This window comes from Jeotgalicoccus halotolerans (assembly GCF_003387165.1).
GTDB lineage: Bacteria > Bacillota > Bacilli > Staphylococcales > Salinicoccaceae > Jeotgalicoccus > Jeotgalicoccus halotolerans.
Genome location: NZ_QUMW01000010.1, coordinates 169,472 through 226,810, shown reverse-complemented (window position 1 = coordinate 226,810; position 57,339 = coordinate 169,472). Strand labels below are relative to the sequence as shown.

61 protein-coding genes, 1 pseudogene and 2 riboswitches (2 of these 64 only partly in view) are annotated in these 57,339 nt (G+C 39.6%); of the genes and pseudogenes, 40 read left to right on the top strand and 22 right to left on the bottom strand.

Features of this window, described 5'->3' with window-relative positions; translation table 11 throughout:
- From DFR63_RS05935 to DFR63_RS05925, 3 genes are all read left to right on the top strand, one after another.
- On the top strand, nt 1-528 hold the 3' portion of the coding sequence (locus DFR63_RS05935; protein ID WP_115885023.1) for an SDR family NAD(P)-dependent oxidoreductase. Its footprint begins 225 nt before the window's first position; only the last 528 of its 753 coding nucleotides appear in the window; its start codon lies beyond the left edge, outside the window; it ends in the stop codon at nt 526-528.
- A 141-nt stretch (nt 529-669) separates the two neighbouring features.
- Complete coding sequence (locus DFR63_RS05930; protein WP_115885022.1) at nt 670-1,365, top strand: AraC family transcriptional regulator; 696 nt, start codon at nt 670-672, stop codon at nt 1,363-1,365.
- A gap of 83 nt (nt 1,366-1,448) precedes the next feature.
- Entirely contained in the window at nt 1,449-2,336 is an 888-nt protein-coding gene (locus tag DFR63_RS05925) for a DMT family transporter (protein WP_115885021.1), read from the top strand.
- Nucleotides 2,337-2,372: 36 nt separating this feature from the next.
- Here the strand turns inward: DFR63_RS05925 and isaB are convergent, their stop codons facing one another.
- Nucleotides 2,373-2,936 (bottom strand): immunodominant staphylococcal antigen IsaB family protein, encoded by a 564-nt coding sequence (isaB, locus tag DFR63_RS05920; RefSeq protein WP_115885020.1) that lies wholly within the window; start codon nt 2,934-2,936, stop codon nt 2,373-2,375.
- A gap of 238 nt (nt 2,937-3,174) precedes the next feature.
- On the opposite strand from isaB, the gene DFR63_RS05915 reads away from it, so the two are divergent.
- Nucleotides 3,175-3,723, top strand: coding sequence for a helix-turn-helix domain-containing protein (locus DFR63_RS05915; RefSeq protein WP_115885019.1), 549 nt, complete (start codon nt 3,175-3,177; stop codon nt 3,721-3,723).
- Between the two features lie 22 nt (nt 3,724-3,745).
- Nucleotides 3,746-4,705 (top strand): site-2 protease family protein, encoded by a 960-nt coding sequence (locus tag DFR63_RS05910; protein ID WP_342767902.1) that lies wholly within the window; start codon nt 3,746-3,748, stop codon nt 4,703-4,705.
- 83 nt (nt 4,706-4,788) lie between these two features.
- On the opposite strand, the gene DFR63_RS05905 is transcribed toward DFR63_RS05910, so the two are convergent.
- Nucleotides 4,789-5,868, bottom strand: coding sequence for an aldo/keto reductase (locus DFR63_RS05905; RefSeq protein ID WP_115885017.1), 1,080 nt, complete (start codon nt 5,866-5,868; stop codon nt 4,789-4,791).
- A 141-nt stretch (nt 5,869-6,009) separates the two neighbouring features.
- On the opposite strand from DFR63_RS05905, the gene DFR63_RS05900 reads away from it, so the two are divergent.
- A complete protein-coding gene (locus DFR63_RS05900) occupies nt 6,010-6,858 on the top strand; it encodes an SDR family oxidoreductase (RefSeq protein ID WP_115885016.1) in 849 nt (282 codons plus the stop codon).
- 48 nt (nt 6,859-6,906) lie between these two features.
- Here the strand turns inward: DFR63_RS05900 and DFR63_RS05895 are convergent, their stop codons facing one another.
- From DFR63_RS05895 to DFR63_RS05880, 4 genes are all read right to left on the bottom strand, one after another.
- Complete coding sequence (locus tag DFR63_RS05895) at nt 6,907-7,698, bottom strand: energy-coupling factor transporter transmembrane component T family protein (protein ID WP_115885015.1); 792 nt, start codon at nt 7,696-7,698, stop codon at nt 6,907-6,909.
- Nucleotides 7,691-9,097, bottom strand: a complete 1,407-nt coding sequence (locus DFR63_RS05890; RefSeq protein ID WP_115885014.1) for an ABC transporter ATP-binding protein — start codon at nt 9,095-9,097, stop codon at nt 7,691-7,693. Before DFR63_RS05890 ends, DFR63_RS05895 begins: the two co-directional genes overlap by 8 nt.
- Nucleotide 9,098: 1 nt before the next feature.
- Complete coding sequence (locus tag DFR63_RS05885; RefSeq protein WP_115885013.1) at nt 9,099-9,680, bottom strand: ECF transporter S component; 582 nt, start codon at nt 9,678-9,680, stop codon at nt 9,099-9,101.
- 62 nt (nt 9,681-9,742) lie between these two features.
- Nucleotides 9,743-9,834: riboswitch (TPP riboswitch) on the bottom strand.
- Between the two features lie 58 nt (nt 9,835-9,892).
- A complete protein-coding gene (locus tag DFR63_RS05880) occupies nt 9,893-10,303 on the bottom strand; it encodes a 6-pyruvoyl trahydropterin synthase family protein (RefSeq protein WP_115885012.1) in 411 nt (136 codons plus the stop codon).
- Nucleotides 10,304-10,499: 196 nt separating this feature from the next.
- Here DFR63_RS05880 and ggt point away from each other — a divergent pair, with 196 nt between their 5' ends.
- A complete protein-coding gene (gene ggt / locus DFR63_RS05875; protein ID WP_115885011.1) occupies nt 10,500-12,260 on the top strand; it encodes a gamma-glutamyltransferase in 1,761 nt (586 codons plus the stop codon).
- A 42-nt stretch (nt 12,261-12,302) separates the two neighbouring features.
- On the opposite strand, the gene gltS is transcribed toward ggt, so the two are convergent.
- Entirely contained in the window at nt 12,303-13,505 is a 1,203-nt protein-coding gene (gene gltS, locus DFR63_RS05870; RefSeq protein ID WP_115885010.1) for a sodium/glutamate symporter, read from the bottom strand.
- A gap of 154 nt (nt 13,506-13,659) precedes the next feature.
- On the opposite strand from gltS, the gene DFR63_RS05865 reads away from it, so the two are divergent.
- A complete protein-coding gene (locus DFR63_RS05865) occupies nt 13,660-13,908 on the top strand; it encodes a hypothetical protein (RefSeq protein ID WP_115885009.1) in 249 nt (82 codons plus the stop codon).
- 70 nt (nt 13,909-13,978) lie between these two features.
- Here DFR63_RS05865 and DFR63_RS05860 read toward each other — a convergent pair whose 3' ends face one another.
- The 4 genes from DFR63_RS05860 to DFR63_RS05845 all read right to left on the bottom strand — a co-directional run bounded on the left by DFR63_RS05860 (nt 13,979) and on the right by DFR63_RS05845 (nt 16,696).
- Complete coding sequence (locus DFR63_RS05860; protein WP_115885008.1) at nt 13,979-14,365, bottom strand: GtrA family protein; 387 nt, start codon at nt 14,363-14,365, stop codon at nt 13,979-13,981.
- A gap of 81 nt (nt 14,366-14,446) precedes the next feature.
- Entirely contained in the window at nt 14,447-15,940 is a 1,494-nt protein-coding gene (locus DFR63_RS05855; protein WP_115885007.1) for a pyruvate kinase, read from the bottom strand.
- Between the two features lie 19 nt (nt 15,941-15,959).
- On the bottom strand, nt 15,960-16,367 hold the full coding sequence (locus DFR63_RS05850) for a hypothetical protein (RefSeq protein WP_115885006.1): 408 nt from the start codon (nt 16,365-16,367) through the stop codon (nt 15,960-15,962).
- A gap of 65 nt (nt 16,368-16,432) precedes the next feature.
- The gene (locus DFR63_RS05845; protein ID WP_245954144.1) at nt 16,433-16,696 is read right to left on the bottom strand and encodes a 4a-hydroxytetrahydrobiopterin dehydratase; all 264 of its coding nucleotides are present in this window, start codon (nt 16,694-16,696) and stop codon (nt 16,433-16,435) included.
- A 131-nt stretch (nt 16,697-16,827) separates the two neighbouring features.
- Between DFR63_RS05845 and DFR63_RS05840 the strand changes: the two genes are divergently transcribed.
- The 3 genes from DFR63_RS05840 to glnA all read left to right on the top strand — a co-directional run bounded on the left by DFR63_RS05840 (nt 16,828) and on the right by glnA (nt 19,446).
- A complete protein-coding gene (locus tag DFR63_RS05840; protein ID WP_115885004.1) occupies nt 16,828-17,244 on the top strand; it encodes a pyridoxamine 5'-phosphate oxidase family protein in 417 nt (138 codons plus the stop codon).
- A 57-nt stretch (nt 17,245-17,301) separates the two neighbouring features.
- Nucleotides 17,302-18,039 (top strand): TspO/MBR family protein, encoded by a 738-nt coding sequence (locus DFR63_RS05835; RefSeq protein ID WP_115885003.1) that lies wholly within the window; start codon nt 17,302-17,304, stop codon nt 18,037-18,039.
- 72 nt (nt 18,040-18,111) lie between these two features.
- A complete protein-coding gene (gene glnA, locus DFR63_RS05830; RefSeq protein WP_115885002.1) occupies nt 18,112-19,446 on the top strand; it encodes a type I glutamate--ammonia ligase in 1,335 nt (444 codons plus the stop codon).
- 37 nt (nt 19,447-19,483) lie between these two features.
- On the opposite strand, the gene DFR63_RS05825 is transcribed toward glnA, so the two are convergent.
- Nucleotides 19,484-20,212, bottom strand: coding sequence for an SDR family NAD(P)-dependent oxidoreductase (locus DFR63_RS05825; protein ID WP_115885001.1), 729 nt, complete (start codon nt 20,210-20,212; stop codon nt 19,484-19,486).
- Nucleotides 20,213-20,251: 39 nt separating this feature from the next.
- Nucleotides 20,252-20,506: pseudogene (locus tag DFR63_RS05820) on the bottom strand (phosphate--AMP phosphotransferase); the annotation flags it as partial.
- 222 nt (nt 20,507-20,728) lie between these two features.
- A riboswitch (FMN riboswitch) is annotated at nt 20,729-20,871 on the top strand.
- Nucleotides 20,872-21,013: 142 nt separating this feature from the next.
- Between DFR63_RS05820 and ribD the strand changes: the two are divergent.
- From ribD to DFR63_RS05795, 5 genes are read left to right on the top strand one after another with little or no spacing between them, the layout of a single operon-like run.
- The gene (ribD, locus tag DFR63_RS05815) at nt 21,014-22,057 is read left to right on the top strand and encodes a bifunctional diaminohydroxyphosphoribosylaminopyrimidine deaminase/5-amino-6-(5-phosphoribosylamino)uracil reductase RibD (protein WP_245954143.1); all 1,044 of its coding nucleotides are present in this window, start codon (nt 21,014-21,016) and stop codon (nt 22,055-22,057) included.
- Nucleotides 22,042-22,656: a riboflavin synthase gene (locus DFR63_RS05810; protein WP_115884999.1), complete on the top strand. Its 615-nt coding sequence runs from the start codon at nt 22,042-22,044 to the stop codon at nt 22,654-22,656. The genes ribD and DFR63_RS05810 overlap by 16 nt, the downstream gene beginning before the upstream one ends.
- A complete protein-coding gene (gene ribB / locus DFR63_RS05805; protein ID WP_115884998.1) occupies nt 22,649-23,818 on the top strand; it encodes a 3,4-dihydroxy-2-butanone-4-phosphate synthase in 1,170 nt (389 codons plus the stop codon). The genes DFR63_RS05810 and ribB overlap by 8 nt, the downstream gene beginning before the upstream one ends.
- Before the next feature lie 12 nt (nt 23,819-23,830).
- On the top strand, nt 23,831-24,298 hold the full coding sequence (ribH, locus tag DFR63_RS05800) for a 6,7-dimethyl-8-ribityllumazine synthase (RefSeq protein WP_115884997.1): 468 nt from the start codon (nt 23,831-23,833) through the stop codon (nt 24,296-24,298).
- A 17-nt stretch (nt 24,299-24,315) separates the two neighbouring features.
- On the top strand, nt 24,316-24,792 hold the full coding sequence (locus DFR63_RS05795; protein WP_115884996.1) for a nucleoside deaminase: 477 nt from the start codon (nt 24,316-24,318) through the stop codon (nt 24,790-24,792).
- Between the two features lie 199 nt (nt 24,793-24,991).
- Here DFR63_RS05795 and DFR63_RS05790 read toward each other — a convergent pair whose 3' ends face one another.
- Both DFR63_RS05790 and DFR63_RS05785 read right to left on the bottom strand, forming a co-directional pair.
- Nucleotides 24,992-28,009: an efflux RND transporter permease subunit gene (locus DFR63_RS05790; RefSeq protein ID WP_115884995.1), complete on the bottom strand. Its 3,018-nt coding sequence runs from the start codon at nt 28,007-28,009 to the stop codon at nt 24,992-24,994.
- Nucleotides 28,010-28,097: 88 nt separating this feature from the next.
- Nucleotides 28,098-28,439, bottom strand: a complete 342-nt coding sequence (locus tag DFR63_RS05785) for a DUF6176 family protein (protein ID WP_115884994.1) — start codon at nt 28,437-28,439, stop codon at nt 28,098-28,100.
- Between the two features lie 159 nt (nt 28,440-28,598).
- Between DFR63_RS05785 and DFR63_RS05780 the strand changes: the two genes are divergently transcribed.
- The 12 genes from DFR63_RS05780 (at nt 28,599) to arsC (ending at nt 39,727) form a co-directional block, all read left to right on the top strand.
- Entirely contained in the window at nt 28,599-30,050 is a 1,452-nt protein-coding gene (locus tag DFR63_RS05780; RefSeq protein WP_115884993.1) for a SulP family inorganic anion transporter, read from the top strand.
- Between the two features lie 16 nt (nt 30,051-30,066).
- Nucleotides 30,067-30,471 carry a universal stress protein gene (locus DFR63_RS05775; protein ID WP_115884992.1) on the top strand — a complete coding sequence of 135 codons (405 nt, stop codon included), beginning with the start codon at nt 30,067-30,069 and terminating at the stop codon, nt 30,469-30,471.
- A gap of 135 nt (nt 30,472-30,606) precedes the next feature.
- Nucleotides 30,607-32,127, top strand: coding sequence for an acetaldehyde dehydrogenase ExaC (gene exaC / locus DFR63_RS05770; RefSeq protein ID WP_115884991.1), 1,521 nt, complete (start codon nt 30,607-30,609; stop codon nt 32,125-32,127).
- Complete coding sequence (locus tag DFR63_RS05765; protein ID WP_115884990.1) at nt 32,128-32,463, top strand: DUF779 domain-containing protein; 336 nt, start codon at nt 32,128-32,130, stop codon at nt 32,461-32,463.
- A gap of 288 nt (nt 32,464-32,751) precedes the next feature.
- Nucleotides 32,752-34,092: an MATE family efflux transporter gene (locus DFR63_RS05760; RefSeq protein ID WP_115884989.1), complete on the top strand. Its 1,341-nt coding sequence runs from the start codon at nt 32,752-32,754 to the stop codon at nt 34,090-34,092.
- Between the two features lie 111 nt (nt 34,093-34,203).
- Nucleotides 34,204-35,040 carry an ATP-binding cassette domain-containing protein gene (locus tag DFR63_RS05755; protein ID WP_115884988.1) on the top strand — a complete coding sequence of 279 codons (837 nt, stop codon included), beginning with the start codon at nt 34,204-34,206 and terminating at the stop codon, nt 35,038-35,040.
- Nucleotides 35,037-35,765: an ABC transporter permease gene (locus DFR63_RS05750; protein WP_115884987.1), complete on the top strand. Its 729-nt coding sequence runs from the start codon at nt 35,037-35,039 to the stop codon at nt 35,763-35,765. Before DFR63_RS05755 ends, DFR63_RS05750 begins: the two co-directional genes overlap by 4 nt.
- Before the next feature lie 224 nt (nt 35,766-35,989).
- Complete coding sequence (locus DFR63_RS05745; protein WP_115884986.1) at nt 35,990-36,655, top strand: response regulator transcription factor; 666 nt, start codon at nt 35,990-35,992, stop codon at nt 36,653-36,655.
- Nucleotides 36,645-37,649, top strand: a complete 1,005-nt coding sequence (locus tag DFR63_RS05740; RefSeq protein WP_115884985.1) for a sensor histidine kinase — start codon at nt 36,645-36,647, stop codon at nt 37,647-37,649. The genes DFR63_RS05745 and DFR63_RS05740 overlap by 11 nt, the downstream gene beginning before the upstream one ends.
- Before the next feature lie 59 nt (nt 37,650-37,708).
- A complete protein-coding gene (locus DFR63_RS05735) occupies nt 37,709-38,023 on the top strand; it encodes an ArsR/SmtB family transcription factor (RefSeq protein WP_115884984.1) in 315 nt (104 codons plus the stop codon).
- Nucleotides 38,023-39,312 (top strand): arsenite efflux transporter membrane subunit ArsB, encoded by a 1,290-nt coding sequence (arsB, locus tag DFR63_RS05730; RefSeq protein WP_245954142.1) that lies wholly within the window; start codon nt 38,023-38,025, stop codon nt 39,310-39,312. Before DFR63_RS05735 ends, arsB begins: the two co-directional genes overlap by 1 nt.
- A gap of 13 nt (nt 39,313-39,325) precedes the next feature.
- Complete coding sequence (arsC, locus tag DFR63_RS05725; protein WP_115884982.1) at nt 39,326-39,727, top strand: arsenate reductase (thioredoxin); 402 nt, start codon at nt 39,326-39,328, stop codon at nt 39,725-39,727.
- Between the two features lie 42 nt (nt 39,728-39,769).
- Here arsC and DFR63_RS05720 read toward each other — a convergent pair whose 3' ends face one another.
- Genes DFR63_RS05720 through DFR63_RS05705 form a run of 4 tightly spaced genes read right to left on the bottom strand, consistent with a single transcriptional unit; the run spans nt 39,770 to nt 44,049 of the window.
- Nucleotides 39,770-41,041 carry a M20 family metallo-hydrolase gene (locus DFR63_RS05720; protein ID WP_115884981.1) on the bottom strand — a complete coding sequence of 424 codons (1,272 nt, stop codon included), beginning with the start codon at nt 41,039-41,041 and terminating at the stop codon, nt 39,770-39,772.
- 24 nt (nt 41,042-41,065) lie between these two features.
- Nucleotides 41,066-42,115 carry a YkvI family membrane protein gene (locus DFR63_RS05715; RefSeq protein ID WP_115884980.1) on the bottom strand — a complete coding sequence of 350 codons (1,050 nt, stop codon included), beginning with the start codon at nt 42,113-42,115 and terminating at the stop codon, nt 41,066-41,068.
- An 18-nt stretch (nt 42,116-42,133) separates the two neighbouring features.
- Nucleotides 42,134-43,240, bottom strand: coding sequence for an o-succinylbenzoate synthase (menC, locus tag DFR63_RS05710; RefSeq protein ID WP_115884979.1), 1,107 nt, complete (start codon nt 43,238-43,240; stop codon nt 42,134-42,136).
- On the bottom strand, nt 43,240-44,049 hold the full coding sequence (locus DFR63_RS05705; RefSeq protein ID WP_115884978.1) for a GNAT family N-acetyltransferase: 810 nt from the start codon (nt 44,047-44,049) through the stop codon (nt 43,240-43,242). Before DFR63_RS05705 ends, menC begins: the two co-directional genes overlap by 1 nt.
- 197 nt (nt 44,050-44,246) lie before the next feature.
- Here DFR63_RS05705 and DFR63_RS05700 point away from each other — a divergent pair, with 197 nt between their 5' ends.
- The 8 genes from DFR63_RS05700 to DFR63_RS05665 all read left to right on the top strand — a co-directional run bounded on the left by DFR63_RS05700 (nt 44,247) and on the right by DFR63_RS05665 (nt 51,247).
- Nucleotides 44,247-44,687, top strand: a complete 441-nt coding sequence (locus DFR63_RS05700) for a MarR family winged helix-turn-helix transcriptional regulator (RefSeq protein WP_115884977.1) — start codon at nt 44,247-44,249, stop codon at nt 44,685-44,687.
- An 18-nt stretch (nt 44,688-44,705) separates the two neighbouring features.
- The gene (locus DFR63_RS05695; RefSeq protein WP_115884976.1) at nt 44,706-45,665 is read left to right on the top strand and encodes a ring-cleaving dioxygenase; all 960 of its coding nucleotides are present in this window, start codon (nt 44,706-44,708) and stop codon (nt 45,663-45,665) included.
- 17 nt (nt 45,666-45,682) lie between these two features.
- Nucleotides 45,683-46,576 carry a VOC family protein gene (locus DFR63_RS05690; RefSeq protein ID WP_115884975.1) on the top strand — a complete coding sequence of 298 codons (894 nt, stop codon included), beginning with the start codon at nt 45,683-45,685 and terminating at the stop codon, nt 46,574-46,576.
- A gap of 13 nt (nt 46,577-46,589) precedes the next feature.
- The gene (locus DFR63_RS05685) at nt 46,590-47,204 is read left to right on the top strand and encodes a flavin reductase family protein (RefSeq protein WP_115884974.1); all 615 of its coding nucleotides are present in this window, start codon (nt 46,590-46,592) and stop codon (nt 47,202-47,204) included.
- Between the two features lie 18 nt (nt 47,205-47,222).
- Nucleotides 47,223-47,816 (top strand): alpha/beta hydrolase, encoded by a 594-nt coding sequence (locus tag DFR63_RS05680; protein ID WP_115884973.1) that lies wholly within the window; start codon nt 47,223-47,225, stop codon nt 47,814-47,816.
- A 166-nt stretch (nt 47,817-47,982) separates the two neighbouring features.
- On the top strand, nt 47,983-48,687 hold the full coding sequence (locus tag DFR63_RS05675; RefSeq protein WP_162842294.1) for a gamma-glutamyl-gamma-aminobutyrate hydrolase family protein: 705 nt from the start codon (nt 47,983-47,985) through the stop codon (nt 48,685-48,687).
- Nucleotides 48,688-48,770: 83 nt separating this feature from the next.
- Nucleotides 48,771-49,478 (top strand): gamma-glutamyl-gamma-aminobutyrate hydrolase family protein, encoded by a 708-nt coding sequence (locus DFR63_RS05670; RefSeq protein ID WP_115884971.1) that lies wholly within the window; start codon nt 48,771-48,773, stop codon nt 49,476-49,478.
- Between the two features lie 98 nt (nt 49,479-49,576).
- On the top strand, nt 49,577-51,247 hold the full coding sequence (locus tag DFR63_RS05665) for an ABC transporter substrate-binding protein (protein WP_115884970.1): 1,671 nt from the start codon (nt 49,577-49,579) through the stop codon (nt 51,245-51,247).
- Between the two features lie 39 nt (nt 51,248-51,286).
- On the opposite strand, the gene DFR63_RS05660 is transcribed toward DFR63_RS05665, so the two are convergent.
- Entirely contained in the window at nt 51,287-51,967 is a 681-nt protein-coding gene (locus DFR63_RS05660) for a phosphatase PAP2 family protein (RefSeq protein ID WP_092595890.1), read from the bottom strand.
- 113 nt (nt 51,968-52,080) lie between these two features.
- On the opposite strand from DFR63_RS05660, the gene DFR63_RS05655 reads away from it, so the two are divergent.
- Nucleotides 52,081-52,713, top strand: a complete 633-nt coding sequence (locus DFR63_RS05655) for a helix-turn-helix domain-containing protein (protein WP_162842293.1) — start codon at nt 52,081-52,083, stop codon at nt 52,711-52,713.
- Nucleotides 52,714-52,731: 18 nt separating this feature from the next.
- Nucleotides 52,732-54,084 (top strand): magnesium transporter, encoded by a 1,353-nt coding sequence (gene mgtE, locus DFR63_RS05650; protein WP_115884968.1) that lies wholly within the window; start codon nt 52,732-52,734, stop codon nt 54,082-54,084.
- A 29-nt stretch (nt 54,085-54,113) separates the two neighbouring features.
- On the opposite strand, the gene DFR63_RS05645 is transcribed toward mgtE, so the two are convergent.
- Nucleotides 54,114-55,145: a S66 family peptidase gene (locus DFR63_RS05645; protein ID WP_115884967.1), complete on the bottom strand. Its 1,032-nt coding sequence runs from the start codon at nt 55,143-55,145 to the stop codon at nt 54,114-54,116.
- A gap of 137 nt (nt 55,146-55,282) precedes the next feature.
- Between DFR63_RS05645 and DFR63_RS05640 the strand changes: the two genes are divergently transcribed.
- The gene (locus DFR63_RS05640; protein ID WP_115884966.1) at nt 55,283-56,065 is read left to right on the top strand and encodes a hypothetical protein; all 783 of its coding nucleotides are present in this window, start codon (nt 55,283-55,285) and stop codon (nt 56,063-56,065) included.
- A gap of 111 nt (nt 56,066-56,176) precedes the next feature.
- On the opposite strand, the gene DFR63_RS05635 is transcribed toward DFR63_RS05640, so the two are convergent.
- Nucleotides 56,177-56,749 carry a thymidine kinase gene (locus DFR63_RS05635; protein WP_092595880.1) on the bottom strand — a complete coding sequence of 191 codons (573 nt, stop codon included), beginning with the start codon at nt 56,747-56,749 and terminating at the stop codon, nt 56,177-56,179.
- 123 nt (nt 56,750-56,872) lie between these two features.
- Here DFR63_RS05635 and DFR63_RS05630 point away from each other — a divergent pair, with 123 nt between their 5' ends.
- Nucleotides 56,873-57,339, top strand: the 5' portion of a protein-coding gene (locus tag DFR63_RS05630) for a Crp/Fnr family transcriptional regulator (protein WP_115884965.1). It continues 178 nt past the right edge of the window; the window shows 467 of its 645 coding nt (coding positions 1-467); the start codon lies at nt 56,873-56,875; the stop codon falls past the right edge of the window.

Genomic DNA, 57,339 nt, shown 5'->3' with positions numbered 1-57,339 from the left:
GTTGTGGAAAAATATGGTAAACTCGATGTGCTTGTAAACAATGCACACACATCAAGACAAGTGAATTTTGAAGACATGACACAGGAAGATATGGACTTTTCATTTAATACTGGATTTTATCCGACCTTCTACCTGATGCAGAGTGCTTTTCCATACCTTAAAGAGTCAAAAGGAAGCGTAATAAACTTTGCTTCAGGTGCAGGACTGGAAGGCCAGAAAACACAAACAGCATATGCTGCTGCAAAAGAAGCTATTCGCGCAATCTCGAAAGTTGCAGCAAACGAATGGGGAGAATATGGTATTAATGTGAATATTATCAGCCCTATCGCAATGACACCAGGCGTTGAGGCGTGGTCGAAAGAACACCCTGAAACATTCGAAGCGATTGTTTCAAAGGTACCGATGAAGAGATGGGGAGACCCCGAAAAAGATATAGGTCCAATCGCTGTATTCCTGGCATCGGAAGATTCTAACTATATGACCGGTCAGACATTAATGGCTGATGGCGGTTCAATACAAATTCGATAATTTAAAGTGAAATTAAGAGATCTTGGAAGCATCTGCTCCAGGATCTTTTAATTTTTTCAAAAAAGTAGAAAAAATAGTATTTTTACTGGATATATGATTTGATGATTGAAAGAATTATATTTTTTGAAGGAGGCTTTAATGATGAGTACTGCTATTGTATGCGAAAAAAGAATCTATAATGAAGTTGTCACATCTCACCATCACACACATGGACAATTTTTGTTCCCGCTGCACGGCTCTATGGATTTAAAAACAGATAATCACAAAATCAAGCTGACTCCGGAGAATTGTTTCTACCTCGCCCCATACACAGATCATGTATTCCATTCAGTTGAACGTAATGAGTTCCTGGTCTTGGATATTCCAGAGCGTATGCTCCCGGAAAAGACTGGTGATATGTATGAAAATATGGATGAAAGCTGGTCTGCTGTTAAGTATCTTCTGATGGAAGAAGTTAAGAATGCCGAGAATCCTGCAGCACTTGGTAATTTAACGAACTATATTGCAAATAAAATTAGAACAGCAACACCTCCTTCAATTGAATATATTAATAAAAATTTTAGACAGCAGCTGAATCTTGAAACACTCGCTCAAATAGAAAACTATCATCCGTCATATTATTCAAAATGGTTTAAAAAGCAAACCGGTAAAAGCGTAAAAGAATATATAAATAAGCTTCGCCGGGAAGAAGCCGAATATATGCTGACGGTGACAGACTGGTCGGTTACAAGAATAGCCGGAGAGATGGATTTTGAGAATATATCTTCATTTACCCGCTGGTTTGTGAAAAATACCGGGGTCACGCCGCATATATTCAGAGAGCTTAAAAAATGGTAAATAACATGTTGCAGGCAGTAAAGTAAAACCTCGTACAATTGTATAAAATATTTGTAACATACTTTATACTGAGGTGATTTTATTTGAAACAGCAAATTGCTCCACTTTTAATTCTTTTAGCTGCAGTGCTTTGGGGAACAACGGGAACAGTCCAGGCACTGGCGCCGGCTTCTGCCCACCCGGTAGCGATTGGTGCTACCAGGCTTTTTATCGGCGGTTTATTTTTACTCATAGTCGTGCTGGCAGCAGGTAAACTAAATTTGAAAAATCTGCCGTTAAAACCAACACTTATCGCATCCGTATGTATTGGTATTTATCAGCCTTTATTCTTTTCTGCGGTAGCCATTACCGGTGTGGCAATCGGCACGGTTGTTGCGATTGGCAGCGCACCGATGCTGGCAGGAATTATAGAAATGCTGTTTCTGAGAAAAAAACCTGCAGCTGTGTGGTGGGTATCGACTGCGCTTTCAATAGCAGGGGTTATTTTGCTGTTTTCAAATCAGGGATCGGTGCAGGCAGACCCGTTTGGAATACTGTTAGCACTTGGAGCGGGACTTTCTTTTGCCTGCTATACAATCGTTAATAAAAGCGTGGTCGAGAAGATGTCGCCCCTGCCATCAGTAGCTGTCGTATTTACTTTGAGCGGACTGCTGCTGTCGCCTTTTCTTTTCGTATTCGATATGTCTTGGATTTTCAGCCGGGAAGGAATCATAGCCGGCCTCCATCTGGGAGTTGTAGCAACCGGCCTTGCCTATTATCTATTTGCGATCGGCTTGTTTAATGTCTCCTCTTCCACAGCTGTAACACTGTCACTCGGAGAACCGCTCACAGCTACTTTACTTGGTGTTTTCTTTCTCGGAGAATATATGAGCAGTACATCATGGTTCGGTCTGATACTCGTCCTGCTTGGAATCGGTGTGCTGATTATGACAGCAAGAAAACCGCGTACTGTGCAAATTGCAGAAAATTAAAAAAGGAAGACAAATAATTTTGTCTTCCTTTTGTCTTTAGTAAGATTTGCTGTAACCAATTGTAACTTGTGTTACATAGCTGTCCTCTACTTTAAATGCTATTATATTTTTATCGGTATTCTTTTTCTGATCGCCGAGTTTAAATACATATGTTTCGAATTTTCCTTTTTTGCTTTCTTCAATTTCGTAATCGTCTCCGTAAGCTTCCGTTACTTCATCAATTGATAGCATTTCTTCTTGAATCGGGAAAACAACTTTAGTTGCTGTTCCGTCATATAAGGTGAATTTCTGATCATGTTCTTTTGTAGTTTCATACTCTGTATCGGCACGCTTTTCATAATCAGCCTCTGAAGCCTCGATAGTATGACCATTGAATGCTAAATCACCATCTTCTTCCAATGTTTTAATAAGAGCATCATTGAGAAGGAAATTTCCATCTCCATATCCTGTATCGCCTTCATATTTATAATTTGAACTTTTAGATTCTGCTGCTTCGACTGTATTCATGCCGTCATTGCTGTCTGCAATCTGTGTGCTTGTAACGACAGTAGCTGCAATTCCCGCTGATGCCAGCACCTTCACTAACTTGTGCATGTTCATTTGGAATCATCTCCTAAAGGTTGTTTGCTAAGTTTCAATTGTTGCATAATTTCTTTTGAACTGCAATTGATGTCCAAAAACTAAGGAGTAACGCATAGCGTTATTTTATAATGCTATGCAGTTCAATGACTTCATCATAGCATGTAAAAGCATTTAGACAGTATAAAATAGGGATGTAAAAGATTATTGGTGTTAATATAAGAGTGAATTAATTACTTTTAATACAGGAGCAGTTCATATGGAGCTTAGCAAACAAATTAAGAAATACAGAAAGCGTGATGGGCACTCGCAAGAACAGCTGGCTGAAAAAATTTTTGTTTCACGTCAAACAATATCTAATTGGGAGAACAACAGAAGTTATCCTGATGTACAAAACTTAATGATGCTCAGTGTGCTGTTTAATGTTTCAATAGATGAATTAATTAAAGGGGACATTAAAAATTTGCGGGAACAAACTCATTATAAAAAATGGAGATTATGGTCTAATATTATGCTGGTTTCAAGCATTATAGCGATCTTCTTGTTTGTACCTGCTATTCTTCAAGATAATAGAACGCTGTTGATTACATCAATTGTGCTTTACTTCACAGCTTTTATAGCGTCTATACCTCTGGAAATTATGAAACATAAGCAAGGGATACATACTTACCGTCAATTAATTGATTTTTACGATGGTAAAAATATCCGTCAGAAAAAATCGCTCAGTGATATTGTAATCACATATCTTCTATTTCCGATACTGTTAATTCTTGTTATGTTTATAAGCTATATCATGTTCTACTCCTAAATTGAAATTAAAGGAATGAATCATGATGCCCTTTTTTAAAAGTAATTTAATAGTACTTGTATTGTTTTATATAGCAGCACCAATTGCTCATATATTTCTGAATTTCAATGGAATCTATCTGATGCTGATAGTAACAGTTTGGATGCTGACCGTCATATTTCATGAATTGGGTCATTGTTTCCTCGCTAAATGCAGAGGTATGAAAATTTCAATTATATCAGGACTTCCTGGAATGTATATGAATGGCAGATGGTATTTAAAAATTCCGATATATTTCAGTTTTGGTGCGATGCTTGCATATAAACCGCTTAAAAACGGCCACATTACGAAAAATGATATTATCTGGTTGAACTTAGGCGGAGCCATATTTAATCTTATAGCAATTACTATACTTCTGCTGATAAAATATATTTTTGACATAGAAGATTCGATATTAAATTTTGCTATATGGATGAATTTAATTATCGGCATAGTTACAGGTCTTAATCCAGTAGCGGCAGATGGCAAAAGCATATGGAATTTAATGAGAGGCAAGACAGATGAGCTAAAATTTTATGATTCCATGAACTATATGTATGATCCTGAAGTGGGCAGTGCGCGAATTTTGAAAGAAATTGATGAAAACCGTGATATTATAGCTAATTATTCTCGTAATTTAGCATGGATTGAAAAAAATATCGAAAAAAATAGTATTTCGAAGATATACGAAAATGAACTTTACGATACAGAAGAATTTAACCAGAAGCTTGCTAGAGCATTTCAAACACTCTATAAAGCGGCAGATGGACATCAAATCACAGAGAAAGAAGCAGAGATATTTCATGAAGTAAATATGAGTGTTTATTTTGTGTTTGGTGATATTTATGAATACTTTAAAACTGGGAATGATAAAATTTTAAGAAAGCTTGAAAAACAAAAAAGCTGGCTGCCGAGTCATCGGGAAGATATGCTTTTTCAAACAGCTATTCAAAAATTATCATAGGTTTAGAAAATAAATAAAAAAATTCCGTGCGGCTATCCCTAATAAAAGGTAGACACACGGAATCTTTGCAATTTAAAACTAAATTATATTTCTTGATCTTTCTGCTTCATCGTTTTATTATATGCTTCCAGATAAACTTTCTCTGATTCTGAAGCCATATCCATCGTATTCATTGCGCAGTGCCAATGAGGATAAACGGGTTCTAAAGCAGTGAAGTCCGTAATTTGTGAAACGTCATCGTCGGTTAATTGCAACGTGTAGGATGCGACATCTTCATACAATTGTTCTTTATTACGTGCTGCAATAATGACCGAGTCGACATTTGGTCTGTCACGGAGCCAGGCAAGCACAACTTGCGGTACTGTTACCTTATGTTTCGATGCAATATCCTGCAGCATCTCAACCAGATTATAAAAGAATTCCTTGTTTTTAAGATAAGGTTCCGCCCATCCGTTGCCTTGGCGTGTTCCCGGCTGTGCTTTTTGATTTCTCGTGATTTTACCGTTCAGCATGCCTTCGCCTAAAGGAGACCATATTGTGTTTCCTATCCCAAGCTCTGTTCCTGCCGGAAGCAGTTCGTACTCCGCCTCCCGTGATTCGGGTGTGTAATAGATTTGATGGGCTGCGGGCGGAATCATATTGTTCTCCACTGCAAAAGTATGCGTTTTGGCAAGTGACCAGCCGCTGTAATTGGATACACCCCAGTAGCGGACTTTACCTTTCTTAATCAGATCGTTCATCACCTGAACAGTTTCTGAAACAGGAACACGGCCGTCCCATATATGAATGTAGTATAAATCCAAGTAATCTGTGCCGAGACGTTTCAGTGTCTCATCAATAGTCGTTTCAATATTGGCGCGTGTTGCACCGCCGTCGTTAGGACCACCTTGGATCGGTGTGCCTGTTTTACTGGCGATTGTCATATCCTGGCGTTTATCGCGAATTGCTTTCCCAAGGACTTTTTCGGCATCGCCTTTAGCGTAAAGATTGGCTGTGTCAAAATGATTAATCCCTTTATCTAGTGCATAATCGACAAAATAGTTCGCTGTTTCCTGATTCATATCTCCTGTTGCTTCAAATCCGTTAGTGCCGCTGAATGGTATGGTTCCAAGAGAATATTTAGAAATATTAAGACCTGAATCTCCTAATAATGTGTAATCCATTCTTATCCCTCCGAATTTCATTATCAATTAATATATTCCCTGCATCTTGTTTATAAAACAGACTTTTCAACTCTTTGTCTGATTGAGAGAAACATGACAGGGTATAGACTATAAAGAATAAAATTTACAGGAGGCTTTTTAATGACTCAGACAGTACTTATTACAGGTGCAGGAACAGGTTTCGGTAAAAATATTGCATTCGCACTGGCGGAAAAAGGCAATCCAGTTATTGCAACAGTGGAAGTGATGTCACAGGTATCTGCTTTGGAACAGGAAGCACGTGAACGCGGTGTTAAAATGCAGATTGAAAAACTGGATGTAACGAACCCCAAAGATCGTGAAAAAGCATGGGCATGGGATATTGATGTCCTGGTCAATAATGCAGCTGTAAAAGAAGGCGGCTCATTAGTTGATATACCTGAAGCAAACTTGCGTCATCAGTTCGAAGCCAATGTCTTTGGACCGATATTATTAACTAAAGGATTTGCCCGTAAAATGGTGGATAGAAACCACGGACGCATTGTTTTCGTATCCTCCGTATCCGGTATTACAACGAACCCGCTGTCCGGACCGTATTCTGGTTCAAAACATACTGTAGAAGCGTTCGCGATGGCTTTAAGTAAAGAATTGCAGGAGTTTAATGTGGAAGTATCAACGATTAATCCGGGCCCTTATTTAACAGGATTCAATGACCGCGAATTTGAAACGTGGAAAAATTGGGAGATTGATTTAGACGACACGGTATTCGACTACAGTAAAACAGCGTTTCCGAGTGAGCAATTTGACCCTGAAGAAGTAACAGAGCCAGCAATCAAAGTAATACTCGGTGAAACAGATCAGTATCGCAATGTGATACCTGAAAAAATGGTTTCTCAGCTGAAAGAAAAACAGGCAGCTGTCTGGGACAAAAAAACAACTGCAGATCTTGGGAAACGTCACGAATCAGTACAAAAATCCTATGATATTGAACCGGGAACGCCGGCAGAATAACAGTAAAAATCATGGAGATTAATCTCCATGATTTTTACTGTTTTATTATTATCTCGCATCGGTGCTTGTAAAAGGAGAAATGACAGTACCGAACTGCAGGGCGGCGAAAACAGCAGCTCCAACAAGCGCGATTAAATACAAATCATATTTTGAGAATGATGTTTTATGATAGTATGTGCGGACACCGTCACTGAATCCTTTTGATTCCATTGCAATCCCGAGTCTGTAAGCCCGTCGTATACTTTGACTCAGCAAGGTCACAATTGTTGATTTCAATCCTCTAAATCCTGAAATGTATTTTTTATGAATCAGTGCTTTTCTGACCTTTCTAGCCTGCCTCAGCTGGAAATATTCTGCAATAATAATCGGAACCATGCGGATAGCTGCCATAAAGGAATAAGCATACTTAGGTTTTATTTTCAACTGAATCATGAGCGCGTAAAACACATCTGTTATCTTGGTTGTAAATATCACTAGGGCACCAAATAACGACAATATAACGCCTCGCATTGAAATATGAATACCTCTGACAAAGCTTTCTTCAGTAATATGAATAATGCCGTAGCGAAACAGCGTCTGTGTCCCTTCACCGTAGAATATCATATAGAGGCTTGCTATAGATCCTGAAATAAAAATAAATATTAACAAGATTGCCAGGTATTTTATTTTAACCCCGCTTAAAAAGAGCAGCATGATGAGCATAATAATTGTCAGAAGGAAAAGAACATTCGGATTATGAATGAAAATTACAGTAACGAAAAGTATTGCTGCCAGCAGTATTTTTGTCAGCGGATTTGCCCTGTCTATAAAAGTGCTGTAATTCTTCACTGCGTTAAGCATCGTGTATCCTCTTCTCTTGAAGTATTCCGTCTTCAATAATCAGACGTCTCGACGGATAGCGCATCTTAATATTTTCATCGTGCGTAATCATAATGATTGCAGTCCCTGCTTCAGTTAATTCTTGAAATATTTCCAGCATTCGAAAGGCGTGTTTCTGATCGAGACCGAATGTCGGCTCATCGAGCAGCAGGATGTTCGGCACACCACCGAAAGCCGTGGCTACACTTAGCCGGCGCTTCTGTCCTGTAGAAATTTCCAAGGGATGCAAGTGTGCTGTATTATTAAGCCCCATCTGCTGTAAAATCACTTCGGTTTGTCTCACTGCTTCAGAATATTCAAAGCGAGATTCCATATTGATGAAAACTTCATCAAAAACTTTGTGCGTAATAAACTGGAGTTCCGGATTTTGAAATACCGGATATACTTCTCCGGCAATTTGTTTTGTTTTTGCAACTTTCTTATTCCGGTAGTAAATACTGCCGGCAGAGGGAATCAACTTCATTATCGCAAGAAGCAGACTGGACTTTCCAGTACCGTTTTTTCCTTCGAGCATAATCCATTCTCCTCCGGCAACAGTTAAGTCATTGATGTGCAAAATCTCCATTCCCCGCCGTTCAAGGTGAAGATCCTTTATTTCAAGCAGTACCTCTTTCGCTGGCGGTAACGGATTGAACACCGGCGCATCCTGCCATGAATCCGGATGCCAAACACCATATTCATTCAAGAGATGTTTATAATTTTTTAAAACATCGTCCGGAGTACCGTCATGAGTAATCTGAGCCTGATCATTCATCAGAATAACCCGGTCGACTTTGTCCCATATATAATCGACACGATGCTCTACTATAACAACTGTGCGGTTGTGCCAAATGTTTTCAATGACATCCCACAGAGAAGATGCAGACTCGTCATCAAGCATGCTCGTTGGTTCATCGAGAAACAAAGTATCCGGATCTTGCAGCAGTGCTGAAGCGATCGCAAGCTTCTGCTTCATTCCCCCTGATAAATTATTAATATTTAAGTTAAGTGGTATATCGAGTCCCGTCTGGCTGAGTGCTTCCAGCATTGCCGTTTCCATATTTTCTTTCGGAATATTTCTATTTTCCAAAATAAAAGCAAGCTCTTCTGCTACCGTAGGCATTGTAAACTGGGAATCAGGATCCTGAAACACATAGGCGTTATTATCAGGAATTTCGATTGATTCGGTTTTCATTGGTGTATGGATTACCCGCGGGATTAACCCGCCCATGACGTTTAACAATGTGCTTTTACCTGAACCGCTGGGTCCGAGCAGCAGTACTTTCTCGCCGGCTTCAACTTCAATATTTAAATCGGTAAATAATTTTACCGGTGCTTCTGGAAATTTTAAATTTAAGTTCCGTATATTAATTGCAGACATATTATAATCCTTCGTGTGAATTACCGTGTCTTTGTCCTACAAACTTTAATACGCCGGTTTCTTTAAGTGCTTTGTAAAGCAGATGGCCGAGCCAGCCGGCAACAAGCGCGCCGCTGAGTATCCGAAAACTGAACATCAGGACAAGATTCCATGTCTCGAGCATCCCGAGATAACCATAATACCAGTCGAGAGGCAGAGTAGATAAAGCTGCCGCGATGCCGGCCAAGACTGCCACCATCAAACTCGTACTCTTATATCTGAAGAACATAAAAATAAGTTCGCAGGCCAGTCCTTGAATTAATCCGTACATAATCAGTGAAATGTCAAACTGAAGGAGTACAATCGTTTCGCCCGAAGCTGCTGCAAATTCTGCAATCAGAGCAACACCAGGTTTCCTGATAACTAAATAAGCGACAATCGCAGCGATAAACCACATGCCGTAGACCAATTCATTTAAGTGCAGACCGAACGGCTGCAGAATCGTATAAATCCCATCCCATAGAGAATAAATAACAGCGAAAACCAGTGCAATAACGACGGTAATTAAAATATCAGTGAGTGTTAAACCATTTCTTTGTGCCATTTTGAAGCCTCCGTTATAAATTTCAAACAAAAAAACACACACCACTAACGGAATGGTGTGCATATAAAAATATGCCACTTCCCTACGCTAGTATGATCTAGATCAGGTGATAAGGGTCAGTCTCAGTCCGATGCGGACACCCCCAGTGGTGGTGAATTTATTATTTGATTATCACCATCATAGTCCACTTGCACAGATTTGTGAAGCAGGAATTATTTAGTTACGGAAACCCCCTGTTTTTCGGTTTCATAGAGCGTTACTTTAAGCAGTGTATTTTCCTTTGGCAGATGACTATTAAACTGTTCAAAAATCCAGTACGCAATATTTTCCGCGGTTGTATTCATAACAGGCAGAGTTTCATTGAGCACGCAATTATCGAGTTTTAAAGCAATGTGCTCTCTATAGATCTGATCAATTAAATGAAAATCTGTGGCAAGGCCCAATCCATTTACCATTGATAATATTTCTAACTGAAATGTGTAGCGATGGTTTTTTAAATCTTTAAAGGCTGTGCTGGAAAAAAATATACGGTTATGACAAGTGAATTCGAAATGCTTGTTAATAACTATCTGATGATTAAAATATTGAAATTGCTCCGGCGGTTTAACATTTTCTAAAGACATAATTTTACACCTCAATATATAGGTATTTTCTAAATTATACTATACAAAAGATATGAATTTAATTGTGTCAAATTATTGACTGTATGTTCTGATATGGTAACCTTGTGGGAAGTAATTCATAATTTTTAGAATTTTACATCTTTATTTAGAGAGGAGAGACAAAGCGCATCAGCAATTAAAAACAAGGGGGCGTAACATGAAGAATTTTCTAAAACGCTTAGCAGCAGTTATCAGTTTATCATTGCTAATCTTTTCAGCAGGAATTTCCATCGTATCTGCCGAAGCTTTTGATCCGGACTACAGTGAAGATAATGATATAGCAGCAGCTGATGAAGGGATGGTTGTATCAGCGCACCCGCTTGCTTCTGAAACGGGTTATGATATCCTTGCCAACGGCGGTAACGCCATGGACGCAGCTATTGCTATGCAATATGTATTGACCGTTGCAGAGCCCATGATGTCGGGTATTGGCGGCGGAGGTTTTATGATGGTATATGATGGAGAAACAGGAGAAACATCTGTGATAAACAGCAGGGAACGTGCGCCTGCAGGTGCAGATACGGAAATGTTCCTCGATGAAGACGGGGAAGCATTACCATTTGAAGAACGTGTCAGAAGCGGTAAGTCAGTAGGAGTTCCGGGAACATTGAGGGGCTTGGAGGCAGCCCACGAAACTTGGGGAACAGTTGATATGTCGGATTTGATTGCTCCAGCAATTTCAATTGCCGAGGAAGGTTTTATGATAGATGACTTCCTGGCTGCACAAATTTCTGATAACGCCGAAAAATTACAGGCTACGGCAGCAGCTGAAGTATTTTTTAACGATGCTGAACCCTTAGCAGAAGGCGATGTACTCGTTCAGGAAGATTTGGCGAAAACTTTAAACCTTATCAAAGATAATGGCATCGATTACTTTTATAACAGTGAAATTTCAAAAGCGGCTGCTGACGCAGTTCAGGAATTCGGAGGCTCAATGACACCGGAAGATTTATCGAATTATGAAATTACATTAGATGAACCGATTTGGGGAGAGTTTAACGGCTATGATATTGCTACCATGCCTCCGCCAAGCTCAGGCGGCATATTCATGCTTCAAATGCTTGGAATGCTCGATGGTTTTGATTTATCCCAGTATGATATAAACTCGCCGGAGAAATATCATTTAATGGCAGAAGCAATGCATCTGGCATATGCCGACCGTGCTGAATATGCAGGAGATCCGGAATTTGTGGACGTGCCAGCAGAAGGGCTCCTCCATCCTGATTATATTGCAGAGAGAAGCACACTAATCAGCATGGACAGTGTGAATGAAGAGCCGGAAGCGGGAGATCCATGGGAGTATCAGACAGGGACAGATGAAGTGAATAATGTTGCACAGCCGAACGATAAAGTTGATGGACAGACGACCCATTTTTCAGTAGCGGATAAATACGGCAATGTCGTTTCATACACTACGACGATTGAGCAGGTATTTGGTTCTGGTATTATGGTGCCTGAATATGGATTCATGCTGAACAACGAACTGACAGATTTTGATGCTGAACCAGGCGGAGCAAATGAAGTACAGCCGAATAAGCGTCCGCTCAGCAGTATGACACCGACTATTGTATTTGATAATGGAAAACCGGTAATGACTGCAGGTTCGCCGGGCGGGCAGACCATTATTACATCAGTTCTGCAGACAATTATCAATGCTTATGAGTACGAGCTCGATGTGCATTCAGCAGTAACAGAACCAAGAATCTTTACTAATGACTTGGAATCTTACAGATTTGAAGAAGGTATTCCTGAAGAAGTTATTAGCCAGCTTAATGAAATGGGACATAATTTTGAAGATGAATCCGAAGCCATAGGAAATGTCAGCAGTATCCAGATTGATTCTGTTACGGGAGAATTTACAGGGGCTACTGATAAAAATAGAAACGGTGCCGCCTACGGCCTGCAATCCCAGCAGTAAAAATAAAAATAGAGCAGCCGGTTTCGGCTGCTCTATTTTTATTTAATTGAAAAGGTTTATAAAGAACACTATAACGGGAATATTAATAATATCTATTAAGAATGCCCCGACAATCGGTACAATCAGGTAAGCAGTTTTAGAGTCGCCAAATTTAGATGTGATTGCATCCATATTAGCCATAGCTGTAGGTGTTGCCCCCAAGCCGCTGCCCATTAAACCGTTAATCATTACTACAGCGTCATAATTCTTGCCAAGCAACCTGTAAACAACAAACATCGTATACAGAATAATGACTATAACGTGCACGGAAACAATCAGCAGAATCGGCAGTGCTAAGTCTGCGAGCTCCCAAAGTTTGATGCTCATCAGTGCAAATGACAGGAACAAGCCTAAAGAAACAGCGCCGATTTTATCATTTACAGTTGTATCAAAATCAAACGGCACCTTGTCTTGTGTAGCGTCTAATAAAGTTCTGACAACAATTGCAACGAACATTGCTCCGACATAGTCAGGAAGAATTACACCGGACAAGTCCGAGAATATACCTCCAATGTATGTGCCGAGGGCCATTGTGAATGTAATGATTGCCAAATAAATAAAGAACTGGTCGATAGTCAGCTTGTTTTCCTTTTTAACATCCTGAACTTCATATTCACCGGCATCAAAAGCAGGTTCATTGCTCTTTAGATTATGTTTATTAATCATATATCGTGCAACCGGCCCGCCGAAAACTCCGCCGGCTATAAGTCCGAGAGTCGCTGCAGCAATGCCGACAGTAGTGGCTCCCTGCACCCCTAATCCATCGATTGTTTCACCGAATGCTGCAGCACCGCCGTGCCCGCCAATCATAGCAGGAGACGAAGCCATAAGTCCGAGCAGAGGGTCGATTCCGAGCAGACTGGCAAGAGAGACTCCTAAAGTATTTTGCACAACTGATAAAAAACTTGCCGCAAGTAAATAGATAATAAGTAATTTACCACCGAGTTTAATTAACTTAAAACTGGCACCTAGTCCGACGGTGGTAAAAAATATAATCATAAATAAAGATTGTAAGGACGTATCTATAGTTATCGTCACTAAGTCAGAAGTGTGCATTATTAATGTAAACACTGCGAAAAGCAAACCGCCAACAACAGGTGCCGGTATAGAGTATCTATCTAAAAAGTATATTTTTTTAACTAAGTAAGCACCGATGAGGTAAACCATCACTGCTAAAAATAATGATGTTACTAAATTTAATTCCATATCCCATCCTCCATCATTTAAAAAATACATCAGAAAATCCATTCTAATCTAAAACCCAGAAATAACCAACGATAACTTTTACATATTTAAAGAAATTTAATTATGTTTAATTATTAGATGTTCTTAAAAACTATATTGAAAGAGGTGATATTGTATGCGCAAACGGACGAAACTCCTTATTGGAGCGGGGCTGGCAGCGGGGGTACTGTATGCAGCGAAGTCACAGAACAGACAAATGATTTTAGGACAGCTGGGAAATGCAGTTAATAAATGGACGGACGATGATTACATTATTAATCTCGGAAAACCGGATGAATTGCGTGATGCAAACATGGTCGATGAAGGCGCGATGACTAGCGTACTTTATTATTACGAGTTAAGGGATAAAGCGTCAGAAAAATAATGAACGTTACAAAATATCGATATGCGGTACAAATCTGTCCTGTCAAGGGTTATGGCGCTCTTGCCACTGACTAAGCTCTGTACATGCGGAATGATATATATCGATTTAGTAAGTACTGAATCACGGTCGCAAACATTGTCGCACTTATTTTAACTATAATGGCGTTACATCCAAGCTGTTGAACGAAAATGAAAACAGCAATTGAAACGACTAAAAACCCTGCTGTACCAATAGTTAGAAATGAAAAGTAGCGTCTGAAAAATTTGCTGTGCGCCTTAAAGTTAAAATGATAATTCAATATGAAATTTGTTGTGACACCGGTAAACATGCTAACCAGATTCACGATTTGAATATGAATGCCGGTATAAGTGTGCAGCATGATAAACAACAGTAAATCAAGGATACCGCCGACTGCAGCAATCATGCAGTATTTAATAAATTCTTTAAACTTGCTCATATAAATTCAACTTTCTACTGGCATTTTACGTTGCATTATATCACAAAAAATGCGTCTCTTCGTTCGGGAGACGCATGTTGTCTATTCAAACATTGATTTAGAGATATTCAGTGCCCTCAGCATCGCAGTTTTCTTATAGTTATGTCCTTCACTCTTACTCAAGATATCATCCACAGTTTTCACACCATCAACGATATAATCGCCTTTATTCAGCATAATACATTCAGCACGTGAACCTGCAACGACATCTGAGATTTCGGAACGTGTCGGGATTCCGGTTTTAATCAATGATTCCAGCACCTGAGTTGCCCAGATTACCGGCACATGAGCAGCTTCACAAATCCACAGCAGCTCTTCTTGTACCTCACTGAGCCGTTCATAGCCGATTTCAACTGCCAGATCTCCCCGCGCTACCATGATTCCAAAAGGTCTGACTGCGGCAGCTGCAGCAATAATATTCGGTATCTCCCCGATAGCCTCAGTCGTTTCTATTTTGGCGATAACCGGCATCTGCTGTTTACCGGCCGTCAATTTTTCTCTTAGAGTATCTTCAATATATCTCATATCATCTGCACTTTTGATAAAAGAAAAAGCGAGAATATCTGCGTGTTCCGCTGCAAAATCTAGATCGTTCATATCTTTCTCTGTCAGTACATTTAAATTGATATCAAGGTCCGGAAAGTTAATGCCCTTTTCTGTTTTAATTCTGACGCCTTTTGCTTTAGATGTTTTAGTGACCCGGCAGATTAAACCATCATCCTGAACTTCTGTTACTATTGCTTCTATCTGCCCGTCATCAATTTTAATCAGCTGATCAATACCTACATTTTTCAGCACCTCGGGAACCGAAGTATTAACCGCTATATTCACTTTGGAAGGCAGTATCATTGCTTCCTGATTAGAGAGAAGAAAGTATTCTCCAGTTTTCAGTTTCGGGTTTCTTTTGGAAGTCAAAAGAGTCTTGATTCGGACTTTCGGACCGCTTATGTCCATTAATATCCTGCATGAGTCTCCGGTCTCATCAGCTGCTGTTCTTATATTTTCAATCATCTGTTTCCAGGTATCCTCATCATCATGTGCACAATTAATCCGTGCAGAATTCATCCCCGACTCAATCAGGGATTTAACCAGTTTATAATCTTTTGCTGCTTCAGACGGCATCGTTACCATAATTTGTGTGTATCGGTGCTCTTTATTCTCGCCGAGCAGTATATTTGTATTGTTCGCAAGCGGACTGTTTCGATCTTCCGAAGCCGGATATTTAAAGTATTCAGTCTCAGTTTGAATATCACCGGTAATATATCCGAGAGTTTTAAAAACAGCATCGAGGTTGCCGGCAACGTTTGGTTCCAGACGGCCGAGGGATGATACTCCCCATGGGATTAATGAATTTTGCAGTTCGCGACGGTCGTAACGGCGAAAAGCCATATAGTAAGCGAGATTTCTCAAACTTTGGATATATTCTTCCCGTACTTCTCCTCCCTGCCAGGATTCCAGTATGTGTTCACCGTCTTTTACAACCTGCTTGCGTATCTGTTTTATATCTTCTAATAACGGCGATGCTTCTTTATTCATAACGACCACCTCTATAGTCTTAGATACCTTTTTTATGAAGTATAAACATCAGGATGAAATACACCAGATGAATACACGTCCAGACGATAAAACCCGTGAAGCCGTGCAGCACGATAGTCATAACACTTAAATATTCGAGCAGATAAAACATTATGCTTGTGACGATCCAGCTAAAAATCAAAGCCGGTATGTAGATTCCTGAAAATTTATCAAATATAAATTTAAGCAAAACGGCAATCATAATGGATACTGCGAGATGCAGTATGATTTCTGTAATGGTGTGCAGGTCTCTTTCAGTTAAAAAGTCAACATTCAATAGCAGAGTCATAAGTTCTACAGGAGTCAGGTATTCCACAAATGCACATACAATAAATAAAAACATACCGGTAATGCTTCCGGCGATTATTCCTGAATGCAAATATTTCATAGCATCATTCCTTAAATTTATAAACAGGACTGCCGGGTTTCTTAAAAACCAAGCAGCCCGTTAATTTAACCGTAAATTTTATCAGTGGCTTTCGCACCTTCGATATCCCGTTCTTTCAGCTCATGCGTTGAGAAAGTTGTCCAGACTACGGTAACTGTTGTGTAATTAATTCTGATACCGGGATGATGCTGCTCTTTTTCAGCATGCTGTGCAAGCATGTTTACAAATTCAATACCGTCTAAAAAACGCTCGAATTTAAACTTCTTAATCAGTTTCTCGTCTTTTAATTCCCAGCCTTCGAGTTTTTCTGCTTCTGCTTTAACATCCATTATTAATTACCTCCTGATCATTTTATATACAGTAATTTATACCCTTTATGAATAAAAGAAATCATGCAGATGATTGAAGATAGTAAAAATGTGGTACTTAAAATAAAACAATTATAAGGACAGGTGATAATGTGAAACAATCTAAAGCTATTGAACGTATCGAAGAGATATTAAACGAGTCGAAAATAGGTGTTTTATCCACAGCGAAAGACAATGTGCCTAATGCACGGTATATGTGGTTTTATAATGACGGATTAACGCTGTATGCCAAAACCAATGACCAGTCTCCTAAATACGATGAACTCGGAGAAAATCCGCAGGCTCATGTGCTGCTGGGATTTAATGATACTAAAAACCATGCTTTCGTAGAAATCAGCGGAGAAGTTGAAAGAATTAATGACCAGAAGACAATCGACTGGCTGTGGGAAAAGCAGGACCAGAGTTTCTTTGACTCTAAAGAAAACCCGCATTTGAAAGTGCTGAAAATTACACCGAAAGATATAAAGATTATGAATGACGACGAGGAACCCGTTGAAATCAAACTATAAGAAAAAGCGAGGGGAAACCCTCGCTTTTATTATGACTGATAACAGGAAGGGGATTTGATGAACACTCAGAAAAAATGGGCAGCGGGTTATCTGGCTGCCTTTTTAGTAATGATAGTGATGAATTACTTTATAGGAACAAATGTGGGAAGTGTGGCAGATAATAATCAGCCTATTATTCAGCCGGCAGGATTTGCTTTTTCTATATGGGGTTTGATATATGCTTTGGTATTTATTTGGATAATTAAGCAGTTCTTTCAGAAAACATGGGAAGATTCTCCAGCATACAAATTAAAATACTGGCCAATTGTTAACTTTTTACTCAACAGTGCATGGATTTTAGTGTTTACTCAGCAAATGATACTCGCTTCAGTCATCGTAATTTTTTCATTGCTGATCACCTTATTTATTATGCACATTCTAATCACTGGAGGGCATTATAATTGGTTTGACCGTTTACCTTATTCTATTTATTTTGCCTGGGTGACAGTTGCATCTATCGTTAATGTTTTTCAATTAACGAATGATAATAATATAGATTCTCTGATCGGCTTGAATGAATTAACATGGACAATTATTATGCTGGCAGCCGCCGGAGCTATAAGTGTCATAATAGCGTTGTATTTTAAAGACTGGTTATATCCCCTTGTCATTATCTGGCCGTTATTTGCTATCTATACGGAGCATGACAGTGAATATACAAGTTTAAATATTACCCTGCTGATTATAAGCATCGTACTCGCAGTTTCTTCCCTTGTTGTCATTGTGATGATAAATACAAATAAAGAGAGGGTTTAAAGATTCAGTTAATCGGGTTTATAAAGGAGGAGAAGATTTATGTGTTAAATATATTTAGGAGTGGTCATTTTAATGAGCAAAATATCTAAGGAAGATATTTTAAAGATTGCAGAACAAGAAAATATTGGTTATGTAAAACTTCATTTTACTGATATATTAGGTGCGCTTAAAAACGTGGAAATTCCAGTTGAACAGCTGGAAGAAGCTTTGGACGGCGAAACTATGTTCGACGGCTCTTCTATTGAAGGCTTTGTGCGCGTCGAAGAATCGGACATGTTTTTAAAACCTGATTATAATACATGGGCTATTTTCCCATGGTCGGATGAAGACTGCAGAGTAGCACGTCTGATTTGCGATGTGTACAATTTTAATAATGAACCGTTCGAGGGAGACCCGAGAAGTAATTTAAAACGCATAATCAAAGAAATGGAAGATATGGGTTATGATGCTTTTAATTTAGGGCCCGAACCAGAGTTCTATTTATTCAAACTGGATGCCGATAGTAATCCAACGACAATTATAAATGATACAAGCGGATATTTCGATTTATCGATTACGGATTCAAGTGAAACATGCCGCCGTGAAATAGCTAGAACATTGAAAGAAATGGATTTTGAAGTGGAAATGTTTCACCATGAAGCGGGGCCGAGCCAGCATGAAATCAGTTTTAAGTACAGTGATGCTGTGACTTCGAGCGATAATATCCAGACATTTAAGCTAGTAGCGAAAACAGTTGCGAGAAAATATGGACTGCATGTTACATTCATGCCTAAACCGCTGTATAATGAAGCTGGAAGCGGCATGCATTATAATGTATCGTTATTTAAAGATGGTAAAAACACTTTTTATGATGAAAATGATGAGTACGGGCTGAGTGAAGAAATGAAATACTTTATGGCAGGTTTATTAGATCATGCGAGAGGATATACAGCCGTCTGCAACCCGCTTGTAAACTCGTATAAGCGTCTGAGTTCGGGATTTGAAGCTCCCCGTTATATTGCATGGAGCGGGAGTAACCGGACGCCGCTGCTCAGAATCCCATCAACTCGCGGTGCAGGTACACGTGCAGAAGTGAGATCGCTGGACCCTTCAGCGAACCCGTATCTCGCAACTGCTGTAATCCTGAAAGCAGGACTAAGCGGCATCCAGCATCAGAAGGATTTAACAACGCCGGTAGATGAAAATATTTTCGAAATGACAAATAAAGAGCGTAAAGCAGAAAATGTGGAAGACCTGCCGACGACATTGTATACAGCTTTGAAGGCACTAAAGGCTGATGAAGTTATTCAGGACGCATTGGGTAAACATATCTGCGACCACTTTATAGAAAATAAAACCTATGAATGGAAGATGTACAGCGCGCAGATTACAGCATGGGAAAAAGAAGAATATTTAACGCAGTATTAATATAAAAGAGGAGTAACGCATAGCGTTACTCCTCTTTTTAGATATAGTCTTTAACATCATAGCTTTCTTCACTGCCGAAGTCTTCCAAGGTTACCACTTTATATAATGCTGCTGCAACGTCTTCTGCTTTCGCCAGTTTGTTTGTTTCCTTGTATTCTTTAAAACGGTCGAGATTGGGGAACTCTTCAATATCCGATGCTCGGATTACTTCTTGCATTCCTGTATCGATAACGCCCGGGTAAAATACGGCGCTCTTAATGTTGTTGCCCTGATGGATATTTTCTTTATCCAGCACGCTGTGAATCATATTTACAGCAGCTTTTGAACTGCAGTACACACTCCAGCCTTCTATGGGACCGCGTGCAGCACCGCTCGTCACAGTAACAATACGCTTTTCTCCTCCGAACTCTTTGAAGCGGTTTACAAACCCTTGAATAAGCAGCGTTGGTGCAACGACGTTTACTTTATAGTTGGCAAGCATTTCCTCTGCGGATAAGTTGCTTACAGCTTTTACAGGATCAACGATACCCGCAACATTCAATAAATATACTTCATCATTTTCGTCAGGGTCGACAGAGTTAAAGATTTCAGAAACAAACTGCTCCATAGCATCAGTATCACTGAAATCCATTGTGAATGATTTATAGATATTATCTGTATTTTCTACGCTGCTTCTCGTAATACTGATAATTCTGCTGTCTGTGAATGCTTTAGCGGCAGCTTCACCAAGCCCTCTGTTAGTACCTGTTAAAAATACATATTTCATTTAATATTTCCCCCTTGTTTTTATGTTACAACAATTCCATTATACTCTTTTATCAGCTTTCGCTAAATGTTCTTCGCATATTTTTATAATTGTTCTGAGAGCAGTAATACGGGCATAGCGTTTATCGTTTGCAGGGATGACTTTCCAGGGCGCATGTGCAGTATCTGTTTTACGAATCATATCTTCTGAAGCTTCTAAATATAAATCCCATTTCTCGCGGTTGCGCCAGTCTTCATCTGTAATTTTCCAGTGTTTTTCAGGATTGTTTTCTTGTTCTTTAAAACGTTCAAGTCTGAAGATACGTCTTTATTTTAAAAATCTTTGTTAATTTCAGTATATCTTTGCGCAGGCTAAACTGCACTTCATAAAAGAAATTGATAACATTAACACAGAGAGGAAAAGCTCTAACGCTTTAAAACCAGCGTTAAAATAAGCTGACTAATTTTCTGACAAATCAATACATTGCCTTTTTCCTAGCAGTGTACTATATTTTATATAGAGTTTTTCAACTGAATACTATTCTTTCGGGGCAGGGTGTAATTCCCAACCGGCGGTAATCTTTTTAGAAAGCCCGCGACCCGTACGGTATTTATTATCGTATGGCTGATTCAGTTAAAGTCTGAAGCCGACAGTTAGAGTCTGGATGGGAGAGAGAATAATGCAGCAGCGTAGAAATGTTTTTAAACATTTTAATACGTTTATTTAACATTGTATAAAATACTGTGTTACTTTAGCATACATTTTTTAACGCCTTCGAATGTTTTTATTCGAGGGCGTTATTTTTATTCAGGAGGTAAAAACTTGAACAGATATATGGATATGGCTGTAAACCTGGCCAGGATATCAGCGGGTCAAACGTCAGTGAACCCGCCGGTCGGCGCTGTCGTCGTCAAAAACGGCAGAGTCATCGGCTACGGTGCACATTTAAAAGCGGGAGAACTGCATGCAGAACGAGCCGCATTAAACAGCTGCATTGAATCTGCAGCAGGAGCGGATATATACGTCACGCTTGAGCCATGCTCGCATCATGGAAAAACACCGCCGTGTACGGATGCTGTAATCGAAGCCGGCATTAAACGTGTGTATTATGCGGCCCGGGATGTGAATGACAAAGTCGATGGCTTAAAGGTTTTAAACGATCAGGGTATAGAAACGATTTACCTGAAGCACTCTGATGTCGAAGAACTTTATCGTCCGTTTAATACCGGTATACTGAATCAGCGGCCATTTATTACACTGAAAGGTGCTATGAGTCTTGACGGTAAAATTGCCCGCCAAGACGGTGACAGTCACTGGGTCAGTAATGAATATTCACGCCTGGATGTGCATCATCTCAGACAGCAGCATGACGGTATACTGATTGGCGGCCATACTTTGTTAAACGATAATCCGAGTCTGACCACCCGTTTATCAGATAACGATTCACATCCTGTACCAGTTATTCTGCTGGGCTCTCAAACACTGAAGGCGGATATGAATATTTTCAAACATCCGCATAAGCCAATCATCTTTACCAGCAATAAAGAGAACGCAGCATTTGAAGATCGTGCAGAACTATACTTTGGATCTTACGATTTAAGCGAAATACTTTATATATTATATGAACGGGATATTGTTTCACTTTTGGTGGAGGGCGGTTCGTCTATCCACACACAATTTTTAAACGAAAACTTATTCGATGACCTCATCATTTACATTGCCCCGAAAATATTTGGTTATTCTGAGTATCAGCTTCATCAAGGCGACCCAGACAGTCAGCTGAATCTGATATTGCATCATGTTGAAAAGCTCGAGTCGGACATCAAACTCACTTACAGGAGGACTCAAGCATGTTTACAGGATTAATCGAACAAACTTCACCCGTACTTTTTATTAATAAAACATCCGCATTAACTGAATTGGAAATAAAAAACACCACTTTTGACGATTTAAATATTGGTGATTCTATCGCGGTGAACGGTGTCTGCCTGACCGTTACAAAACTTGAAGAACAGTCATTCTTTGTTGAGATTGTTAATGAAACTAACAAAATAACGTCGTTATCGGAACTAAGGAATGGAGATTTGCTTAACCTTGAACGCGCGATGAGACTGGAACAGCGGCTTGGCGGCCATATCGTATCCGGCCATGTTGACGGCACCGGAGTTATTGGCGGTATTTATAACGATGGTGATGCTTTAGTAATCACTGTGGAATGCCCTCGTGAATTAATGAAATACATGACCTTAAAAGGATCTGTAACAATCGACGGCATCAGCTTGACGCTGTTCGATATTAACCTTGAGAATAATACATTTATTTTAAATATTATTCCTGAAACACAAAGCAAAACGGCTCTCGGCCAAAAGAAACAGGGAGATATCGTGAATATAGAAGCGGATATGATGATTAAACATATCGATCATCTGCTTAATTTTGAGAAAGCGGGTGGTACTCATGTTTGATTCAATACACAGTGCACTGGAAGATTTAAAAGCAGGAAAATTAATCATCGTTGTGGATGATGAAGACAGGGAAAATGAAGGAGACCTTGTTGGTATAGCAGAGTTTATCGATGCGTCGGCGATTAACTTTATGGCCGCTCATGCCAGAGGACTGATTTGTACACCTGTTTCAGCTGATATTGCCGAGCAGGCAGGACTTGTTCCCATGACTGAACATAACAGTGATGAATATCAGACTGCTTTTACAATTTCTATAGATCACGTCAATTCGACAACTGGTATCAGCGCCTTCGAACGGTTCGATACGATAAAAGCACTGCTTGAAGCAAATGTTTCACCTGAAACATTCAATCGTCCGGGACACGTTTTTCCGCTAATTGCCAAGGACGGCGGTGTGCTGGAACGTCAAGGTCACACAGAAGCTGCGGTGGATTTGGCAAGACTGGCAGGAGCAAAACCTGCAGGTGTAATTTGTGAAATTATGAATGAAGACGGGATGATGGCACGTGTTGATGATTTAAAAGTATACAAAGAAAAACACGGCATAAAAATGATTACGATTGAAGATTTACAAAAATATATAATCCAGCAGCATGCTGTGATGCTGGCAAGCACTATTTCTCTACCGACTAAATTTGGACAGTTTAAAATGTATGACTTTATTGACCGTGAAGGCAAGGAACATCTTGCTCTGGTTCATGGAGAAATTACTCCGCATATGAATGTACGTATTCATTCTGAATGTCTGACCGGAGACGTCTTTAAAAGTGCGCGTTGTGATTGCGGTGATCAACTGGATAAAGCGATGCAGATTATCAGTGAGGAGGACGGTATCATCCTGTATATGCGCCAGGAAGGACGCGGAATCGGGCTGACAAATAAACTAAAAGCGTACGAACTCATAGAACAGGGTTACGATACAGTGACTGCTAATGAACATCTAGGTTTTGATGCGGATCTGCGCACATATGAAGAAGCAGCAGCTATGCTGAAACACTTAAAAGTGGATGAGGTAACGCTGCTGAGCAATAACCCGAAGAAAATTGAAGGTCTGAAAAAAGAAGGTATTACAGTACATTCGAGAGAACACATCGTGACTGCAAATATATATAACGAAGATTATTTAAATACAAAAAAAGAAAAAATGGGACATCTGTTATAGGAGGAAATAAAAATGAATGAATTACAGAAAACGATGAACGGTGAAAATTTGAAGATAGCAATAGTTACGGCAGAGTTTAACGATTTTATTACCGATCGCCTGCTGGATGGTGCACATAAAACATTACTCAAGCACGGTGTGAAAGATGACAATATCGATTTAGTATATGTACCGGGAGCCTTTGAACTGCCGCTGACAGCAAAAACATTGGCAGAAACGAAGAAGTACGACAGTGTTATCACGCTCGGCTGCGTGATTCGGGGCAGTACAACTCATTATGATTATGTTTGTAACGAAGCAGCAAAAGGTATAAGCCATGCAGGATTATCAACAGGCGTACCCGTTATATTTGGCGTTATAACTACTGAGAACATCGAGCAGGCAATCGATCGTGCTGGCGCGAAAGTGGGCAACAAAGGCTCTGAAGCGGCTGTAACGGCAATAGAAATGGCGGGCGTCATCCAAAATATTAAAAAATAACACAAGGAGGTTCTTGAATGATAACCGAATCAGATAAAGCATACTTAAAACGCAGTGTAGAACTCGCTGAAGAGGCATTAAAAACAGGTAATTCACCCTTTGGATCGCTGCTTGTGTCAAAAGACGGTAGTGTGTTGTTTGAAGACCACAACCGCGACAAAGACGGAGACCAGACGAAACATCCGGAATATGCAATCGCGAAATGGGCAGTAGAAAATTTAAGTCCATCAGATCGTAAAAATACAGTAGTTTACACATCTGGTGAACATTGCTCAATGTGTTCTTCGGCACATGCACTGGCAGGACTTGGCCGGATTGTCTACGTAAGCTCATCAGTACAGCTGAAAGAATGGCAGCAAGAGCTCGGTCTTACAGAATCAGGTGTGTTAAAAGGTTTAAGTATTGAAGAAGTCATTAATAATCCAGAAGTAGATGGACCTGATGAAGAACTGTCACAGCAGGTGAAACATCTTCAGATAGAATATTATAAATAACAAAAATACCGGAAATCTTAAGTGATTTCCGGTACTTTTAAATTTTTTGAGGTGATCGGGGGTGTGGATACACATGAACTTCTGTCATGCCAGCTCAGCTCTGAATTTAAACCAAGTGTTTTAGCCATAGTTTCAAGGAGCAGATCGTCTTCGCGGCAAATAAAAAGGACTTCCCTGGGGAGGTCCTTTTTATCTTATATTATTTCTTATTGCTGTATTTAAATTTGTAGTAGAAGTAGTACAGTGCAGGTGTTGCAACCATCGACAGCAATGTCGAGAATGCAAGTCCGGCAATGACTGTGACTGCGAGCGGCTCGAACAGAACGTCACCGCTGAATGCAACAGGTATCAATGCAAGTATACTCGTTACAGTAGTTAAAATAATCGGCTTGAATCTTGCGCGTCCACTTTCGTAAATCGCAGTATAAATGTCGTCGACACTGCCGTCTCTTCTGCGAATTTCTATAAAGTCTATTAACACAATCGCGTTTCTGACAACGATACCGGTCAGTGAGACCATCCCCATTATACCTAGGAAGCTGATTGGGGTCTGAGTTACAAACAGACCAATAACGCCTCCGCTTATTGCTAAGAAGATGCTGAATACTATAATCAGCGGCAATACGAGCGAGTTAAATTCAAAAGCGATAACAAGGTATACAAGAATCAGTATTACTGAGAATAAAATACCAATTTCGATAAAAAAGTCGGTCTGGTCGGATGATTCTCCGCCGACGATAACTTCTGTACTGCCCTCGAGGCTGTCACTGTAATCACTGATTAACGATTCTGCGGCTGCTTCATCATCTGAATATACTTGAAGTTCGGCAGTTCTTTCGCCGTTTTTGTGCTGAATTGCAGAAGTATCTTCAGTTTCTGATAAGGTGACAAAATCACTTAACGGATATATCGCCGGACTGCCGTCCTCGATGTTCACAATATCGATATTATCGAGGTAATATTCATCAGCATATTTTAAGGACAGCTCTCTGCTGCTTCCGTCTTCAATAATTTCCTGAAGCGGAACCCCTTCTGATATCATATTTAATTCATTTTTAACCTGTGATATTGAAATGCCGTTTTCTTCTAATGCATCGTAATCAATACTGTACTGTAATGTTTCTACAGGATTGCCGATGCTGGAAGTAACGATTGCACCTTCATTTTCAAGCTGTTTAGTGAGTTCTGCAACTCCGGAACTTAAAGTATCTAAGTCTTCTTCGAAGAATTCCACTGTAATTGGAGCGCTGGCTGGCGGTCCCTGAATAATCGTGTTCATGAATATTTTAGCATCCGGGAATGCTTCACGTAACGGTGCTTCATATTCATCAATCGTTGCTGAAGCACTCATTTGTTCCTTATCTATCTGCAGTGCAATCTGTGCTGTATTTTCACCTGACTGATCTAAAGAAGCACCGAATAAGTTCGGCAGACCTTCACCTGTAAAGATAGATGCACCTTCCACATGATCCATATCTTCCAATAGATGAGCGAGGACTTCTTCTGTATCTTCATGTGTCTTCTGTATCGTCTGTCCTTCATCAAAAATCAGGTCAATTGTGACTTCTGAGCGATCGGCTTCGGGGAAAAACTCAAATGGTGTGAAGCGAACAAGACCGACTGACAATAAAGTGATAACAAGAATAACTAAAAACGACAACAATGGACGTTTTAATACTTTAGGCAATACTTTATCGGCATATACTTTACTGCCCCATGTAAATGTTTTTCCTAATAACCCTGGAGTCTTAGATATTTTTCTATAAGGGATTACTTGGCGCATAGCTGGAATAAATGTCAGTGCAAGCACTGTTGAAACAATCATTGTAGATATTAAAATACTCGGCAGTGCTTTTATAAAGTCACCATTTGCACCGGATAATAACAGAAGCGGCGAGAATGTAAAGACGATAGCAGCTGTTGAAGCAATAACTGACGGTGCAACTTCTTTAACACCGTTATAAATCGCATCACTTTTACTGTCTCCGAGTGTGAATCTGCGTTCAATATTATCGTTAACGACAATCGAATCATCGACGAGTATGCCGAGCGCGATAATTAAACCGATAACGGAAATCTGGTTTAGATCGACACCCATCCACGGTATCGGAATCAGTCCAATAAAGATTGAAATGAGTACAGTCAGCATTACTGTAATTGCACCGAATAATGATAGTCCGATTGACGTCCCGATAATAACAGCAATTACTGCAATCAGCAGTGACATATATAAGCCGATAAATATATCTTCAACATTCTCTCTTTCCGATGAAATATTATCTACCGTTACGCTGTCAGGCATACTGTCAAATCTTTCGTTAATAACGGACTCAACATTTTCAGATACTGACGGTACATCTTCTTCACTTGATAAAAACACTGTGAATGATATTGCGTCCTCACCGTTGTACTGAACAATATCTCCAGGAGTGCTTTCAACTGACTCAATACTCGCAACATCTAAGAGCGGCACTCTATCTTCACCTATACGTACTTCTTCAAGTACTTCGAGAGCTGTTTTATCTTCAAATGATAAACGAATAATTTCGTCATCCTGAACATCCTGTCCCAGCACGACAGGGCTCAGAGATAAGTCGATTTCATTCATGATTTCATTTGGATTCAGCTGTTCTTCCGATAAAGCGTCCCAATCAAGCTGGATTTCGTATTCCGACTCTCTGTAACCTTTAATTGTTACACTATCGACACCGGAAAGCTGGATGATTTCCTGCTGCAGGCTCTCAACGTCTCCTCTGACAGCTTCTAAGTCCTCAAAAGAACCGCTATGTATTTGATAACTTAAAATCGGGAATGCATTTGTAATAGACTCAACTTCCGGCTGAGCCGCATTTTCCGGCAGGTCACCGCTGATGCTCTGCACTAGATTATTAACATCATTGAGCACATTATCCGGAGTGCTGCCGTCACTGAGAGAAAGTGTAATGACTGAAGCATTATCTTCTGAAACTGAAGAGACTTCTTCGATACCTTCGATACTGAAGATTTCAGTTTCGATAATATTTGTTATGTTTTCCTCAATGTCATCTTTGTTGGCTCCCGGCCATGCAGTGATTACATTAATTAAATTCACTTCAGTTTCGGGAATTTCACGCTGATCGATCGTTAAAAAAGTATACACACCCACAATAGACACTGTAAAAATTAAGACAATGAATAACAAACTTCTTTTTAGTAATATATCAGCCAGTTTTTTCATATGTATCCTCCATTAAGATAACAAAAAAGTTATGTTCTACTGTCATTATATAGTAAAATTACCCGCCAATAACATTGGCGGGTAATTTTTATCTAAGTAATTGTCTGAGGTGTTCAGGCAGCATGACTACTTCTGCCTGCATATCTGCAGGACGGAACGTTTTATCAATGCATTCATCCATATATTCAAGATGTTTTTCATCCAGGTGGGTGTCGTCAATTTTTTCGCCGTTTTCATCGCTATGAATGCTGTACCAGTATAAGTATTCAACATCCATAAAGACTTCCCGGAAAATTGTTTCGACGTACATCTTTTCCCCTTCAAGGTTTAAAAGAACATCGTCCATATTATCACGCATGTATTCAATCCATTCGTCAACTACGGCGCTCTTACCCTCTTTTACTTTGAACTTTGTCAGTTCTGCTCTCATTTCATTCCTCCTGGTATTTTTAATTTAAACGGCATTCTCATATACATTTTATAGGAAACTTAACCCGTATGCTATTTTATAAGGTTGTTTTATTAAGAAATTTATTGATTTCATCTGCTATACTTTATATAAATATTAAATTTTAGGAGACAAAAATAGATGATAGAAAAGTTTAAAAGAGAATGGCTGACCTCACCCGGGACGAATATTATGGCGGGAATTGTCGTCGCGCTGGCACTCATTCCGGAAGCTATAGCGTTCTCTATAATTGCTGGAGTAGATCCAATGGTCGGGCTTTATGCTTCGTTTCTCATCGCGGTAATTATTTCTTTAGTCGGAGGAAGGCCGGCGATGATTTCAGCTGCAACGGGTGCAGTTGCATTATTAGTCGTTCCGCTTGTCAGAGAATACGGTGTAGAATATTTATTTGCCGCAACGATATTGATGGGAGTAATACAGATTATTCTTGGGATTTTTAAAGTAGGAAAGCTCTTAAAATTTATTCCGAATTCGGTTATGATCGGCTTCGTTAATGCTCTGGCTATAATGATTTTCATGGCGCAGCTGCAGCATATTTTCGGCATTTCATTTGATACATATATCTATGTAGCGATAACAATTGCGATTCTTTACCTATTGCCGAAATTTCTCAAAAAAATACCCGCTCCGCTAGTTGCGCTGGTCGTATTAACAGCATGTTATATATTTTTCGGGGCTGAAGTACGCACTGTAGGCGATTTGGGGTCGATAGAAAAATCATTACCGAGCTTCATTATACCTGATGTACCTTTCACTCTCGAAACATTAAAAATTATCTTCCCTTACTCATTATCGATGGCCATTGTAGGTCTGGTTGAGAGTCTTCTGACAGCACGCATTGTGGATAATGCAACAGATACGTACAGCAGTAAGAACAAAGAATCTCGCGGCCAGGGTATTGCAAACTTTGTGACTGGTTTTTTTGGCGGCATGGGCGGCTGTGCGATGATTGGACAGTCAGTGATTAACGTTAAATCAGGAGCTACGACGCGTCTATCCACATTTACAGCAGGTGCTGTCTTAATGCTGCTCATCATTGTCTTCGGGGATCTGGTCGTGCAAATACCGATGCCGATACTCGCGGGGATTATGGTGGTTGTTACTATCAGCACATTTGACTGGAAAACATTTAAATATATGAAGGCTGCTCCGCGCACGGATGTATTTGTTATGCTGCTTACTGTAGGGATTATTTTAGTTACTGACAATCTGGCAGTCGGTGTTATTGCAGGAGTATTCTTCAGCGCAATTTTCTTTGCAACAAAGATATCAAAAGTAAAAGTGACTTCTAAATTAACAGAAAACCATTACATTTTTCTGTTCGAAGGACAAATATTTTTCGCTTCGATAGATACGATGATTGAACAAATTGAATTTAAGCAATACGATAAGGACATCCGTCTGGATTTCTCACAGGCGCACCTCTGGGATGATTCCGCAGTAGATGCAATAGATACAATGGTCAGGAAGTTTGAAGATAAAGGAAACACGGTATACGTGGACAAATTAAATGCAGACAGCCGAAAAATCGTTAAAGAACTCAGTCAGCTGAATGAACAGCATTTAACTTAGAGAACGGGGGATTTAAATGTATAAATCGATACTGCTTGCAGCGGACGGATCGAATAACAGTTTCAGGGCCGCAGAAGAAACACTGAATTTCATTAATGAAACTGCAAAGGTTACAATACTGAATGTAATCCAAATAGAAAAGTCAAAAGATGCAATCCTTCATGGTGAAAATACCATCCAGGAACAAAAAGTGAAACTGTCGGATATTATTGAGTTATATGAAGAAAATAACGTTGATTATAACGTTGTTTTTGAAAGAGGCATACCTGATGAAACCGTGGTTAAAGTCTCTAACAGCGGAGATTATGGCATTGTAATACTAGGCAATAGAGGATTAAATGCTTTGCAGGGAATGATGATGGGCAGTGTGAGCTATAAAGTAGCAAAACGGGCCAATATACCGGTGCTTATAGTTAAATGAAGAGAGACGGATGCATAAAAGCATCCGTCTTTTTTAAAACTTAAAACATAATTATCTGTAAATTGAAAGCCTTTACATTAAGTGATCTTATTAGGTAGAATGAAAGTATCAAAAACATAATAAGGGGGAAAAGAAATGGTATTTGAATTTCCGAATAAAGAAGGCGCCAAGTATAAGATTAAAACACAATACGAAAACTACATCGGCGGTGAGTGGGCACCGCCTGCAGATGGCGAGTATTTTGAAAACGAGTCTCCGGTAACCGGTGAAGTCGTGTCTAAAGTGCCCCGTTCTAAACAGGAAGATGTCGATAAAGCAGTTGCTGCAGCACGCGAGGCGCAGAAGTCGTGGGGATTAACATCTGTAACGGAGCGAAGTAATATTCTTTTAAAAATTGCAGACCGTGTAGAAGAACATCTGGAAGAGCTTGCTGTATTAGAAACCTTTGAAAATGGTAAAGCTGTGCGTGAAACATTAAATGCCGATTTGCCCCTTGTCGTCGACCATTTCAGATATTTTGCTGGTGTTATCCGCGGACAGGAAGGCGGTATTTCACAAATAGACAACGATACAGTGGCATACCATTATCATGAACCGCTTGGAGTCGTCGGGCAGATTATTCCCTGGAATTTCCCGCTGCTTATGGCAACGTGGAAAATCGCACCTGCTCTTGCAGCCGGCAACTCTATCGTCTTAAAACCTGCAGAACAGACGCCGACTACGATACTGCATCTGGCGGAACTGATTGGAGACCTGCTTCCTTCCGGTGTCTTAAATATCGTTAACGGTTTCGGTTCTGAAGCAGGGCAGTCACTCGCAACACACACCGGCATTAATAAGATTGCCTTTACCGGTGAAACAACGACAGGACGCATCATTATGCAGAATGCAAGTCAGAATATCATTCCTGTAACGCTGGAACTTGGCGGGAAATCACCAAATATTTTCGCCAAAGATGTTCTGGATGCAGACGATGAATATCTTGACAAAGCAATCGAAGGCCTGGTAATGTTTGCGCTTAATCAGGGAGAAGTATGTACATGCCCGTCACGTGCGCTTGTTCATGAAGATATCTTTGATGAATTTATGGAACGTGTTATCAAGCGTGTTGAACAGATTAAAGTCGGTAATCCGCTGGATCCGGATACGATGATGGGCGCTCAGACTTCAAATGAACAGAAAGAAAAAATAGCTTCTTATCTGGATATTGGTAAAAAAGAAGGTGCAGAAATACTGACAGGCGGAAACTTAAAAGAAGTCGATGGAGATATCGAAAACGGATATTATTTCGAACCGACTATCTTTAAAGGCCATAATAAGATGCGCATCTTCCAGGAAGAAATTTTTGGGCCGGTACTTGCAGTAGCCACTTACAAGGATGACGATGAAGCAATCGAAATTGCAAACGATACACTGTACGGACTTGGCGCAGGCGTATGGACACGCAGCCAGAACAGAGCATATCGTTTAGGACGTGCAATTCAGGCGGGCCGTGTATGGGTAAACACTTACCATGACTACCCTGCTCACGCAGCATTTGGCGGTTATAAAATGAGTGGTATTGGCCGGGAAAACCATAAGATGATGCTTGGACACTATCAGCAGACTAAAAACCTGCTGGTCAGCTACAGTGAATCACCAAAAGGATTTTTCTAATTGGCAGTACTGGAACAAGTCTATGCGACTGATCAGGCCAGATCACTTATTAAAGAATTAAAAGAAGAACACGGAGACTTAATTTTTCACCAGTCAGGGGGGTGCTGCGACGGTTCCAGTCCGATGTGCCTAAAAGAAGGCATGATGATTATAGGAGATGTCGACATGCAGCTTGGTGAAATAGAAGGTGTGCCTTTTTATATGAACCATAAGCAGTATGAATACTGGAAGCATACGCAAATTACGCTTGATGTTGTTAAAGGCATCGGCGGTATGTTCAGCGTGGAGGGGCCGAGAGGTGTCAGATTCCATATTCGCAGCGAACCGATAGAGTAAACAAAAACGGTCACTTTGGTGGCCGTTTTTTTGCTTGTCTTATAAAAAGTTAAACGCATTTCCAAACAAACCGGAGAGAAGCAATCCGGCGATTAATCCAAAGCTGAATATCAATCCCCATTTAACCCATTTCATAAAAACAGCTCCTTTTTCTTACATCGTTACTGATATACCCTTTCTTTTCTAGATATACCGATAATTTTAGAACCAATACTTAGCTTTTTCAGCTGCTTCGTCTTATAATATTACATTGTGTTTTACAGTAACTAAAAATCAGCAGGTGAAGAAATGAAAAGCTCGAAAAGTGATTTTACAACCGGTCCTATATTAAAGCCGCTGATTATATTTTCAGCGCCGATTATGCTGGCAAATCTACTGCAGACCAGCTTTCAAATCGTCGACAGTCTCTGGGTCGGAAATATTCTCGGTGCAGAGGCGCTCGGTGCTGTGGCCATTGCAACAACAATACTGGTCACTATCTTGTCTTTCATCCTTGGATTAAACAATGCGGCCCTGACGATTTTATCTCAGCAGCATGGTCGTAAAGATGATGAAGGTCTGAAGCGCTATTTAAATGCTTTTATCGTTATTATGACTGTAATGTCTGTGGTTTTTGCTGTAATCGGTTATATATTTGCAGAAAGTTTGCTCGGGATTATAGGGACACCGGATGCTATTCTCGATATAGCGGCATCATACCTTCAAATAAGCCTTCTCGGCATGTTCTTCTTATTTGGCTATAACTTTATTAATACTGTGTTCAGAGCACTTGGAGACAGCAAGACGCCACTTAGAATCGTCTTCCTTGCGGTCATACTGAATGCTGTTCTGTCACCGCTCTTTATGATTGTATTTGATCTCGGTATCCAGGGTGCTGCCCTCGCTACAGTGGGTTCACAAGCAATTGCATTTCTGTACAGTGCTTATCTCGCAGTAAAACGCAATCTGGTGCCGTTTAAAATACCTTCGTTACCGGCACGTTATGAAGTCGGGCTGATTTTAAAACTGGGTATTCCAGCGGGACTGCAAATGGGAGTGATTCACGCGGGAATGGCAGCGATATTAAGTGTCGTTACACAGTTTGGTGCAGACAGTGTAGCGGGATTCAGCGCAGCACAGCGCCTCGACAGTTTAATTATGCTGCCGGCAATGGCTCTGGGTACGGCAGTGAATGCTATGGCAGGACAAAATATTGGTATTCAGCAATGGTCGCGCGTGAAACAAATCGCACGGTATGCCACTTTTTATAATTTCGGTTTAATGCTGAGCGTTGCGGCTGTCGTTATTATATTCGCAGAAGCAGGAATAAGGATGTTCATCCAGGATGAGGCGGCTGTAGAGTTTGGAACAAACTACTTAAGAATTGTAGCGCTGTGCTACCCGTTTTTAGGGCTGAACTTTGTACTGAATGGTATCGTCAGAGCTTCTGGAGCGATGTATCAGGTACTTATTCTGAATATCATTTCCTTTTGGATACTGCGCTATCCGTTATCCGGACTGTTTGCTTCGTACTTAGGAGAAATTGGTGTCGGTATCGGAATGGGTGTCAGTTTTATAATCAGCAGTATTTTTGCCTACCTTTACTATAAGTTTGGTAAGTGGAAAGAAAAAGAACTGTTTAAAAATTAATAATTGTTACTGACTGGACTGGAGAAAATTCCAGTCCTTTTTAAATTTTATTCATAATAAATTCAGATTTGCTTCTTATACTTAACTTATAGAAATGAAAGGAGATTATATATGATAGATATTCAAAAATTATCTGTGTCTTATAAAAAACAGCAAACATTAAAAGATTTAACTTACAATTTTAAAGCTGGACAAATATACGGTTTACTTGGTCCAAATGGTTCTGGGAAAACAACACTGTTTAAAGCCATTTTAAATCTTGTTCCTTACTCAGGTTCAGTTACCACATTAAAGAAAAGTACTATTGGCCATTTAATAGAATACCCTGGTTTTTACGCAAATCTTACATGTCAGGAAAATTTAAGTCTTCATGCTTCTTATATAAATTTATTTGATTTAGATTTCAGTCATATGTTTAATAAGTTCAATCTGAGTGAGGAGAAAGAAAAGAAATTTAAAAATTTGTCATTAGGTATGAAGCAGCGATTAGGTTTAATACGTGCCATGATGAATAATCCTGATATTATTCTTCTGGATGAACCAACAAATGGTCTTGATCCTATAGGGATTAAAGATATGAGAGAAATAATTACCAGAGAAATTAAGTCTGCTGAAAGAACTGCTGTGATTTCCAGTCATATGCTGCATGAACTTACAGCTTTTGCAGACACCCTTATACTCATTAAAGACGGTGTGCTCATAGGTCATCTTTTTAATTCTCGTGACCCTTATGGATTAGTTTCTGTCAATTTTATAGAAAAAACTGATACAGAATTCAAAAAACAGTTCCAGCATCCGGTTAATATCCTTAAAACAGACATCGATTTTAAGATATATGGGAATTATGAAGAATTATCAGCATTCTATTCAAACTGCGAGAGGCATAGTCTCGAGTCTCTATATGTGACTGTGATGAATCTGAACATACAAGGAATGAAGTTACTATGATTCAATATATAAAAAATGAATTTTATAAGATCAGACATGAGAAATTTATGGTTTATATCACAATGTTGAGCTTAGTACCCTTTATGATGAACGGGATAAATTTTTATATAAATGATGATAATTTAAGTTTAAAGAACGGTCTTTATTTTAGATTATACAACCAGTACTTAATGCTTTTGCCAATTATCACAAGTGTCATTGCTGCATCATTATTTTATATGGAATATACTAATCGGACTTTGTTAGCATGGCTGTCATACGATAAGAATAAATTTAAACTTTTCAACTCAAAAGTGCTGGCCTTCCTGCTGATTTCACTTCAACTTATGTTAGTTAATTTATTTATAATTATAATTTTTTATGCTTTTAACAATGCAGGATTACTGACACTTGGAAGAATTTCATTATCATTTATATCACTGAATATTTTTATCATTGTAAGTGTAGGTGCCTTCACACTGTTCATTATTAATATGACAAAAAATATTATTATTTCTTTTACTGCAGGCATAGTGTTTACGATTATTTCAATGATTTTAATAGCGGCGCCATTCTCCTACCTGTTGCCGGCAACTTTAGGCTATAGAATCGGTCATTTACTTTTAGATAGCAGCTTTTATTATGATAAACCGTTGATTCATACACTAACGGGTTTTCTGATTACAGTTATAACAACTTTATCCCTTTACTTTTTAGCTTATAAAAAATTTAAAATACATGAATAGAGGATGATAAATATGGAAACATTAACTACGATCTTAGGTATTTCAATGGTGTTGTTAGCGTTAGCTTCACTGAGTTTACTGGCTCTGGAAATAATCACTAAAAGTCCTGAACATAGAAGTTTCAGATTAGCCAATATCTCTGGTTTAACCGCTTTTTTATGTTTAATTGTATTTCTAGTTTTGATAAACTTTCTTGTATAAATGAGAGAACTGGGGATTGATGTATGAAAAATTATAATATTCTAATCGTTGAAGATGATATCAGCTCTGCCAAAAATTTAAGTAAAATTCTTGAAGCTGAAGGTGCCAATGTGTATTTAAATCATACAGGTGAAAATGTATTAGAAGATCTTGCTAACATACACATTATCCTTCTCGATATTATGCTGCCGTTTGACGATGGGCTGTCCATTAGTGAGTATATTAATCAGCACGTTGATATTCCTATCATTTTTTTGACTGCAAGAAATGATATAGACAGTAAAATAGTCGGACTGCGTTCGGGCGACGATTATGTTACTAAACCATTTCATCCCTTCGAACTCATTTCCCGAATTGAGAATATAGCAGAAAGATTTTACAAGAAAGAGTTTGTAACTCTATTTGGACTCACAGTATCTCCGGAGCATTTCGAAATATACGACAGCAGTCTAAATTTAATTACTTTAACGAGAACGGAAAATCGTTTGTTTTTTTACCTTTTTGCTAATATAAATAAGACTTTGACCAAATCGCAAATTCTTGAATATGTTTGGCCGGATGGAGATGCTTTTGATAATACGCTCAATGTATATATCAAAAAAATCAGGTATAAAATCGGAGATGAAAATAACAAGATAATTACTACAATTCATGGTGTTGGATATAGGATGAATTATCATGAAAAATAGAAGCCTGCTTTATAAATTCTATTTCATGATTAGTATAAGTATTGCAGCGATTCCACTAGTTTTTATCGTTTTGGGATATATGGTGTTCTTCGGACATCAATGGATTACAGCAATATTGAATATAGATGAATCCTTTCAAGGAAGCATTATTACTTCTTATTTTTATCTGATGTTTTTTGCTATCTTATTTAGTCTAATGTTCCTGGGAGCGAGATATTTTAAGAGAGTTATTGAAAGAGTTACTGAGATGGAGAAAACCGTTAAAAAAATTGCAGGAGATGCTGATTTTCCTGACAAATTAGAAGTGATGAATGACAGTGAAGATGAACTCAATCAGCTTGCACATTCTATTAATACACTGATTGACAGACTAAGAGCGAAAGAGTTGGAAATTTCTCAGATGGAGGATTTAAGAAGAGAGTATTTAAAACAGTTATCTCATGACATAAATACCCCCTTGAATGCCCTGAATCTGGAGCTTTACTTGTATAATCAAGAACATGGTATTCCGCAGGATGAGGCCGGTGTTCTCTACAGTAAAGTTGATTATATCAGTAAGTTAGTGAACACTATTTCAAGTCAAGCATTATTTGATATTAATAACTACTATGTTTTCAAAAAGGAAGTTGAATTGAATGGATTGATAGATAAGACAATGGAGAAATGGTTTTATCTGCTTAATAAAAATCAGGTTGAGGTAAATATTGAGCGTAAAATAATTTTAAAATGGACGGCGGACGATTTATGGATTGAACGTTTACTTGAAAATATTATATCTAATATCTTCAGACATTCTCATACTAATCAACTGGATATTATTATAGATAATCAATTGATTATTAAAGATTATGGCAAGGGCTTTGATAAGTCCGAGGCCGCTAACAAAACCGGAAATACAGTCATAGAGAATATTTGTCAAAAGTTTGAAATCCAATTAAATATATCTCCATCACATGGCGGCACCGTCTATACGATGTATCAAAAAAGAAAATAATATAATAGACCTCAATCTATATAGATGTTAATCTATATATAAATTACGGAGGTATATTTATGAATTATGGCGAAACAGCTTCATTATTAAAAATTATAGCGGATCCAAGCCGTCTTGAAATACTCGATTTATTATCGTGTGATGAACTATGCGGTTGTGATTTACTAGAGTATTTTAAGTTTTCCCAGCCTACTTTGAGTCACCATATGAAAGTTCTGGTAAACAGTGATTTTGTTACGAAAAGAAAAGATGGTAATAAAGTAATGTATGAGCTCAATCACGAGACGATGAGTAAAATAGAAAACCAGCTTCAAATTATTAACTCATCTAGCGAATATTGTGCATGTCAAGCTATGAAAAAAGGTATTTGCTAATGACGATACTGGCGGTAAGTATATTTATTATTACTTTAATATTTGTAATCTGGCAGCCGAGAGGGCTCGATATCGGTATTACGGCAATGGTCGGCGCGGTACTTGCCGTAATAACGGGTGTTGTATCATTCGGAGATATTATAGAAGTGACAGGGATCGTTTGGAATGCGACATTGACGTTTGTCGCTGTAATACTGATTTCATTAATACTGGATGAAATAGGATTCTTTGAATGGTCGGCACGACACATGGTTAAAGCCTCAAACGGCAGCAGTCTTAAAATGTTTATCTACATAGCGCTGCTCGGTTCTGTCGTTGCAGCATTCTTTGCAAATGACGGTGCAGCATTAATTCTGACACCGATTGTACTGGCGATGGTCCGGAATTTAAACTTTAAGGAAAAAGTGATTTTCCCATTTGTTATAGCCAGCGGTTTTATAGCGGACACGACATCGCTTCCGCTGATTGTCAGCAATCTGGTGAATATCGTGTCGGCTGACTACTTTAATATCGGATTTATAGAATATTTTCTGCATATGATTATCCCTAATATCTTTTCACTTGTCTCAAGTATTCTGGTGTTATGGCTCTTCTTCAGAAAATCGATTCCGGATACTTTCGATGACAGTAGTTTGAAACTGCCGCATGAAGCTATTAAAGATAAAAAATTGTTTAAAATATCTTGGATAGTACTGATCATGCTCTTAGTTGGCTACCTTCTGAGTGAATTTATCGCGGTGCCTGTGTCGTTTATCGCGGGAGCTATTGCGCTTGTCTTTCTGGTACTGGCACGTAAATCAGAAGCGGTCAGTGTATCACGTGTGATCAAAGGTGCACCGTGGAATATCGTTGTCTTTTCAATCGGTATGTACGTCGTTGTTTTCGGTTTGAGAAATGCAGGCCTGACGGATCTGCTTGCAGATTCTATTGTCGCAATGACTGAATACGGACTCTTAGCCACTGTTATGGGCATGGGTGCAATCGCGGCAATTCTGTCGTCGGTCATGAATAACATGCCGACAGTGATGATTAACGCGATAGCAATCAGCGAAACCGGGACTCAGGATGTTATTAAAGAAGGTCTGATCTATGCGAACATAATCGGTTCTGATTTAGGACCAAAAATAACGCCTATCGGTTCACTTGCAACGCTGCTGTGGCTGCATGTGCTAGCTAAAAAAGATATGAAAATATCTTGGGGGACATATTTTAAAATTGGAATACTAATAACGCCTCCAGTACTTATTATGACACTGCTCGGATTATACTTTACGTTATTAATATTTTAAGTGAGGGATAGTTATGACTAAAAAAACAATATACTTTGTATGTACAGGCAACGCTTGCCGCAGTCAGATGGCTGAAGGACTTGGTAAGGAGATTCTCGGAGAAGAATGGAATGTGTATTCTGGCGGAATAGAAGCGCATGGTGTGAATCCGAAAGCAATTGAGGCATTGGCTGAAATCAACATTGACATCAGCAACAATACATCAGATTTAATTCAAAAAGATATTCTCAATGCATCTGACCTCGTTGTTACATTGTGCAGCGATGCGGATCAGAACTGTCCCGTGCTCCCAGCTCATGTGACTAAAGCTCATTGGGGATTTGATGACCCGGCAGGTAAAGAATGGCAGGAGTTTCAAAGAGTCAGAGATGAAATTGGCGAACGAATTTTACAGTTCAAAAATACAGGAAAATAAAAATTACTGCCGCTTAAATCAGAGCGGCAGTAATTTTTTAATTTATTTATTCATTTGTTTTTCTAAGAATTTTTTTAATACATGAACGGTCGTCACGCAGTCATTTAGACTGGTCCACTCTTTAGGATTATGACTGATACCATCTTTACTGCGGGCAAAAATCATTGCGACGGGCAATGTAAGGCCGATATTCATAGAATCGTGGCCGGCCCCACTCGGCAATTCCATCGATTCTATACTTAATTCATTTAAAATATCATGAAGCTCCTGTTTATATACTTCGTCAACAGGTACAGGTTTGACGCGGGATGTACCGCTCACTGTAACACCGATATTCCGTTCTTCAGCAATACTGTTTGCACGTTCTGTAACGAGTTTCAGCAGTGTATCACGAGTATCTTCATGGATATCGCGTATATCAACAATCATCTTAACCGATTCAGGAATAACGTTGGCACCGTTAGGAAAAACGGCCATTTTACCTACTGTTGCAACAGCGGTATCGCTTACCAGTTTTGGAATTTCTTCCAGTTCACTGATGAAGCGTCCCGCAGCAACCAGCGCATCCTGTCTGTCGTTCATCGGTGTGTTGCCGGCATGTCCAGCCAGTCCTTTAAATTCAACTTCAAGCCATGCCTGTCCTGCAATACCATTAACGATTCCGACCGGGAGATTGTTTTTTTCGAGCAATTTACCCTGCTCAATATGTGCTTCTGCAAAGAAAATCCAGTCGCGCTGCTGAATCTTTTTGTATTCAGCCAAAGAAGAACCGTATTGCCTGAGAACTTCTTCCAGGTTTAAACCTTCATTGTCTCTGAGTGAAGCAATCAATTCATCATCAACGAGTCCCATATAGGACCGGCTGCCGAATACGCCGCTCGAAAACCTGGCCCCTTCCTCATCAGAAAAAATTACAACTTCGTATGATTTTTTAGGAATGTAGCCAGATGACTTCCACGCTTCTGCGACTTCCAATGCAGCCAGCACACCGAGAACGCCGTCGAAATTTCCGCCTGCAGGAACCGTATCTATATGTGAGCCGGAAGCAATAGATTGAGAATTATCTTTACCCTTAAGCCTGCCGAAAATATTGCCCGCAGCATCAGTTTCCACAGTAAGTCCGGCATCTTTCATCCAGCCTGCAACTAATTCCTTAGCCTCTTTTTCCTCCCGCGAGAACCCCTGACGGCTGACACCGCCTGTTGGAAGTACACCAATTTTTGAGATTGCATCGAGTCTCTCAGCGAGCCTTCTGCCATCAACCCCGTCGTAATTTAACGTAGTATTATAATCTTTCACTAATTCATTTATCATGTGTGAAAAGTCCTCCCTTAATGATTAATTGTTTTGCGGCTTCCGTAGCCAGGCGGCAACAGCGAGGATAATCAGAACAAACCCAAGGTAACCCATTACTACGTAAACACTGCCGACAAGTGTTGTGAAGCCAATAAGACTCGCAATAAAACCGAGTATGCCGATACCAATGACGGCAGGATGATAAGATTTACTTTCAGGTGCTATAAAACGCACGGTAAATGAGTACAGCATTCCAACAGCAGTATTATAAATCATACCAAGCAGTGCAACAGCTGTCAGCAGACCGATTACAGGATGTATCTGATTGGCGAGTTCCAGAGTGGGCATATCTTTTCCGGCTACGACATCAATGCGTGCAAACATACCGATATGAATCAGGATAATCAGTATACCGAGCATCAGTCCGCCGAGCACTCCGCCCATGCCGGCAGCTTTTTTGTCTTTCTCATTTCCCGTCATAATAATAAGAAGTGCTGCTCCTGCAGCTAAGTTATAAGATACATATAGAAATGCCCCTAACAGCCAATTTGATGCTGCTGACGGCTGCTGTTTTGCCAACTCATCAGCTTCAGCAAGTGATAAATCCATTGAAAAAATAGAATAAATCAAAATCACAAAAATAACAGCGATTAAATAAGGTGTAATAGTAGCAATGATACTCATTATTTTATTGGTATTAAGAAGCAATGTCAGAATGACAGAAATTGCCATAATAATGCTTCCAGCTACAGCAGTAATACCGAACATCTGGTTAAAGGTTGATCCTGCACCGGCAAACATCACTACCGCGACGCCAAACAGGAAGAATGTAATAACAATATCAAGTATAGGGCCGATGAATTTCCCGCCTATGTAGTACAGTACTGTCTTGTGGGAATTGGCTCTTAAGTTCGTGCCAAGCTTGGCGAAGGTGTAGCCGAGAAAAATAAACAGCAACGTTGTAACAATTCCTCCGGCTGTTCCCCATATCCCAAAACTGGTAAAGTACTGCATGACTTCCTGCCCAGAAGCAAAACCTGCACCGACAATGAGACCGACAAAGGCACTTCCTATCTGGAAACTTTTTTTCATAGTAATCGTTCCTTTGTTTTATTTATATTCTTTCTTTGCAACGGTGTAGGATTCAACAGTATCGCGATTAACTGTATAACCGATGCCTGCAGTTTCCGGGACCTCGATAGAACCATTTTCTGCGATGACTTCAGGTTCGATAATATCTTTTTCAAAGTAGCGGCTGGAACTGGCTGTATCACCCGGTAAAGTGAAGTTTTCAAGAGTGGTCAGTGCAACGTTATGTGCTCTTCCAACACCGGATTCAAGCATGCCTCCGCACCAGACAGGAATATTATTTTCCTTGCAGTAATCGTGAATTTTAACAGCTTCAGTTAAACCGCCGACACGTCCGATTTTAATATTGATAATTTTAGTACTGCCGAGCTCTACAGCTTTTCTTGCATCTTCAAGGGAGTGAATACTTTCATCGAGACAGATCGCTGTTGCCAGTTCCTGTTGCAACTGAGCATGGTCGATAATGTCATCTGAAGCGAGAGGCTGTTCAATCATCATTAAATCAAAGTCGTCCAGTTGTTTTAATAACTCAGTATCTGCCAGCCTGTAAGCAGAATTAGCATCAGCCATAAATGCAACATCAGGAAAAGTTTTACGCAGCGTGCGCATCACTTCTACGTCCCAGTCCGGTTTAATTTTAACTTTGATGCGTTTATAGCCTTCCTTAACGAAACCGGCCACGATGTCCACAAGTTCTTCAATAGAATTTTGGATGCCGATACTGATGCCGACATCGATATTTTTTCTTGTGCCGCCAAGAGCATGAGCTAATGACTGATTTGTCTGCTGAGAGTAAATATCCCAAATTGCACCTTCCAGAGCAGACTTAGCCATATTATTTTTGCGGATAGCTGAGAAAATCTCATTAACTTCACTTGGATGGATGATTTCCTTATGTAAAATAAGCGGGATTAAAAAGTCCTCCAGCATATGCCAGTTCGTCTTTACTGTTTCTTCACTGTAGAAAGGCACATTGAACGCTACCGATTCACCCCAGCCGATTGTTCCATCCGCATCAATTGCTTCAAGAAGTAAAAACTCTTTTTTGTCAAATGTTCCAAAACTGGTGGTGAATGGTGCTTTCATATCCATTTCCAAATGTCTGATAACGATATGTTCAATTTTCATTATTTACGTCCTCCAAGATTTAATGTATTCTCTTTTACAAATATGTAGGTTGCAGTATATTTCCCGGGAATTAAATGTACTGCAGCATATCCCGCTCTAAAAAGATCCTGAAATATCTTTCGGGTCAGCATTCTCCATTCCATTGCAATTTCCTGATTTTCAGATTTTATATGCTGGAAATCCTTAGGAACTTCAAAGCCGTAAATATCCTCGGTCAATTGTTCCTCGTGAAACACAGTGCAGGAAGGAAGACTATTGTTAATATTTACTTCGTTGAGCGGCACTGCATTTTTGTAATTTACAGTTTCAGCTTCTCTAACATGCTCGCTTGATATATGCCAGTGAACTTCGAAACGGTCGGATGGCAGTCCTTTGTTCAAACCGTCTTTCATCTCTCCGTAAGCATTCTCCATGTAAACAGAGCATATACCCTTCAGCTTAGTTAAATTCAAATATGCATTACGTGTTTCCAGCGGATCGTATGTCCAGTGTATTTCTGAATAGCCTTTTCTAATCGCTATTTCCTGCTGCTGTCTTTTTAGCTGTTCCCCTATTTTTTTGGAACGATATTCTTCTTCTATCCCGAGCATATGGGAGCAAAGATATGTTTGACTATCTTTAAAACCGGCAAAACCGTAACTGAAGCCTATAATTTCCTTCTTGTCAAAGGCACCGATAATTATGCCTCCGTTTTTAACTGCTGTCAGCGTTTGATGTATTGGCAGCGGCGGCATATGCCAGACATTCCGTTCTATTTTTTCAAGCTGTTCAAGATCTTTTATCGTCGTTAATTCTCTCAGTGCAATCATTTCAAACCCTCTTTATATAGAAAAGTAATTTTTTCATAACATTAGCACAACTATTATTAGAATACAATAAATATTCAGATAACATACAGTATATCAAAGGAATAAATAACGATTGATATTTCGGAATCTAAGTATTATACTATATATAGTTTAAATTTAATATACTTAAAACTGAAATAATTGAAGGAGGTGCAGACATGAATGAAAAAGAAGCACGTATAAAAGCATTTACTGTTTTTATAAAGTCCTCGCAATCCGTACAGAAACTTATTAAACAGGATTTTTTAAAGAAAGAAATTAACCTTAATGAATATGCGGTGATGGAATTGCTGTATCACAAAGGAGATCAGCCTATCCAGTCCATCGGCAAAAAAATACTGATGGGCGGCGGCAGTATTACCTACGTTATAGATAAGCTTGAAAAGAAAGGTTTTTTATACAGAAGTCCCTGTCCTGAAGACAGAAGAGTAATGTTTGCATGCATTACAGATGATGGTAGGCAGTATATGGATACAAGAGTCGTAGAACAGGAGGCTCTTATCAATACGATATTTGATGAGTGGAATGACGATGAAGTTCAAGATGCGATTAATTTATTGAAACGGATCGGTCTGCACGCAGAAGGTCTGCTTAAATAAAAACCGGAGGAATATATTATGACTAATGAAAACTTAAAAGGAATTCACCACGTTACAGCAATGACAGACAATGCGATGAGAAATTATAAATTTATGACAGAAGTTGTCGGTATGCGTTTAGTCAAGAAAACAGTGAACCAGGATGATATTCAGACGTATCATACGTTTTTTGCAGATGACGAAGGATCACCGGGCACTGATATGACATTCTTTGACTTCCCAAATAATCCTAAAGGGCTGAGAGGCACAAACTCTATTTCAAGAACCGGTCTCAGAGTCCCTGATGATGCAGCTTTAGAATATTATTTAAACCGTTTTGAAGAAAATAATGTTAAACATGGTGGTATTCAAGAACTGTTTGGTAAAAAGGTACTGCCTTTTGAAGAAACAGATGGCCAGAGATATCAGTTATTCTCTGATGAAAACAACGAAGGGGTGGCACCAGGTAAACCATGGAAAAATGGTCCTGTACCTGAAGATAAAGCAGTCTACGGTCTTGGACCGATTGAAATTACCGTAAGCTATTACGATGATTTTAAAAAATTACTTCAGGATGTATACGGCATGAAACCGATTATTGAAGAAAACAACGTAACGCTGTTAAACGTCGGAGCAGGCGGCAACGGCGGCCAGGTAATCCTTCGTAGAGATGAAGGTGCTGAAGGACGTCAGGGCTACGGTGAAGTTCACCATGTATCATTCAGAGTGGAAGATCATGCGGCACTTGCAGCATGGGAAGAAAAATACCGCAAGATGGGACTTGGCAATTCAGGACTGGTAGACCGTTTTTATTTTGAAGCATTATACGCGCGTATCGGTCACATTTTGATTGAACTGTCTACAGACGGGCCGGGATTCATGGGCGACGAGCCTTATGAAACATTAGGCGAAAGTCTGGCCCTGCCTCCATTCCTGGAACCAAAACGTGCACAAATTGAAGCTGCAATCAGACCGTTTGATACGAGAAGAAATAAATAATAAAGGGGAAACCGTAAATGGAAGCAATTAAAAGAATTCATCATATTACCGCAATTGTCGGGGATCCGAATGAAAATATAAAATTTTACAGAGATGTACTCGGTTTAAGACTCGTTAAGCAGACAGTTAACTTTGATGATCCAGGAGTTTATCATTTATATTTTGGAGATTATAACGGCAGTCCGGGGACGATTATTACTTTCTTTAACTGGGTGGTCGACAGACCGGGAGTAAAAGGCAGCGGCCAGGTCGGCAGAATTGCTTTCAGAATTCCTAAAGGCAGCATGACTGAATGGAATAATCATTTGAAAGAGCAAAACATAACAACTGAAATCACTCAGCTGTTCGGACAGGATACTCTTCAGTTCGATGATGTCCACGGCCTGGAACTTGCTTTAGTTGAAGGCGAGAAAGAGGCTGATAAGAAAAATATTACCGGTTTTCATGGTGCTGTATTACTGTCGGGGAACCCGGACGGTACGAAAGAACTGCTTGTACGTACGATGGGCTTAAATGAGCTGAATATAAATGAAAGAAACTACCACTTCGAAACAGCCGGCGAGGAGAAGCATCACATCATTACTGAATTGCCGCCAAAACCGAGAGGCACCTTTGGAATTGGTACAGTACACCATATTGCGTGGTCTGTGCCGAATCTGAAAGTTCTGGAAGAATGGCAAACATTGCTGCAAGGCAAAAGTTTCGGTGTTACTGAAGTCAGAGACAGAAACTACTTTAAATCTATTTATACAAGTGAACGAGGCCATGTTGTTTTTGAATTCGCGACTGACGAACCGGGATTCGATGTCGATGAAGACAAATCGGAGCTCGGATCTGCGCTGCAGCTGCCGCCTCAATACGAACATAAAAGAGAAGAGTATGAAAGAACAATGCCGAAGTTAAACCTTTAAGGGGCGATATAACATGTTCAGTTTTTCAAAAAATGATTTAACAACTAAAGAGAAAAATAAAATACTCATAGGGACTGTAGCGCCGAGACCTATAGCTTTAGTATCGACGGAATCCGAAGAGGGTGTAGTTAATATAGCCCCCTTCAGCTATTTCAATATCGTCACTTATAAGCCGGCGATACTGTCGATTGCCGTGCAAAGAACGAACGGCAAGCAGAAAGACACAGCGAGAAATATTACAGCTGGAAAAGAAGCGGTAGTTCATGTTGTCGATATATCTAATGTGGAGCTTGCTAACATTACAGCTGCAAACCTCGCACCTGAAGACAGCGAATTAAATTATGCGGACTTTACACCGGTTAAATCTGTATCGGTTCGGCCGCCAGGCTTGAAAGAAGCGAAAGCGAGATTCGAAACGAGTCTTTACGATACAAAGCTAATTTATGACGGAGATGAACCGACAGCGGATGTTTTATTTTTAAAAATTGAACATTTTCATCTGGATGAATCAGTTTATGATGAGGAAAAAGGCTATATAGACGTTGCGGAACTCGGTGCAGTCAGCAGACTGGCCGGCAATGACTATGCGGAAATCGGAAGAATGTTTACAATCGACAGACCAAAATAACTTTTAGGAGCGATATATATGGAATATATTTATAATGAGAATAAAAAGGGAGCCCCGGTCTTCGTATTACTTCACGGAACGGGCGGTACTGAGACGGACTTACTGCCGCTCGCGAGCGCTTTAAACCATGAATATAACGTTCTCAGTATACGCGGGAATGTAAAAGAAAACGGCATGAACCGTTACTTTAGACGTCTGGGAGAAGGTAATTATGATTGGGAAGATCTGGAATTCCGAGGCAAAGAACTGTATGAATTTATTGCGAAAAAAGCACAGGAATACGATTTTAAATTAGAAGATGTCATCTTTGTCGGATTTTCTAACGGGTCGAATATAGCAATCCAGCTGATGCTTCAGCAGGAAGATAAATTTAAAAAAGCAATGTTGTTTGCACCGTTATATCCAACAGACCTTGAAAGAAAACACGATTTCAGCGATGTTAAAGTACTCCTGTCATTAGGTAAAGAAGATCCTATAGTACCAGAGTCTGAGAGCGAGAGAGTAATCAAATTATTTGAAGATCGTAACGCCGATGTAACGACTGTATGGGTCAACGGACATACATTGCCTCAGGAAGCTCTGATTGTAGGAAAAGAGTGGCTGAATCAGTAAACTTAAAATATTTAGAGCGCATACCCTTAAAGGTGTGCGCTCTGTTTATATATAAAGAAATAATGTTAGAGATTTCATCTCTTTAAAATTGCAAATGATTGAAAAGCATTAAAAGCGGCTATATATAGAGAGTATGTTAAAGTTCAATAACGAAGGAGCAATAGATATGAAGCATCCAGTAATAGGAATCACAACATTTATTGGTAAGAATAATCAAGAAGTACCAAAGAATTTTATAGATGTAATCAGTGAAGAAGAGGGTATTCCTATGCTGCTCCCTGAAATTGAAAATGAAGAATTAATCAGGGAACAGGTTATGAACATCGATGCCTTGCTTTTAACAGGCGGTGACGATGTTGATCCTGCACTTTACGGAGAAGATCCTCATCAGAGCCTTGCTAACGTCGAGCCTGACCGGGATAAATATGAGCTGAAACTGATTGATTACGCTTTGGAGCGCGGCATTCCGATTCTAGGTATATGCCGGGGTTCTCATATGCTGAACGTTCATGGCGGCGGTACTGTTTATCAGGATATTTACAAACAGATTGATGCCGATTTAATTAAACACCAGAGACATGATAAGCAGGAGCATTTTACACACAAAGTAAATATTCAGGAAGGAACAAAAATGCGTGAAATAGTCGGAGAGGCTGAAATTTTTACAATCAGTAATCATCACCAGGCTGTTAATAAAGTCGCAGACAACTTTAAAGTGGCTGCAAGAACTAATGACGGAATTGTCGAAGCCATAGAGAGTAAGGAACCAGGCTTTTTAATCGGTCTTCAGTGGCATCCGGAGGATCGTTATCATACCGATGATGCCTCAAAAAATATAATAAACAAATTTGTGGAAGCAGCCAGAGTTTAAGGGCTGCTTCTTTTTTAAGGGTAGTAAATTTAATATGTTCTGATAGTATCTAAAGTAAATATTAATACAGGGGGAAAGAACATATGACATCACCAATTATTGGGGTCACGACTTTTATCAGCAGTGATGGTCTCAGACTGCCGGAAACATACAGCACAGCGATAGCAGGTGAAGGCGGGGCTCCGGTCATACTGGCTAAAGTAGAAAATGAATCATTAATTAAAAGACAGATTGAAAGTATCGATGGGCTGCTGCTTTCAGGCGGAGATGATATTGAACCGGCTTTTTTCGGCGAAAGTCCACATCAGAAAATGGGTGCTATAGAACCGGGGCGGGATTTATACGAAATGAAGCTGATAGAATATGCGCTTGAGGCAGGAAAGCCTATTCTTGGTATATGCCGGGGTGCGCAAATACTGAATGTGCAGCAGGGCGGCACAATGTATCAGGATATATATTCTCAGCACGGAGACAGTACGATAAAGCATAATCAGGATGCAGTGAAAGATTACTTATCGCATAATATATCTGTTGCAGAAGGTACAAAATTGCATGCAATACTTGGAGAAACAAAAATCAGAACAAACAGTTTTCATCACCAGGCGAATAAATCTGCCGCGGATAGTCTGACGGTTTCCGCTATGGCGGAAGACGGTATTATAGAAGCGGTTGAAAGCAGCGAACATAAGTTTGTGCTTGGGGTGCAGTGGCATCCGGAGGGCAGTTATTTAAAAGATGAATCTTCGAAGAAAATATTCAGAGCTTTTATAAAAGCAGCAGCTGAATCATAAGATAAATTTACAGAATTTTTAAATTATGATTTGAAATTTCAACTTTCGAAAGGTATACTCATTTGTAAGCGTATACATAAAAGGGGATGAAGTAATTTATGCAGAAAAAGCTCTGGTCTTTGATGCTTTTCACGATAGTTTTAGTTTTGGCAGCCTGTACGGACGACAGTGACGTGGACGAAGCTGCTGAAGGGGATTCAGAAACAGCAGCAGGCGGCGGGGATTTAGTCATCGGAATGATTAATGAGGCAGTTTCACTGGATCCTCACGTATCGAATGATATTCCGTCAGCTCAGCTGCGTACTCAGATTTTTGACACGCTGGTAGAACAGAATGTCGACATGGAATTTGGGGAAGGACTTGCAACATCTTTTGAACAGGATGATGATCAATGGACTCTTCAGTTGAAAGAAGATGTTACCTTCCATAACGGCTCAGATTTTACTGCAGAAGATGTTGAAGCAACCCTCGACCGTGTAATGGATCCTTCGGTCGGTTCATCCGTTGCTTTTATGTTTGAAATGATTAACGATATTGAAATTGTAAATGATCATGAAATTGTCTTTACGACGGATTATCCATTTACACCGCTGCCGAGTCATTTGGCGCATAATACAGCGGGAATCTTAAGCAAGGAAGTCATTGATGAAGATTATCAGAATGCTTTAAATGAAGCAGGCTCTGACGTTACGCTCGAAGAATATTACGAACTGCGTGAAGAAGGCGGAGATGAGTTCGAAGCGGTGTCTGAAGAAATCGGTTCTCATGTCGGTGCAATAATTTCCGAGAAACCTGACGGTACAGGACATTTGAAGTTGCAGGAACGTATACCGGGTAATGAAATCGTACTTGAGAAATTTGAAGATTTCCACGGCGGAGACCGTGAGTTCAATACTGTGACATACCGTGTTATTCCTGAGAACTCAGCACGTCTTGCCGAGCTTGAAACCGGCGGTATCGGCGTTACTGATAACGTTGATACAGAAGCGATGGACCGCGTTCGGGATCATGAAGAGACAGATATTATCGACCAGGATGGCTTATCCATGACCTATGTTGCATTCAACTACGAGAAAGAGCCGTTTGATGATGAAAATGTCAGAAAAGCAATTTCTCATGCGATTGACAGAGAGCAGATTATCAGCGGTGTATTAAATGACCGGGGGCTTCATGCGAAGAACCATATTTCACCCTCAGTATTTGCACACAATGCTGATATGGAAGAAGTACCGTTTGATCTTGAATTAGCTAAAGACTATATGGCTGAATCCAGTGTGCCTGACGGTTTTGATACTGTGATTTGGACTTCTGATTCCGAACAGAACAGAGATATTGCTCTGATTATTCAGGAGTCATTAAGTGAACTTGGTATCAATGTTGAAATTGAACAATATGAACACGGGGCCTTTTTAGAAATGGCAAACCAGGGTGATCATGATATGTTCATGCTTCAGTGGATTACAGTTACGGGGGATCCAAACTACGGCCTGTATCCGATGTTCCACACGGACTCTGTAGGGTCGGGCAACCGCTGGAACTACTCTAATCCGGAACTCGACAGTTATCTTGAAGAAGGGCAGCAGACTTCCGGTGATGAAGAACGTATTGCAGCATATGCCACTGCACAGGAAATACTAATGGAAGATCTGCCGATTACACCGCTGTATTACGGTGAGCTCGGTATAGGGGTTAACAATACACTTGTAGAAGGTGTTGGACTTGATCCGGTGGGAATCGTCAGAATTGAAAATGTAACATTCCCTGAATAAGACAGTAAAAAAGCATTGCCGTAATCGGCAGTGCTTTTTTTATTGAAAGAGGGAGGGGCTTTTATCTTGTATATTTTTACTGGACAGCCATGCTTGAAATTTTGTTCTGACAGACTGGTATAAAACGAGTGAGAAAAGCACACTGGCAGTACCGAAAGAGAAGCCGGCTAGAACGTCTGTTGGAAAATGGACTCCAAGATATATTCTTGAAGCCATCACAAACGAGATGAGAGCAAACGCCAGAATACCAATCAGAACTCTTTTCCATAACGTATGGATTAACAATATAAGACTGACAGCTATCAGACCATAAAATACAGTAGATGCGGTCGAATGGCCGCTTGGGAAGCTTTGAGACGATTCAAAAGCGAGCCTTAAAAAATCCGGGCGGTCGCGGTCAACGATTAATTTTATGATGCTGACGAGAACTCCCGGACTCACAAACACTGTCAATCCGAACCAAAAGCCTGCAACATACATTTTTCTGATGAACAAGATGATAACAGCGGCAAGAGTAAAGATAATAATTTCTTCTACTCCGCCAATATTAGTCAAAATCGATATGACAGAAGCTCCGGTTTCTGTAACGTTAGCCTGAAGAAGACTGATTAACGATAAGTCAATCTTTTCTACCCACCTGCTGCCCGTCATAACTCCGGCTGCAATGATTAAAAATATTATTAAAAAAATAAATGCTGTAATATTAAAAGTTTTTTTCATTTCTAATCTTCTTTCTTGTTTACGATAGATTTATCTAATCTAACATGTTGTTGACAATTTGTCATCATTCTAATAACATTCATTATGCTTATACAGAGAAGAGTGATGATATTATGGATAATCAAAAAGAGCTGCAGAATTTTTTAAAAAATGAGATTAAAAGCCGCAGTCTCTCATTAAGAGAACTGAGTAAACTTACGGACATCGATCATGCAACGCTTTCTAAAATTATAAATGGCAAAAGGATAGCAAATTTAAATCATTTAAAAAAACTTTCAGAGAGTTTCGGAACAGAGCTGGAACAGTTATTAAAGATGGCAGGATTTACGGATTCTGAAAGTGATGAACTTAAACAGACGTGGAAAGCAGTACAAAAAGTAGTTCATGAACTGGGTGGAACGGATGAAGAAATTACTTACGAACGCGTCAATCAGGAAATCGAAGTTTTTAAAAAACGGAGTCAAACAATATCGGGTAAAGAAAAAATACGTAAAGAATTTAAAGCTAAGATGGAAAAAACATCGGGCATCGGCAAATATATAGATCAGCTGAAGGCAATGTACTGTCATTTTCTACAGGGGAACGGTCACCCTAGAGATCAAATATTAATTGGGGCAGCCCTGCTTTATTTTATCGTAACGACAGATCTGCTGCCAGACTATCTGCTGCCTATTGGTCTTTTAGATGATGCGTTTATTGTTCAGGTAATTTCACAGCGATTGGAAAATAAGAACCTGCTGCTGTAGCTGAGGAGGCGTAAATATATGGTTCAAAACTTACATCAGATTGCTCACAGCGTAACATATACACTGGACCAGAAAGATGAACATGCGTTTCAGGAAAATATTAAAGATTTACAAAAATATGATTTGACCCGGGTATTTTTGGAGTTGTCATCAGAAGAACAAAATTTATTTTTAGAATTTATATCGGTTCATCAGCTGGCAGATATACTATCAGAACTGGACGGTGGTAATCAGCGCAGGGTCATAGATATGATTAGTCCGCATACCGGAACGCTGGTCATCACTCAGATGAATAATGATGATTTAATTGAAATGCTCAGCAACCTCGGTGAAAAGAAAGCAACCGAACTCCTGTCAGATACCGATGAGGAATTTTCTCAAGATATAGAGACTTTGATGGAATTCCCTCCGGAAACAGCCGGCAGGATAATGAATAACCAGATGGTGTGGATAAACAAATCCTACACGGTTCGTGAAGCGGTGGACAAGCTGAAACATTTTGCGGAGCTGGCAGAGTATCTCAACTATCTCCATGTTATCGATAATGATAAAAAACTGGTCGGAGTCGTCTCTTACAGAGACCTGCTGCTCGCTGATTTATCTCAAAAAATAGAAGATATTATGAAAACGCGTGTCGTTACAGTAGATGCAATGATGGATCAGGAGGAAGTTGCGAGAATAATTCAGCGTTATGATTTTGTGACGATTCCGGTCGTTGATGAAGAGGAAAAACTACTGGGAATTGTTACGGTGGATGATATTTTAGATGTCGTTTATCAGGAAGCTGAAGAAGATATTGAAAAATTTTCTGCTTCAGGAAAGGCAATTGATTTTAACACGAAACCTTTTACTGCAGCGAAAAGAAGGCTGGCGTGGTTAATACTCCTGCTTTTTATCGGCATAGTATCAGGAAGCATTATTGCAAGTTTTGAAGAAACGCTTGAACAAGTTGTGGCGCTGGCCTTTTTCATGCCGATGGTTGCGGGAATGACCGGTAATACAGGGACCCAGTCACTTGCTGTCGTTATCAGAGGGCTGACAAAGGAACGCGTAAATACAAAGCAGGTGCTGAAGCTTTTGTATAGAGAATTAAGGGTCGGTATAATTATCGGACTGACTTGCGGAGCACTCATTTTTGTTATTGCCTACCTTTGGCAGGGCAGCGCGATTTTAGGTTTGGTCATTGGCACATCGCTGCTATGCACTTTGATTATCGGGACACTGGCAGGAACGATTATACCGCTTGTGCTGAATCATCTGAATGTCGACCCTGCTGTAGCATCAGGACCTTTAATCACAACAATTAATGATATACTTTCTTTAATAATTTATTTTGGAATTGCAACAGCATTCTTATCTCATTTAATGTGAAAAATCCGAAGAGACTCCTCTTCGGATTTTTAATCTTTTACTGCACTTTCCAATATTTTAAAGGTGAGATTCTCCGTATCTATTTCAGCCTCGAGACCGTATGGAATAATGGATTTCGGTTCATTATGACCGAAGCTGCCGTTATACAGCACCGGCAGGTCACTTCGTCCAGCTTCGGTGAGTATACGTCGCCATGATTCTTTATATTCAGTGTAATAGCGGCCATCCTGAGGACGTCCGATAACTATGCCGTTAATATGCTCAAATATACCGATAACAGACATAGCACGTAAATAATCTTCAAATATTTCTGGATCAAGATAACATTCAGAGGTTTCAAAGAATAATATCGCATCTTTAAAATCACTTAATTCAGGGAAATATTTTGTGCCGCGTAAATTATTAAAGACTTCCAGACAGCCGCCGAGTAAATGACCGCGGCCTTTACCAGAAGCGCCGATACTTTCATAGCCAGGATTATTGTCTTTTGGACGTTCGGTACTTTTGTTTTCGGAATCCCAGCTGAGTCCGATTTTTCTAATATGCGGAGAAGTCTTAATTTCACCAATCGGTTCAGCTGAAAACCATGTTTTCTCAATTGAGTTCACAGTATACTCATCCATGGCGATATTTTCAGCGAAATCGGTTAATAGAGCAGGACCGTAACTCGTCGATATACCGTGCTTATAAAAGAATAAATGGTTCGCTGTTGTATCGGAATAACCTGTGAATATTTTCGGATTATTTTGCAATGCATCGGTGTCTACAAATGGCAAGATACGCACTGTTTCATTACCGCCGATTGCACAGATAATTGCCTTAACAGAGTGATCTCTTAGAGCTTCATTTAAATCCTCTGCTCTTTTCTCAGGATGGTTATAAACGTAATCAAGACCCTTCAAGGCATGAGGCATTACTTTTACTGTTAAGCCGAAAATACTCTCCAGCCGCTCGATCCCCTGTTCAGTTCTCCATCTTATATCTTCTTCACCTGCGAGTCCGCTCGATAAAGACACGAGTGCAACTGTATCACCAGGCTGTAATTTACTAGGTTTAATCATAAGATCGCCTCCAAAGTATTTTCCAACAGTATAGCAAAGAATAAGTAATTAGTTACTAAATATATCAGTTTGCTATTCGTTCGCTTAAATTTTATAATTAAGAAAATGTTACGAATTTGTGAATGGAGTGAAAATGAATGAGAAAACTTAAATTACTATCTGTATTATTTATTAGTTCTATTATATTAAGTGCGTGCAGTAACACTAACCCTTTTGATGAGCTTGCTGATGAAATTAACAGCTGGCTGGGTGCAGACAGCACGAACACAAGTGAAGAAAGCACTGATCCTGAGGAGGAAACTGAGAACAATACCGATAGCGAAAGCAATAACGAAGCAGATAATGATACTGCTGGTGACACTGAAGATATTGAAACTTTGGACTACAGTCACTTAATGAATCAAGGTGAGGAAGTTACACTCGATGAAGGCATGCATGAAGTCGGTAAAGATATCGAGCCTGGCCGCTATGTCATTACAGCAGACTCAGGATACGGCAATATATATGTTAAGAACGAAGAAAATCGCGGAGGCTTCAATGAAACGTTAGCAGGAGAGTCGGATAGTCCTGAAGGTCAGACGACTAAAATCGTTGGATTTCTTGACGAAGGATATTCAGTTGAGATAGCTAATTTTGAGCAAGCAACATTCACTCCGTATGAAACAGTATCTGTGGAAACAATTTTTCCTGGTCAGTGGGTAGCCGGTGAAGATTTCCCTGCAGGTGTATATGATGTGAGTGTGCCTGAAACTGAAGAAACAGGATCGCTTGAGGTGTCATCACATCCTGATTATAATAAATCGCGACATATACTGGGGAATGCAAAATATGGTGGCATGACTGAGTTTACGATGTCCTTTGAAGATGGAGATATTGTGAACTTGAGATATGTGCCAGAGGTAACATTAACAGAAAGGTAGCACGTTATATCAGCGTTATTAACATCAAACAAGGAGTAACGCATAGCGTTACTCCTTGTTTGATTTCTAGTAGAAGTGCTTTAGTTTCACGGGAAACATTATATAATTTTACTAGATCAGTTCAAGACGTTCTTTATAGCACTTTCGGCAAACAGGAACATATTCTTCGTCGCCAATCTGAATAGATTCTCCAACGTTAATTGGATTTCCGTTATGGAGCCTCATATTAAGAGTCGCTTTTTTATTGCAGTACTGGCAAACTGTTTTCAGTTCGTCGATAGCATCAGCAAGTTCAAGTAATATACGGCTGCCTTCGAATAGTTCATTTCTAAAATCTGTTTTTAAACCAAAGGCAATAACAGGAATACCCAGGTGATCCGGAATGTCGCTCAAGTTATGAATATCTTTCTTCGATAAAAACTGGGCTTCATCGACGAGAACAACATGTACTTCCTGTTTATCATGTTCCTGTTTTACTTTGTCGAAAATATCATCTGTTATATATTCAGCGTCAAGTTCAAGACCAACTCTGGATTTAATTTTTTTATGTCCGCTTCTTGAATCAATAGGTGTCGTATATGCCAAGCAGCGTTTCCCCTGGGTCGTGTATTGATGGTGTGTCGTAATAATCTGGTTGCTTTTGTTACTTTGCATTGTGCCATAGCGGTAGTAGAGTTTTGCCATAAGTATCCCCTATCATCTCGTAATCAGCATCAATTTTAACATGGATTTTGATTTTATATATTATTAATTTTCCCGTGATATAATCGAAGCAATCAGATTAATCACTTTGGAGGGGGAAGTAACATGGAATTAAAGGGGCATGAACGGTGCGTCAGCAGAGTTCCGATTTTCAGCCATCTGGAATTGGATGAACTGGAAGAAGTGTTTCAGAGAATTAATCATCAGAGTATGAAAAAAGGCGAGTATCTTTTTATGGCCGGTGACCGATCGTCTTCACTATTTGTCATACATAAAGGTAAAGTGCGGATTTACCGTTTAAATGACAACGGGGAGGAGCAGTTAATCAGAGTGCTGACTCACAGTGACTTCACAGGCGAGCTTTCCCTTTTTAGTGCTGATGAAGAGAGTAAATCCTATGCAGAGGTGCTGGAAGATGCAGAAGTATGCCGTATTAACCGTGAGGATATATACGGACTGATGCAGAAATATCCGAATATCAGTATTAAAATCATCGAGAGTTTTGCAGAAAGATTGAATGATTCAGAATCTCTGACTACAAATATTTCCCTATTAAACAGTAGAGAAAAATT

Bases quoted from the DNA above. Each gene is read 5' to 3' on its own strand.
- DFR63_RS05690 (WP_115884975.1), top strand. From the start codon at position 45,683: ATGGAAGCAATTAAAAGAATTCATCATATTACCGCAATTGTCGGGGAT.
- DFR63_RS05795 (WP_115884996.1), top strand. From the start codon at position 24,316: ATGATAACCGAATCAGATAAAGCATACTTAAAACGCAGTGTAGAACTC.
- DFR63_RS05835 (WP_115885003.1), top strand. From the start codon at position 17,302: ATGAACACTCAGAAAAAATGGGCAGCGGGTTATCTGGCTGCCTTTTTA.
- DFR63_RS05680 (WP_115884973.1), top strand. From the start codon at position 47,223: ATGGAATATATTTATAATGAGAATAAAAAGGGAGCCCCGGTCTTCGTA.
- DFR63_RS05825 (WP_115885001.1), bottom strand. From the start codon at position 20,212: ATGAAATATGTATTTTTAACAGGTACTAACAGAGGGCTTGGTGAAGCT.
- DFR63_RS05645 (WP_115884967.1), bottom strand. From the start codon at position 55,145: ATGATTAAACCTAGTAAATTACAGCCTGGTGATACAGTTGCACTCGTG.
- DFR63_RS05745 (WP_115884986.1), top strand. From the start codon at position 35,990: ATGAAAAATTATAATATTCTAATCGTTGAAGATGATATCAGCTCTGCC.
- DFR63_RS05865 (WP_115885009.1), top strand. From the start codon at position 13,660: ATGCGCAAACGGACGAAACTCCTTATTGGAGCGGGGCTGGCAGCGGGG.
- glnA (WP_115885002.1), top strand. From the start codon at position 18,112: ATGAGCAAAATATCTAAGGAAGATATTTTAAAGATTGCAGAACAAGAA.
- isaB (WP_115885020.1), bottom strand. From the start codon at position 2,936: ATGAACATGCACAAGTTAGTGAAGGTGCTGGCATCAGCGGGAATTGCA.
- DFR63_RS05930 (WP_115885022.1), top strand. From the start codon at position 670: ATGAGTACTGCTATTGTATGCGAAAAAAGAATCTATAATGAAGTTGTC.
- gltS (WP_115885010.1), bottom strand. From the start codon at position 13,505: ATGGAATTAAATTTAGTAACATCATTATTTTTAGCAGTGATGGTTTAC.
- DFR63_RS05635 (WP_092595880.1), bottom strand. From the start codon at position 56,749: ATGGCAAAACTCTACTACCGCTATGGCACAATGCAAAGTAACAAAAGC.
- DFR63_RS05915 (WP_115885019.1), top strand. From the start codon at position 3,175: ATGGAGCTTAGCAAACAAATTAAGAAATACAGAAAGCGTGATGGGCAC.
- DFR63_RS05705 (WP_115884978.1), bottom strand. From the start codon at position 44,049: ATGATTGCACTGAGAGAATTAACGACGATAAAAGATCTTGAACAGCTT.
- DFR63_RS05695 (WP_115884976.1), top strand. From the start codon at position 44,706: ATGACTAATGAAAACTTAAAAGGAATTCACCACGTTACAGCAATGACA.
- DFR63_RS05660 (WP_092595890.1), bottom strand. From the start codon at position 51,967: ATGAAAAAAACTTTTAATATTACAGCATTTATTTTTTTAATAATATTT.
- ribB (WP_115884998.1), top strand. From the start codon at position 22,649: ATGTTTGATTCAATACACAGTGCACTGGAAGATTTAAAAGCAGGAAAA.
- DFR63_RS05885 (WP_115885013.1), bottom strand. From the start codon at position 9,680: ATGGCACAAAGAAATGGTTTAACACTCACTGATATTTTAATTACCGTC.
- DFR63_RS05780 (WP_115884993.1), top strand. From the start codon at position 28,599: ATGATAGAAAAGTTTAAAAGAGAATGGCTGACCTCACCCGGGACGAAT.
- DFR63_RS05810 (WP_115884999.1), top strand. From the start codon at position 22,042: ATGTTTACAGGATTAATCGAACAAACTTCACCCGTACTTTTTATTAAT.
- DFR63_RS05785 (WP_115884994.1), bottom strand. From the start codon at position 28,439: ATGAGAGCAGAACTGACAAAGTTCAAAGTAAAAGAGGGTAAGAGCGCC.
- DFR63_RS05700 (WP_115884977.1), top strand. From the start codon at position 44,247: ATGAATGAAAAAGAAGCACGTATAAAAGCATTTACTGTTTTTATAAAG.
- DFR63_RS05890 (WP_115885014.1), bottom strand. From the start codon at position 9,097: ATGTCTGCAATTAATATACGGAACTTAAATTTAAAATTTCCAGAAGCA.
- DFR63_RS05860 (WP_115885008.1), bottom strand. From the start codon at position 14,365: ATGAGCAAGTTTAAAGAATTTATTAAATACTGCATGATTGCTGCAGTC.
- ribH (WP_115884997.1), top strand. From the start codon at position 23,831: ATGAATGAATTACAGAAAACGATGAACGGTGAAAATTTGAAGATAGCA.
- DFR63_RS05670 (WP_115884971.1), top strand. From the start codon at position 48,771: ATGACATCACCAATTATTGGGGTCACGACTTTTATCAGCAGTGATGGT.
- ggt (WP_115885011.1), top strand. From the start codon at position 10,500: ATGAAGAATTTTCTAAAACGCTTAGCAGCAGTTATCAGTTTATCATTG.
- DFR63_RS05845 (WP_245954144.1), bottom strand. From the start codon at position 16,696: ATGGATGTTAAAGCAGAAGCAGAAAAACTCGAAGGCTGGGAATTAAAA.
- DFR63_RS05675 (WP_162842294.1), top strand. From the start codon at position 47,983: ATGAAGCATCCAGTAATAGGAATCACAACATTTATTGGTAAGAATAAT.
- DFR63_RS05900 (WP_115885016.1), top strand. From the start codon at position 6,010: ATGACTCAGACAGTACTTATTACAGGTGCAGGAACAGGTTTCGGTAAA.
- DFR63_RS05750 (WP_115884987.1), top strand. From the start codon at position 35,037: ATGATTCAATATATAAAAAATGAATTTTATAAGATCAGACATGAGAAA.
- DFR63_RS05760 (WP_115884989.1), top strand. From the start codon at position 32,752: ATGAAAAGCTCGAAAAGTGATTTTACAACCGGTCCTATATTAAAGCCG.
- DFR63_RS05790 (WP_115884995.1), bottom strand. From the start codon at position 28,009: ATGAAAAAACTGGCTGATATATTACTAAAAAGAAGTTTGTTATTCATT.
- DFR63_RS05720 (WP_115884981.1), bottom strand. From the start codon at position 41,041: ATGATAAATGAATTAGTGAAAGATTATAATACTACGTTAAATTACGAC.
- DFR63_RS05755 (WP_115884988.1), top strand. From the start codon at position 34,204: ATGATAGATATTCAAAAATTATCTGTGTCTTATAAAAAACAGCAAACA.
- DFR63_RS05665 (WP_115884970.1), top strand. From the start codon at position 49,577: ATGCAGAAAAAGCTCTGGTCTTTGATGCTTTTCACGATAGTTTTAGTT.
- DFR63_RS05775 (WP_115884992.1), top strand. From the start codon at position 30,067: ATGTATAAATCGATACTGCTTGCAGCGGACGGATCGAATAACAGTTTC.
- DFR63_RS05910 (WP_342767902.1), top strand. From the start codon at position 3,746: ATGATGCCCTTTTTTAAAAGTAATTTAATAGTACTTGTATTGTTTTAT.
- DFR63_RS05880 (WP_115885012.1), bottom strand. From the start codon at position 10,303: ATGTCTTTAGAAAATGTTAAACCGCCGGAGCAATTTCAATATTTTAAT.
- DFR63_RS05850 (WP_115885006.1), bottom strand. From the start codon at position 16,367: ATGAAATATTTGCATTCAGGAATAATCGCCGGAAGCATTACCGGTATG.
- mgtE (WP_115884968.1), top strand. From the start codon at position 52,732: ATGGTTCAAAACTTACATCAGATTGCTCACAGCGTAACATATACACTG.
- DFR63_RS05740 (WP_115884985.1), top strand. From the start codon at position 36,645: ATGAAAAATAGAAGCCTGCTTTATAAATTCTATTTCATGATTAGTATA.
- DFR63_RS05735 (WP_115884984.1), top strand. From the start codon at position 37,709: ATGAATTATGGCGAAACAGCTTCATTATTAAAAATTATAGCGGATCCA.
- DFR63_RS05715 (WP_115884980.1), bottom strand. From the start codon at position 42,115: ATGAAAAAAAGTTTCCAGATAGGAAGTGCCTTTGTCGGTCTCATTGTC.
- DFR63_RS05895 (WP_115885015.1), bottom strand. From the start codon at position 7,698: ATGCTTAACGCAGTGAAGAATTACAGCACTTTTATAGACAGGGCAAAT.
- arsB (WP_245954142.1), top strand. From the start codon at position 38,023: ATGACGATACTGGCGGTAAGTATATTTATTATTACTTTAATATTTGTA.
- DFR63_RS05640 (WP_115884966.1), top strand. From the start codon at position 55,283: ATGAGAAAACTTAAATTACTATCTGTATTATTTATTAGTTCTATTATA.
- menC (WP_115884979.1), bottom strand. From the start codon at position 43,240: ATGAAAATTGAACATATCGTTATCAGACATTTGGAAATGGATATGAAA.
- exaC (WP_115884991.1), top strand. From the start codon at position 30,607: ATGGTATTTGAATTTCCGAATAAAGAAGGCGCCAAGTATAAGATTAAA.
- DFR63_RS05685 (WP_115884974.1), top strand. From the start codon at position 46,590: ATGTTCAGTTTTTCAAAAAATGATTTAACAACTAAAGAGAAAAATAAA.
- DFR63_RS05905 (WP_115885017.1), bottom strand. From the start codon at position 5,868: ATGGATTACACATTATTAGGAGATTCAGGTCTTAATATTTCTAAATAT.
- arsC (WP_115884982.1), top strand. From the start codon at position 39,326: ATGACTAAAAAAACAATATACTTTGTATGTACAGGCAACGCTTGCCGC.
- DFR63_RS05855 (WP_115885007.1), bottom strand. From the start codon at position 15,940: ATGAATAAAGAAGCATCGCCGTTATTAGAAGATATAAAACAGATACGC.
- DFR63_RS05655 (WP_162842293.1), top strand. From the start codon at position 52,081: ATGGATAATCAAAAAGAGCTGCAGAATTTTTTAAAAAATGAGATTAAA.